Here is a 50,225-nt window from a genome sequence, read left to right on the forward strand (position 1 = left end):
GCGTAAAAGACTTCCAATTGTCTTAAGTTCACTGCGATTTCCCTCTGCTCATGTTGGTCACCTCAGAATACCCAACCTTGCTGATGAGCGATAGAGGCAAAAGTGCTGGCGTAAAAAATAGGAAGACGATGTTGGTTGCCTTCTTATCTCGCTTTCTCAATTTCTCAACTTCTCAATTTCTATGCTTCACTTTGCTGCTGCATGAAGGGGCAGGTCGTTAAACGGCTCGACGTCTCGGCTGAGTAATCCCATCAAAACCACTGCTAACACCATGACAACAGCTGCTATTGCAAAACCGTATTGTGTTAGCTCGTAATGACTCAACATCGCGATTAACACGTAACTGAGAGATTGAATGGTGGTGGCAAACATGCTGATGCCGCCATCGACGCGACCTCGTTGATGAACCGCTACGGTGTGATGCATCCAGTTGACTCTCGTAATGCGATTTAGCGCGTTAAACACACCAAACAGCGCCGTAAACAACAAGACGGTCAGCGGGCTTATCGCAAAACTCATTCCGATAAACGCTAGAGATACCATGACCATCGAAGCAAACATAATGTGGCTATGGGAGGCGCGACTCAGCACTTTGGTGACAATGAAACCTGTTAGTAACGAGCCGAGACCAAAACTGATGTTGAACCCCGCAAACCAATCGCCAGAGATGCTTTGTTCAGAAAACCAAATCGGCACCAATTTGCTCAAATACGTCAATGCAGGATAAGAGAGGCAAGAGAGCAGAATAAAGCCATAAAAGCGGGGTTCGAGACGGAATATTTGTTTGCTCTCTTTGAGTTGTGCGATGAAAGCTACGGATTTTGATGCCCTTAATTGTTGGGTATAAGGCGTCAGAATATAGAACATCGCCGCTAAAGCGGAAGCGCTGGCCGCAAACAAAGCAAACTCTTTCATGCCCCACATTTCAAGCAAAACAATACCCAACGCGCCAGCTCCGAGGGTTGTGGATTGCATTACAATTTCTTGCTGACCCGAAATTTTCGCATACTCATGGTGCTGATAATTTTCTTGGGTGAACGCGTTGTTGGTTGTCCATGCAAAGTTACTCGAAACCCAATACACCAATTGCGCAAAAGCCAGCAGCCAGTGGGACTCAAACCCTAACCAATAAGCAATGAACACCACCAAAGCCATACCCGATTGAATCCATTGATTGAGCACGAGGAGTGCTTTTCGTGAATGTCGGTCCACTAAAGTGGAAAAGAAAGGCGTTGCCAGAAAAGAAATCGCGGTGCAGCTCAGTGAAACTAAAGCGACGAATGTGCCCATTTTTGGCTCGGAAAGCATGACCCATGGCAGTGCCATCATGAACAAGCCAGAGGAAATGCTGTCGAAGAAGCGGCCAGCTAAGTACGGCTGAGTTTTATTTTTCATTATGTTTGCCTCAAATTCCCAATGGATTTCAAAACGTTGGCTTCTAGCGGTGCTGTGTTTGTCAACCAAGTTATGCGTCCTGAACGCAATATTTCGAGACCGTCTGGGTTTAGCGTTATTTAAGATGGTGTAACTTTAGAACCTCAAGTAAACTTGAGGTAAAGCTTTTTTTAACAAAATAGAAACACGGGAAGTCAAGGATGGAAATCAGCGTAGGAGAAGTGGCAAAACGTTCTGGAGTGAAAGTCTCTGCCCTGCATTTTTATGAACAAAAAGGACTGATTTCGAGTTGGAGAAATCAAGGCAATCAGCGCCGCTACCACCGCAGCGTTTTGCGCCGTGTCGCGGTGATTAAAGCGGCTCAGCAAGTTGGGTTATCGTTAGAAGAAATCAAACATGCGCTAGATGAGCTGCCGAAACATCAAGCTCCGAACAAAGAGCAATGGGAAGTCATGGCAAGCCATTGGCATGAACAGTTAGAACAAAAGATTCAAAAGCTCAAAGCCTTGCAAAACGATTTGGGTGGATGCATTGGCTGCGGATGTTTGTCGTTAGAAACTTGCGCACTGCGAAACCCAGAAGATGTGTTAGGCAAAGATCACTCAGGTTCTAATTTGACCTTAGAAGAAGAGGCGTAAGCGTTATTCTTTGTCGAAACTGTCCACCACAATCGCGCCCATCGACGCTGGCATTGTGATGACGATAACGCGTTTTATCGCAACGATCGGGTCAGTAAAGAGTGGCAACTTGTCGAGACAAAATAGCACCAAAGCCACCACGATAGCGGCGATGGAATAGGCGATCACAACGCGAAATACAAAGATGGGAATGCGTTTTCTAATGTGGCTTTGAAATACGCTTTGATAAGCGAAAAAGCTGAGAAAAATCACAGAAAGGCTTAACAACATGAGCAGGTTTATCATGGGTAAGCTTTCACCCAATCGCCATGCTTCTTCCGAAAAAGAGATAGGCACAGCAAGGGCAAAAGCGCCCACTAATACTTGGCTGGCATCTTCAAGATTAAAGTGGCTGCTCATGTTGTAGGTTCCGTTATTCGTTGTTATTGCTCAGCTGCAACAGCTTCTCGAATCGCTCGTTACCGTGCAGCAATTCAAGATCGCGTTCTTCTGCCAACAAATCGCGAATTGAAGGGCTGTAGTCAATGGCGCGTTCCAGATCTTCAATCGCTTGTTCCTCAATCCCTAATCGAGAGTACGCACAAGCGCGTTGGTAAAGCGCAGGGCCATTGGTGTAATCTACCTCGAGCACTCGGTTACATATGCTTAGCGCCCAATGGTATTCGTTGATTTCCATGGCCGCATCGGCTTTGTAAGTCAATGCTTCAAGGTCACCAGGTCGAATTACCAAGATTTCGTCATAAATCTCAATACGTTGTTCCGGCGTTTGCGAACTTTGAGCACGTAACCACAAGTTGTGGATTTCGTTGATCTTTTCAATCTCTTTGTTGTTTTCACTGATGATGCGAGTTTTGCGTTTTAAATCTCGTTCCAGCGCAACAAATTTCTTTTCATATTCTTGAGCGATTTTTTCCAATCGCTTGTCCGCCATTTCTTTTGTGTTGTGCTTAAACTCGCGCAGCGACTGCCAACCTACAAAGGCGATCAATGATGCCACGCCCGCGATGATGTAGAAGAAGTACGTTACCGTCACATTTGCGTAGTTCAGCGATTTATCCGCCACCGTTAATTCACGATCGGTGATCTCGGTGATCATTCGCTTTTCAAGGCTTTGGTAATCCTGACGCAAGGATTTAAGTTCATCTAAAATATAGCGTTCCATTAACGGTCTATCTAATAGATCTGATTCAGAATATTTTTCTTCGGATGCCAGAGTCGGGAGAGAAAGAATCAGGGAGAAGAAGAGGGCAATAAATAAGCGCATAAAACGTCCTTTTGCGTGAAGAGTACAGATAGACCCTGCAACCATAGCAAATCGAACAAACGTTTAGCAAAGTTATTACAAAAGAAATGCTTGTCACGCTTTTGCGCAACTTTTATGGCTCAAGACAAAAGTGGAAGCAGAAAGACGGGTTTGTGAACGGTAAACTCTTTGGTCAGTTGTTCTTTGTTTTACAACTGGTTATGCTCGTCCTTAATTCTTTCTCAAGTGTGATAAGTGCATGGACGCAAAAGCAAAAAACTACTTAAATCGGTATCTTGATTCGCTCTCCCCAGAGCAGAAAAGTGCTATTCCATCAGTCAGTGCTGACTACTATTGTGCCGATGAATACAACGCGAATGTGTGCGCCGAACTCGTACGTATTGGGCAGAAAACGGCATCGTGCAGTATGGAGCTGTGGTACAGCGAACACGGGGAGCCGATGCCAGAGGTCGGGCATTTGCAAGTCGTCACCAATTGGGACGGTGAGCCTGTTTGTGTGATTCAAATGACGGACGTGAGCACTTGTCGATATGATGAAGTCACCGCAGAGTTTGCCTACGCAGAAGGCGAAGGTGATAGAACCTTAAACTGGTGGCGTGACGCACATGCTGCATTTTTTAAAGCCGAGTGCGATGAGTTGAACATCGATTGGCATGAGCAACGTTTGCTGGTTCTAGAACGCTTTAAAGTTGTGTATCCATTTGAATAATCAGCGTTGAGTGACTAAAAAACAGCACCGAGTTTGGTGCTGTTTTCGTTTTTATTCCTGCGTTCAGATTAACGTTTCACTGCCGTGACGCTGAATACATGCCAATGTTTAGGCGTCCCGACTATGGTGGTGCCATCTTCATCTCTTTCATGCATGGAGACGATGTCATAGCCCTCAAAACATTGCTCGACTTGCTGGCGAGTGAGTGAGGTTAGATGAGCATGCGAGTTTGAATCAACCCAAGAATCGTTCACGCCTAAAAAGTCTCCGCAGAAAACACCACCTGATGGCAAAGAAGAATCGATTTGATTCCACACGTTTTCAAAGTGCGCTTTTGGGCAAAAGAACAGGCTGGCGCTAGCAATAAATAGGGTGCACTTAGGGTAATCAAAATCGCTGAAACACGCTTGCGAGATGGAGAAGTTCGACTGTTCAGAAAAACGCGTCTCACAGGTTTTTATTGCATCTGAGTTGTTGTCGAATGCGTGAACACGAAAGCCTTGTGCGAGAAGAAAATTGGAGTCTCTCCCTGTACCGCAGCCAGCGTCAACGGCAATTTTCTTTGCTAATGTGTGAAATTGTAGGGCTTTCTCTACATTGACCCTGTGTGGTTGTTGAGCGACTTTTTGATAGTACGGATCCCATGAAACTGACATTGAATTTCCTTTTCGTTATAAAAAACGCCATTCAAATTTGAATAGCGTTTTTGCTGTCTTTGAAGCTAGCCTACACAACTCTATTTTTTGCGGCGCTAACGAAATGCAGAGAATGTGACCAAGTTAAAGTTGATCTTCTATTGGTAAAATGCCGGAGAACCAAGCGCCTAATCGGCGAAAAACGCCTGCTTCGGGTTCCGAATCATATTCCTCACCAGTTTTGGTGTTTGTCCAAACAATGTCTCCGTCACGTAGAGTGAGTCGATAAGCGTTGTCTTTCAGTTGGCTGGGTAATTTTGCCAAAAATGCTTGCACGTATTCCGGTTGTTCAATCACAACGGCCATTTCGGTATTCAAAGCCGCAGATCGAGGGTCCCAGTTCATGGAGCCGACGAACAATGTTTTGTCATCAATCGTCATTGCCTTGGCGTGCAAGCTCGCACGGCTACTGCCCGTTAAGCTCCATTTACTCTTGAGCTTCGCGCTGGATTTCATTTCCCAAAGTTTGATGCCGGATTCGAGCAAATCTTCACGATATTTGGCGTACCAGCCATGAACGGCAAAGACGTCATTCGACGCAAGGCTGTTGGTGACGATGGTGATGTCGACACCTCGCTTAGCTGCATTCGTCAGAGCTTTTGTGCCAGCTTCTGTTGGGATGAAATAAGGCGAGATGAGCACGAAAGAGTGCTCAACACTTTTTAATAGCTCGGTTAAGTTTCCGACTAACTGACTATCGTGTGTCGTGACTTTATCTGGCAAATCGAACCAAACTTGTCCATCACCCCAGTACAAATTCAGTTTGCCTTGTTTGAGGTCTTGATACATATCCAAGGCGGTAAAATCGTATCGGCCAGAAGAGAATTTTTCTTGCAAGTTCAGTTTGGTGACTTGTTTTTGAATCGCGGCATCGGAGACGCTTTGAGATTCTGGCGATATCCACTCCATCGGCACGGCGTGTACGCTGTTCCAATAAAGATCAAACTGATCCGCCGTTTGCTGCACGGCTTCCCCGTAGAGCAGTAAATCGAAGTCGCCGAACTCTACTTCTGATTCAAAAGAGAAATACTCGTTACCAATATTTCGTCCACCGACAATCGCAGAGACACTGTCAGCAATCAGCGATTTATTGTGCATTCGGCGGTTCAGTCGTTCGAAGTCACTGGTTAACGCAAAGATTCGTGCAGAGCGGTATTGATGAGGATTGAACAGGCGTATTTCAATATTGGGGTGCGCATTTAGAGCCGCCATGACGTTGTCGTTGCGTTTTTGCATGTCATCAAGCAGCAGTCGGATTCTGACGCCTCGTTTGGCTGCTTCGTACAAACGCCAAGTGATCAGCTGGCTGGTTTCGTCACCGCGATAAATATAGTACTGAAGATCCAAGCTTTTTTGTGCGGACTCGATGAGAGAAGTACGAGCAAGAAGGGCATCGTGTCCTTGGTTGAGCGGGTAAAAGCCAGTGATGGTTTTAGGATCTTCGCCATAAGCTTCAAAGTAATGAGCCAGAACCGAATCTTGTTGATAGCCGAAATGGAAAGTTGTGGATTTCTCACTTGGCTGATTTGATTCGATTGATGAGCATGCTGAAAGCACTGAGAACATGGATGCGAAAATGAATTTGGAGAGCGTATGTAACAATGCACATTTCCTTGTCTTACAAAACCTTACTGTATTGAAGTATAGACATAAGTGCTTTCAACGTGCAGTTATCGCGGCTAAAGAACGAGTGTTTAGTCAAGTAAATCCATGAAGTGAGATCATACTGCGGGAAGAAAGCGGTATTGGGCGCGTTTTTCTCCTAATTTCAGTTTATTTTTATGGCGCATAAAATCATTTATTTTACTTATGTTTCTTGTTGTATTGGTCATTATGACTAATATCTGGCGATAATAACCAATAGCGCTCTGTAATAAATCAATTGAAATATATAACCATATGAATTTATTGAGGTAAATGTTTGGCACAGCGTTTGCCTAGAGACAAAAGAAGTAAGTCAGCACAACTTGCGGAACTGGTTAATTTTTTGTTAATTTTATTAACTTTGAATAGACGGTTATTTGTGGCTAGTCACCACAGAAAAACGCAGCTCTCTTACTTTACTTGAAATTGGCCTCAGCAAGCAGGCAACGAACACGGGTTCCTTGCCTTGAACTGCATGATTTCGTTTCAAGTTAGTTGAATGATGTAACGGCCACACACCATGTTGTTAGTCGCTACAGAAGTACAAATATCTTCGTCTATTTCAGATGCAATGAACTCACCGATTGCTCACAGGGAGTACTTGCTAACTCATTGAGCATTATGCTTTTTGATGTCGCATTTAGGTTGAAAAACCAACACGAGCATTCGGCTGAATACAACAATAAAAAAGGATTTTTGATGTTAGCAAAACCCATAGTACGTTGGCTTTTACCCTTCGTTGTCGTCGGCGGATCTTACGCTGGATATGCTGCGATTGCAGCGACAGCACCAGAGAAAGAGTCAACAAAAGAAACCATAACCGAACCCACAGTTCGAGCCTCTTCTCTTTTTCCTACTGACCATAAAGTCGTGATTACCAGCCATGGCGAATTGGTTCCATTCGAAAAAACACACCTTTCTGCTCAAGTCAGCGGTGAAGTGATCAGTTGGCACCCTAATTTTGTAACCGGTGGCATCGTGAAGCGTGGGGAAGTGCTATTCACGATAGAAAGCGATAATTATGAAGCGGCCGTACTTCAAGCTGAAGCGGGTCTGGCTAGCGCTCGTGCATCGTTAATTGAAGAACAAGCAAAAGCGGAAGTGGCGAAACGCCAAGCGAAGAAACTTAGCGACAAGCAAGTTACCGATCTGTACTTGCGTAAACCTCAGGTGCTTAGCGCGCAAGCGCAAGTGAAGTCTGCTCAAGCCGCTCTCAAACGTGCAAATCGCGACTTGGAAAACTGCCGAGTGGTTGCGCCATACGATGCTTTAGTGGTCGAGCGTGATGTCGGTGTGGGTCAGTTTGTGACGTCGGGATCTCGTGTCGCAACTTTGAATAACATCGAAGTGGCGGAAGTGCATGTTCCAATTGCTGGTTTTGATAGTGCGTTTTTGCCGGAGTCAATCAAAGAGCTGACAGCAACCGTAACTCAGCAAGGCATTCTCTCGACCACACGTGAAGGTAAAGTCGTTCGCGATTTAGGAATGATTGATAGCGCCACGCGCATGATCAATATGGTGATTCAGGTTGAAGATCCTTATGGCATCGATAACCAGCAACCGCCAATCAAATTTGGTTCTTACGTAGAAGTCAGCTTTACGGGCAAAGAGCTCAAGCACATCTATCGTCTTCCACAAGAATTAGTGAAAAACCGCACGGTTTGGGTCGTCAACGATGAAAATCAACTTCAGCCTCGCACTGTCACAGTGTTAAGAGCGGAGGGAGAATTCATGTTGGTAGGTGAAGGTTTGGAACAAAGTGACCAATTGGTCCTGACTCTTCCTGAATACCCTCAAAAAGGCATGGCGGTTCAAATTGCAAAAAAGAATGACGACTCCGAAACCGTCGTACAGTAAGTAGGAGTTTGTCATGGAAGATACGAATCAAAAGGGCATCATTGCCTATTTTGCCAATAACCCTGTGGCTGCCAACCTGTTGATGGTGTTTATTATCATCATGGGTATCGTGAGTTACATGTTTATCCAGCGTCAGATGTTCCCGAATATCGAAGTGAACTACATCGACGTTCGCGCGACTTATCCAGGTGCGTCTCCTCAAGAAATTGAAGAGAGTATTTTGGTCAAAGTGGAAGAGTCGATCAAAGACGTTACTGGCATTAAAAAAGTGGTGTCACGAGCTTCTCGTGGCAGTGCATATATTTCTATCGAAGTTGATGTCAACGCGGATATCAAGCGAGTGCTTGATGATGTGAATCAGCGCATCGATACTATTTCTAACCTGCCTCTTGGCATGGAGCCCATCAATGTCTATCAGGTTGAATGGCGACAAGACGTGATAGAAATGGGGCTGGTGGGGGACAGGCCTCTTGAAGAGCTTAAGCCGATTGCGAAGCAGATTGAAGATGAGCTTCTGCAGCTTAATAACGTCATGTTGGTGTATTTAAGTGCGCCAGAGGAAGAGATTGCGATTGAAGTCGATCCCCTCGTGCTGCGTAAGTATGACCTAACGTTGAATGACGTAAGCAATGCCATTCGTCGTTACTCGGCAAACTTCTCGGCGGGCGAAGTCAAAACAAACTCCGGGATGATTGCGGTTCGAATCGAGAACCAATATTACCGTGGAGATGAGTTTAGAAATATTCCCGTTAAGCTAGGTGCCAATGGTGCCAAGGTATTGTTGCAAGACATTGCTACCATCAAAGATGGCTTTACCGAAGAAGAGCGCTACTTCGAGTATTCAGGTCAAAATGCTATCTACATGTCAGTCGAAGCGACGCGCGATCAAAACATCATTCCGGTTGCTCAGTCAGTTCGTAACTACATCGAAGCCAAAAACAAAACCTTGCCGAGTGATGTTCAGCTAAAAATTCTGGTCGACATGACGTACTACCTAAATGGTCGTCTCGACATGATGCTGAAAAACTTGCTGCAAGGCGCGGTACTTGTCGCGATCATGTTGACGATTTTCCTACGTTTCCGTTTGGCGATGTGGGTAATGATCGGCTTACCTGTATGTTTCCTTGGTGCGGTGATGATGATGCCAGCTTTGGGTATTACAGTGAACATCGTCTCGCTGTTCGCTTTCATCATGGTGCTCGGAATTGTGGTGGATGACGCCATCGTCATGGGAGAAAGTGCGTACAGTGAAATCGAAGAAAAGGGTGGCGGTGTCGAGAACGTGGTACGCGGTGTCAAACGCGTTGCTACGCCTGCGACATTTGGTGTTCTGACAACGATTGCTGTATTCGCACCATTCTTGCTTTCGAGTGGTATTGATAGTGCTTTCTTTTACGGCATTGCTGGTGTCGTGATTCTGTGTTTGATCTTCAGTTTGATTGAATCAAAGTTGATCCTACCAGCGCACTTGGCGCATACCCATTTTAAACCAGTCAAACCTGGTGGATGGCGAGATCGTTTCAACCAACGTTTCTTCGGCTTTGTAAACGGAACTTATCGTAACTTCGTGAAAGCCTGTACGCATTGGCGTTGGACTGTATTTGCTGTGTTCTGTGGTTTGTTGCTGATCAGTGCTGCATTGGTTAAATCCAACTATGTGCGTGTTATCCCTAACCCGAAAGTACCGACGGATTACCCTGCGATTACTATCGAAATGAATGACACGGTTTCCAGTGAGCAAACCATTGAAGCGTTGAAAACCATCGAGCGTGTCATGCAAGAGGTCGAGTCTCAAACTATTGCTGATCATGGGCAAGGTATGATTCGCGATGTGCTTTCTTACAATCGAAGCCGCACCGAAGGACGAGTGTTAGTGCCGCTTGTCGATGAGGAAATTCGTCCGTTCAATACCTTTGAACTTGCTCGACGCTGGCGTGAGGCGATGCCTGTTATTCCGGGGATGAAGAGTATCAAGATCCGCGAACAAAGTGCCGGTGGTGGCGATCGTGATGAGTTTGGTTACTTACTGTTTGGCTCCAACATCAATGAACTTAATCAAGCAGGACGTTACTTGATTGAACGTTTGCAGCAAGAAGAAGGGTTGTACGATATCTCGTCATCCATTGATTCAGGCAGCAAAGAAGTACTTCTTTCTCTTGCGCCTGTTGCGTACGATCTTGGTCTTGACTTGACCATGATTGCGCAACAAGTCGGCGGCAGTTTTTACGGCGGAGAAGCACAGCGTTTGATTCGCGACGGTGAAGAGATCAAAGTCATGGTTCGCTATCCTCAACTGACTCGTGAAGCGTTTTCTTCATTACGTTACGCTGTCATTACTACGCCAGCAGGCAAGAAAGTGATGTTGGGCGATGTCGTGAATATCAGTGAGCAGCCTGGGGTTAGCACAATTCGTCGCGAAGGTGGTTATCAAACCGTTTATGTGTACGGCTCTATTGATGAAGAACTCGTTGAGCCACAAGAAATTGTGAAAATCATCGACGATAGTATTTTGCCTGATATGAAGAAGCAGCACCCAAGTGTCAAAACAGAGCTGGGTGGTGACATCGAAGAGCAAGCCGCGCAACGTAACGAACAAATCATGTTCTTTGTGGCAGGGATGATCATTGTTTATATCTTGCTTGCCGTACCATTGAAGAGCTATACCCAGCCTCTTATCGTGATGTCTGTTATCCCGTTTAGTTTAACAGGGGCGATTTGGGGACATTTCTGGTTGGGGCTAGACATTAGCATGATGTCGACATTCGGTTTGATCGCAGCCGCAGGTGTGGTGATCAACGACTCGTTGGTGATGACAGATTATGTGAACCAAGTCCGAGAGAAAGGAATGAGCATCAAGCAGGCGGTGGTTGAGGCTGGTTGTGCACGTTTCCGAGCGATTACGTTGACATCCATCACGACCTTTGCGGGTGTATTGCCTATTATGTTCGAAACCAGTCTACAAGCACGTTTCGTAATACCAATGGCCGTCGCTTTGGGCTTTGCTGTGCTGTATGCCACAGTCCTGACGTTGGTGTTAGTGCCTTGTCTGTATCTAATGCTTGAAGATATTAAAAACATCTTTCGAGCGATTAAGCGCTTCTTCCAGCGTGTCATTGGTCGTTTTAGAAAAGCGTCAGTATCTTCAGATATTTCTGCGAATACATCGAACTAGCATCTCTTGTCTTAATAAAAAAGCAGCCTTCGGGCTGCTTTTTTTATGCCGAGGATTTAGGCCTGAATGACTTTAGATGAATGTTTGAGGCGCACGTTTTGAGCCGATAAGTGTGAGGAGAAATGGCGCTCTATACTATAGATTAACTGAATGAAATTGGCTGTTAGATTTGCTTGGTTAATTTAACACTTGGGGTGCGAAATTTACCATGCTGATATAAATATAAAAACGAACGTTTAATTAAGTTGTTGAATTTAAAGGATTAAAAAGTTGGCATCGTATGTGCAATATATAAATTGTAACCAAAATGAACTGCTAATCCTCAAGGAGCTTATTATGAAAAGCGTAATTCTATCTACTCTAGGTCTTATTGTTGTAACTTCATCGCCAATCGCTGCTGCTAACACTTTAGACAGAGAAGAGTGGATCTCAGATTTACGTCAGGACTTTTCTGAAATGAAGCATGAAGCTGTAGCAGATATTCAGCAAATGAACATAGACGCAATTGATGCGCGTGATGCTCGAATCGTGAAAAACATCAAAGATGAGCAGGCTCAGCTGGTAAAGGTGAAGTGCCGCAAAGACGAAGCGAGCAAGTCATAACCTCCGATTGTGAACAATCAATAAAATTAAAATGATGTATCCAATACGAGTTCGACGCTAGTTAGCAGTAGGCGTTGACCTTGTTGCTCTACTTGCCAGCCTTTCAGGCTGGCCTTTTTGTTACAGGTGTACTGTATAATTAGTATCTATGGATAAGTATCTCAATAATTTCTAGTTCAATGGTTAAGTGTCTCTTGTTTCAAACGAGATTTAAGGCACTTAACCTTTATATCAATAGATGTATATATCTAGTGAATTATCATCAAGTATAGGGATGAGTGTAATTTTTAAAATTGTTGTTTTCATTAAATTGGAGGCGATGCTATATATTTGAAATTTCGAAAAGATCTAGTCTCCTTTTTATCCTTCATCATACCTTAGTATATGTCCCACTTTTATTTGAATAGGGATTCGTAATGACTTGGGAGTTTATTGAAAGGAAAGAGGCTTTTGATTACATTGGGCTAAATAATAAATCGGTTAATGAAATTGAACAATTCTTACATGGGCGAGTGAGAATTTCGGCTGCACTCTTTAGCAATAAAAAGCTGTATCTATCAAGACAATCTCTCATCATGCTTGCGTCTCTAAATGAGTATGATCAGAAACAAGTTATCAAAGAAATGTATTTTCTTTCATCGAATCCAAGCGCACCGTCGGTAGTTAGACATAAACGTAATCCGTTGCTTCGAATATTTCGCACCAGATATCCCTTCAAAAATTATCATTATTTATTAACTTGTACCCTTAAAGATGGGAAAGTGGTAATCCATGATATAGCTTTTGACCGACAATTACATGGTAAGTCTGTTTTTAAGCATTCACATCAAAGAACCCAAATGTATCATGTGAAAAAAGAAACAGGTAAAAATGGTGAATACAATGGGGTGCAAAACAATGAAGAAGCAAAGTTATTGTTGGCTGAGTGGGATCACACTAAAGCTCAAGTAACTCATCAAGTCAATACACTTCATGCTACGGTAAATGGAATGCTGAATGATTATGAGAAAGCAGCGACACTGATGGGAGTGCATACGCAGGTGGCATATTCAGAAGATAAGCCAACAGAGTATACGTTGTTTCACAACCCTTCTGATAATGCGAAGCTAGATCTAATTGAATGTGTTTATGACAAAACTCGATTTACTTCGCACAATGCTCAACACCTAGCGGCGGTAATGAAACAATGTGCGGAGCAGGGTAAAAAAGTTAAATGGACAGTACATAGTCAAGGTGCCATTATTTTTAACTCTGCACTTGAATATGTGAGAAAAAAGAATCCGAGCTTAAAATTATTGAATCAACAAGTCGTGGTGCACGCAGGAGGAGAAAACACAACGAAGATAGGAAAAAACGCACAGCATGTTGGTTTGAAGATAAACTACAATAAAACTCGGACTAATCCTTTTGATATTGTCCCCAACATTGCTGCGAGGCAAGCCCCATTATCGACAAGTAGTCTCGTCCGTTGCTGTAAGTTTTTGGGATTGGTGATGAATGGAGAGGTCACAGAGAGCCCACATACATTACCCTATTTTGGCGTTGAATCCTATCGACGACAACTGATGATGTCTGGTACTAATATGGCTAGTAAACGTTTAAAAGATATTGATGCATATTTAAAGAACAAGAGTTAGAAATATGGGCCTTATTAAAATTTGTAAAGATGGCTTTCGAGGAAAACCAGATTTTTCAAACTTGCTACATAATGTATTCCAGATAGATGACTTAGTATTGTCATTTGAGTGTCCGAATAATATATATGAAGGGCATGTATACCAAGATCTTGTGGAGTTAAAAAAATTCGATATTGACTCAAAAGTAGAACGGCATGAAAAGTTAATAAAATTAGCTTCTATTTATTTCTCATTTCAAAAAAAAATATTAAACCCTCTATTACCTATAAATAAACAAGGTGGTTTATATATTAGGCTAAGGATCAAGTCTGCCAATGAGAGTATTCGCTCTGTCAATCAGTTGTCTTCATTAATAGAAAAAGAGTATGTGGAGTTTTATCATGCTCTAGAGTCTCCTGAAGGATCTAAGAAAGGAGATCATACAGAGATGATGAATGATGCTATCGATTACGCAAATCATCGCTGGGGATTAGAGCCGATAAACGAAGAAAAAAAGAGAGCGAAAGAAGAGTTTCTCGTAGGGGAGTTTCTTCGCGGCTACCCCCCAATTAAATGCCAAGCTATTGATGTTGGAGGGAAAACTTACTCAAAATACGTAGAAGGTAACTTGGAGTATAAGAAGGACTATCGAAGAGTTTACAATTTGCATATCAAAAACGAGTTTTACTTTAGTATCGAGTTTTTATACGAAATCGAGCCTATGTTTGCTCAAAAGAAGTTTTTAGATTGGGTGAGAAGTGCTGATGAAACCTTTGAGAAAAAGGTGTTAGAGTTACTAGAATTGTCTCCGCTTGTTGATTCGTATACTACCTCCAAGGTAGAGAGATTGACGAAACAAAACTGATCCTGTGCGCTCTGACTTTAACTTAAAGAAAAAAGCCCGCAAAGAATTTCCTCTGCGGGCGTAAAAAGGGCACCAAATTGGGTGTCTATTCATTTTGGAGGTGGTCGAACGTCCATATAAAACTGACAATAGGCTTGGTGAAAGGCTTACCACCAGCGCGACCAACGGAGCTAAAGTTAACATTGTTGTAATCATTGTTAAAATGTTAATTCTTCAATCAATGATTTCATTATCGTTAGTCTGGATTGTGAATATGTTGTTCGACTGTACGCGCAATGTGCATAAACTCAGTTTTTGATAACCAATTGACTCATAAATTAAGTTTTGCTTATTTGTTTTTGTTATATAAATTCGCTCTCAGTATGTTCTCAATCTTTCATATCTCAGATTAAGGTGACATAAAGCCCTTGCGTTTGTTAATGATGTGTTTTGTTTTTGCGCGAGAGCAGCAGCGTGTGTGAGTGGTAGGTTATGCTCTTAGGTGCGATGGAAATTAAAGCCAAGAAAGTAAAAGAGCAGCCTATTTCGCTCTTTTACTTTGTAAAGGTTAGCTTAAGATGTTGGCGACTAACCCCAAGACAAAACTGTCCAATTGGCTTTATCTGCGCGTGCTTTTAATTGAGGGCATGGATTCACCAAATATGCGTAATCTGCATATTCACATAAAGACAAATCATTGATGGAGTCGGTGTAAAAATGGACTTCAGAATAAGATTCTGGCTGAGCATCTAACCATGCTTTCAAGCGTATAACTTTGCCTTCTCGATAACTCGGAACGCCTGCAATTTCAGCGCTGTAGCTGCCGTGCTTCTCAACCAAATCAATTCCTAATGCGACGGGAATTCCTAATCGACGGCCGACCGCTTCGACTAAGAATGTCACGCTCGCAGAGATGATAACCATATCGATGTTATCGCGATCCAACTGTGCTATCAACGTTTTGGATTGCTCAAACTGCTTAGGCAGGATGTGGTGCTCTACACACTCTTCTACCAACGTATGGACGTGTGCAACGGGCATGTCAGCCAATGGTGCCATACAGAATTCTAAGTAGTCCTCCATGTCCATTTTACCTTCTGCGTACAAGGCCATTAAACGCTGATCTTCCTCTATGAAGTTTGATTGCGTTGCTATGCCTTTTTCAACCAAAAACGCATTCCAAATCATCGCACAGTCGGCGTTGATTAGCGTTTCGTCCATATCAAAGACGTACAAAGGTTTGGACATGTTAGGCTCTCACTGGTTGAATTTCATTAAGGTTAAACAGCAGCTCTAGTTGACTGCCGTTAGCTAGCAAGCGTTCGGATGAACGGTTGAGCAAATCGACCGTAAGATCGCACTCTTCGACGCACACTTGGTAGCGAATTACATTGCCAAGCAGTTGGTGATTTTTGATGGTTCCCATCTGCGGTGCAGAAATATGGTTTCCGTATTGGCGACCATGCTCTTTCACGTAGATGGACTCTGGACGAATTGCCACCTTCCATTCGGTATCGATACTAAAGAGTTGTTTGGCTTTGTTGGCATCGACCAAGTTGTAATGCCCCATAAACCCAGCCACAAATTCATTGGCAGGGTGAGTGTAGATCGCTTCTGGTGTGCCGGCTTGAACAATTTCCCCTTTGTTCATCAAAAAGATTCGATCAGACATGATCATCGCTTCTTCTTGGTCATGAGTCACAAAGATGGTAGTTAGGTTCATCTCTTTTTGTATGTCTCGGATCTGTTGGCGAAGATGCTTACGGATCTTTGCATCCAGTGCCGAAAGCGGCTCATCAAGTAAAAGAATACGAGGTTTAACCACGAGCGCTCGGGCTAACGCCACACGTTGACGTTGGCCTCCTGAAAGTTGGTGGGGGTAGTGTTTTTCTTTGCCTTTTAAGTCAACTAACGCTATGACTTTTGTCACTTCGCGTTGAATTTCATCAGAGGCGAGTTTCTTCATTTTCAAGCCAAAGGCGATGTTGCCCTCAACCGTCATGTTTGGAAAGAGCGCGTAAGACTGAAAAACCATACCGATGCCTCTTTCTTGTGGCACTTGGTGGGTGATCTCTTCGCCATTTACCCAAATTTCACCACCATCAACCGGATTTAAACCCGCAAGACTGCGAAGTAGGGTGGATTTACCACAGCCGCTAGGCCCTAAAAGCGTGATGAACTCGCCTTGTTCGATAGCGAATTGAATGTCTTCAAATACCGTATTGTCACCAAAACGTTTGGTAAGGTTTTTTGCGGTTACGTAACTCATTATTTGACTCCTCGGCTGAAACGACTTGCCAACCAAGTCAGTAAGAAAATAAACAGGAAATAGGTCATTACGAGTGCAGATGTGAAGTGGCCGCTGGTTTGACGCATGTTGTACAAGTAGATTTGTAGGGTTTCGTAGCGAGTGCCGACCAAAATATTGGCGAACACGAACTCTCCTAGTAAGAATGAGAAGGAGAGGAACAACGATGCCATTAACCCTTTCTTTAAATTGGGCAAAATGATCAACAAAAAAGCTTTGGTCGTACTTGCGCCAAGCAAGTGCGCTGCGTCCATCAAATCATGTAAATTGATGGCTTCAAAGCTGTTGGAAATGGCGCGATACATAAATGGCAATGCGATGGTGAAGTAAGTGCCCACTAAAATCCAGGGTGTGCCTATGAGGGAAATTTCACTGTCGGCATAGAGTTGAAGAAGGCCCACAGACGAAACCACGGGTGGTACTGCAAATGGCAGCAAAATCAGGATATTCATCAGCTTGTCGAGTTTCGGAAAGTAGTAAAACACCACGAAAATCGCAGGCAGTACGAGAACAACACTCAGCGCTAGTGCTGAAAGGCCAATAAAGAGCGAGCGACCAAATGCCTGTAAGAAGCGAGGATCTGTTAGCAGTTTAATGTACCAGTCAAAAGTGAAACCATCAGGCAGAATCGTTGCGCCCCAGCGAGAAGAAATCGAGTAAATGAACGTCGCTAGAATCGGGATCAGCATGATTCCGACGATGGTGTAAACGACGCTTTTATGGAATCGAGAATTTACGTCTTGCATGGTTTACTTCCTGCTTTTCTTAGCTGCGTAACTTTTGGCAATCAGCCACTGGTTAATCACCGTAATAAACGCCAACAGCGCCATTAAGATGACCGAGATGGCGGCTGCTAAATTTGGCTCTAGGAACAAATCACCAGACACCAAACTAGCTATACGAATGGTAATGACGTTGTAGTTACCAGAAGTGAGCGCATAAACGCTGGCATACGCACCGATCGCATTGGCGATCAAAATAATGAAAGTGCCAAACAGGGCAGGAGAAAGCACAGGCAAAGCCACTTTCGCCCAATATTGCGCAGTTCTTGCCCCCAACAGTGCAGCCGCGGCTTGCCAATCATCGCTCAGCGCATCAAAAGCGGGATAAAGCAGTAAAACCGCCAGTGGGATTTGGAAGTAGATGTAAATCGCCAGCAAGCCCCATTTGCCGTACAAGTCAAAATCACCGAGCAAACCATATTGCTTGAGCAACAACGTAATTGCCCCGTTTGTGCCTAAGATGATGATGAAGGCGAACGACAGAGGTACGCCTGCAAAGTTGCTGCTCATGTTGGTGAAGGCAATCACGGCGTCTCTTAGCTTACTGTCTACTCGGCGTAAGGAAGAAACCAACAGCGTCGCGATGGCGAGTCCGAAAATACTCGACCAAACGGACAACCATAAACTGTTTCCGAATGCTTGCAGCATGAACGCAGAATCGAGTACTTCGATGTAGTTATCGAAAGCGAACTCTCCATCGTAGATAAAGCTGTTAAACAGCACCCAAATCATGGGCGCGAGTTGAAATAGGTAGAAAAAAAGTGCAAAGGGAACCAGCCAGAATGCGGGTTTGATGCGCTTAAGCCAAACACTTGTCGTTGGTTTCGCCGCGCGGCTCGCGCTTGGTGATAAAACAGAACTGCTCATAGTGCTAACAACGCTTGCGTGTAAGGTTTATTGTGGTCAAGGTTTAACAACTGACAAACCGTGCCACAAATCTCGGTTTGTTTAACGTGACACTCTTGATGTGTGAACTTGTCGCCAATCACAAACATCGGAACTTCACGCTCTTCAGGGAGAATACCGCCGTGAGAAAGATCGTTGTTCATGCCATGGTCACTGGTGACGATGATCTGATAGCCATCGGCCAACCATTGCACGATGTAATTGGAGAGAATGATGTCTGCACCACGTGCTGAGTTGCGGTATTGGCGAGAATCCAATCCGTGCTTGTGACCCATGTCATCAATGTTCATTGGGTGGATTAGCAAAAAATCAGGCTGGTGAGTGCGACGCAAATGTTCCGCGTCTATGAAAAGCGCTTCATCAGGATAATGATCCCAATGATAGAAACAGCCGTGCTGAATATTCATTGTTTCATCGTTCGTAAAACGATCGCGAATCGGCTCAAATGGGGCGCGGTTATAGAGTTCACTCACCCAGTGGTAAGCCGCCGCCGCCGTCACTTTGCCTTGCGATTTTGCCAAACTAAAGATGGAATCATGATTCGACAGACGAACGATATTGTTGTTCACAATGCCGCTTTCTACGGGGCGAACCCCAGTTAAAATGCACTCATACAGTGGACGCGACATTGAAGGGAGTTCACATTGCACGGGGTAAAGCGTGGCGCGCATTTCTGGTCGTGAATGACCATGTTCTAGTAGACCGTTTAGGTAGCCCATGCAATTGCGGGCTACCTGATAGTTCAGTCCATCTAGAACAACAAGGATAACCTTATTGCTCATGATAAATTCTCAATACTTCTTGGAGGGAGGTTACTGCTGGTGAATCAATACACTTTCTTGCCATTGACGTGGCAGCTTACGTGCTGATTTTTCCCATGCAGAGAAGTCGGTCACTGGGTGAACGTTGCTGTACTGGTCATTTGCAATCAGCTTGTCTTGCACAGATTTTGGCAGAGTAATACTGGTGCGAATTGGACGTGCGTAACCTTCTGCTAGGTTGATTTGGCCTTGGTCACTAAAGATGTACTCACGAGCCAATTTGGCTGCGTTTGGATTTTTCGCGTATTTGTTGATGATGGTTGTGTAACCAGAAATCACGGAACCATCTTGTGGAATCGTGACAGTAAAGCGCTCGCGGTCAATCTTGTCGCGGTAGTTCAGCGCGTTGAAGTCCCACATGATCGCCACTTCAACTTCGCCTTTTTCTAGGTTGGCGATGTTCGGATCGGTAAATGACAAGCGACCTTGTTTCGCCAGTTCAGCAAAGAACTTGATTGCTGGTTTAAGGTTCGATTCGTCACCACCGTTGGCAAAAGCGGCTGCCAAAACCGCGTTGTTCGCTTGCGCCGCAACGCCTACGTCTCCAACCGTCACTTTGTAGTCACCTTTGAGTAAGTCACCCCAAGTTTTTGGTGCGTCTTTGACTAGGTTGTTGTTTGAGATAAAAGAGATAGTGCCAGTGTATGCCAGCGCCCAGTGGCCATCTTTATCTTTCGCCCAATCGGGAATGTCATTCCAAGTGGTCGGTTTATACGGTTGAGTTACGCCTTTTTTCACGGCAACTCGCGCAAATGCAAAACCGACGTCACCGATATCTGCGGTCGCATTTTTCTTCTCTGCTTCGAATTTCGCGATTTCTTGTGCAGAGCTCATGTCAGTGTCTTGATGTTTCAAACCGTAGTTTGATTGCAAATCAGCCCACGTGTCTTTCCAGTTTGCCCAACTGTCTGGCATGCCCACACTGTAAACCAAGCCTTCTTTTTGAGCGGCTTTTACTAGGGATTCTACATTGGCATCCGCTGAAAAAGCAGGCGCCGATAATGTTGCTGTAATTGCGGTGGCTGCAAGCAGTTTGGCAGGCACGACAGTGGAACGGCTAAGCAAAGTTTTCATTGTCTCTATCCTTCTGGACTAGGTCAGTAAGTTCGCTTTTTATCCTATGGGTGGAATGTGACGGTTTGGTGCAGATAATTTGACAGTTATGATTCACTTCTGTGGCGTTTGTATTTCATTTGATGAAGAAGTGAGCAGTTTGACTTGTCATATTTCTGTTACTTAAGCCTCTTATCTTGTTGAGAAAATATCTATTGGACTAGGTCAGAATGAAAACAACAGGTGCGGGCCAGTTAGGGACGCAGTTAGGAAAAATTAAAACCAGCTTGAGACAGCAAATTCACTCTGGCGTGGTTTCTCAAGGGCAAAAACTGCCTTCAGAAAGAGAGTTAAGTGAGCTGTTTTCTACCACCCGAATCACGATTAAAGATGCGTTAGTCTCGTTGGAAACTGAAGGGCTGATTTATCGAGAAGAGCGCCGTGGTTGGTACGTGTCTCCTGAGCGAATCTGCTACAACCCGTTGTCGCGTTCTCACTTTCATCAAATGATTCGTGAGCAGCATCGGATTGCAGCCACCCAACTGATCAGCGTGCGCAGTGAAATGGCGGCAGGGGATTACGCAAAAGCGCTCGATATCGAGCAGATGACGCCAATCCACATCATTGAGCGTTTGCGTTGTATTGATGGGCGAGCCGTGCTGTTTGTTGAAAACGTTCTAAAAGCGAGTTTGTTTGATGGTATTTTGGCAGAGAATCTGACTATGTCGCTGACGGGCATTTACCGTGAGAAATATGGCTACGAAACAATGCGTTCTCGATTCGATGTCATTCCAACGTCAGCACCAGCACATGTGGCGAAAGCATTGAATCTGGCTGAAGGACAACCTGTACTGAAAATTTGTCGCGTGAACTACAAGCAAGATGGAGAGCTAATGGATTGCGAGTTGGAATACTGGCGACCTGACGCGGTGATGATTCGCATAGACAGCGTGGGATAAACAGCAGAATTAAAAAGAGCCCAATTAAGGGCTCTTTGCATTTTATGGGGTTGGGTATCTAAACCAGACTTAAACCAAACCTTGATCCTTCGCCATTTGATTGGCAATGCCCGGCGCTTTCAAAATGCTAGGTAGCAAAATGAAAGATACGGGAACCGCGGTGATCACAATGAAGGATTGCAGCGCAGTGATACCGCCTGAACCCATAGAAATCAGCGCGATAGCCACAACGCCCATCATCAATCCCCAAAACGAGCGAATCACTGCGTTTGGCTCGGCAGAACCCGTCATTACCACACTGATGGTGTAGGTCATCGAGTCTCCAGTCGTAACGATGAAGGTGGTGGTCAAAATCAAGAACAGCACCGAAATGATCATTGGAAATGGCAGTTCACCAGTGATTGCAAGCAATACGGCTGGAAGGTTGAAGCCTTCAAAAGCCGAAGAGATCAATCCCGGATTCGCGAGCTCGAATGCTAAACCGCTACCGCCCACGATGCTGAACCAAAAACAGGTGATCAGCGGTGCAGCAATACTGATGGACAAAATCAATTGGCGAATTGTACGGCCACGCGAAATACGCGCGATGAAGATTGCCATCATTGGCCCGTAACCAATAAACCAACCCCAGAAGAACACCGTCCACCAGCTTAACCAGCCAGTGTCACCGCGATAAAGCGCCATCGGGAAAAAGTTATCCACCATGCGGCCTACGCCTTGCACATAGCCATCAATAATAAAGCTCGTTGGGCCAAAGAACAGGATGTAACCGATCAGCAGTACCGACAGGATGATGTTGTAACGGCTCACAAGTTGGATGCCTTTGCTTACGCCACTTAGCGCCGAAAGCGTGTACATCACGATGGCAGCGACAATCACCATGCTTTGGGTAATGAAGTTATCTGGGAAACCAAATAATGAGTTCAGCGCGAAGCTGATTTGCAAACCAAGAAAGCCAATAGGGCCGATAGTGCCAGCGGCAACGGCGATGATGCTGCACGCATCCGCCAGGTTACCAATCCAGCCATGAATCGCTTTGTCGCCAAAGATTGGGTAAAGCAATGTGCGCGGTTTAAGTGGCAAGCCTTTGTCGTAGTGCAGATGCATCAATACGATGGAAGAAAGGCAACCGAGAATCGCCCAAGCCAAAAATCCCCAGTGCATAAACGACTGAGATAATGCATTGATTGCAGAAGTTTTTGGTGAAGCTTCACCATACAAAGGTGGCGCTGTAACAAAGTGAGCAATTGGCTCGGCAGCAGCCCAAAAAACACCACCACCAGCGAGTAGGGTGCACAGTACAATCGACAGCCATTTAAATGTGTCGATGTCTGGTTTCGCTAAGCCGCCCAAACGTACATACCCTGCACGACCAAACGCGAGAGCCAAACCGATAAGGAAATTGAGAAGAAGCAATACTTGCCAGTAAGCTCCGAAATATTTTGTCGCAAACCCAAAGCCTGCGTTAACCATTGCGGTTAGAGATTCGGTGTTCGTCAATGCAAGCAGAACGAACAAACTGAGGAAGCTACCACTCAACCAGAATACTGGATTGGTGAGTTCGAGGCGTTTCAGTAGGGAAGGGGGATGAATGGCAGAATAGTCTGCTTCCTGAATAGGAGTATGGGGGGCGGCATTCGTCATATTTGACATAATTACTTCGCTTTTTAGGGCTCGGAAGCCGTGCATTTCCCCTCACATCAAGTCGATGAAAAGTGTGAGGATGTTCAAAAAGCCGCTGATGGTAACATGTCGAGATAGCGAATATAACCGTAGATTTAGATTAATTTTTAACACTTTAGCCAAGCCTCTGATTTTTTTGCAGAGATTTTGATTGAAATTTTAGCGTGAAGTGCGCCGCATTTCGTTTGTAAATGACATTCCCCTTATTCTTGTAGGGACTCATCAGAATTACATTGAGCCAACTTGTTCTAATAAAAATTAAAGGTCTTACCCTATGGCTCAAATTGAACTCAACGGGACGTGGCAACTTACCTCACCACAGCGTCCAGATATCGATATTCCTATGAATTTGCCCGGCGATAATGTCTCGGCATTATTGCAAGCAGAGCTCATCCCCAACCCTTATTTTGCTGATAACGAAGCCAAAGTCCGCTGGATCGAAGCGTGTGATTGGCATATTGAACGACAGTTTGAAGTGGGCGACTCCACGCTGTGCGCTTCTCATATTTGGATGACGCTGACTCGCGTTGACACTTTGGCTCAGTTCTTTATCAATGGTGAGCGAGTACTAACTAGCAGCAATATGTTTGCCCAGCAACGTGTGGATGTTAAACCGTATTTAAAACAAGGTACTAACACAATTCGGGTTGAGTTTGCTCGGGTGGATTTAGAAGGTATCGCAAGAGCAAAAAAACTGCCATTTCCTATTCCATCGGCAATGGGCAACAACCAAATTCCACACATGAATTTGATCCGCAAAACACAATGCCATTCTGGATGGGATTGGGGCATTTGTTTGATGGTATCGGGAATTTACGACCCCATCCAAATCGATGTAGTGACCGACATTTGGTTAAAAAATGTCTCAACCGAGCAGCAATGGCAAGCCGATGGCAGTGTGATTTTAGACGCGCTGGTGGAAGTGCAAACCAACAACCAAAGCCATCATGTTACCGTGGAATTTGATTGCGAAGTTCAATTCATTCAAATCGAAGGAAGTGGTCACTATCACTGTCAGTTCCATGTTCAAAAGCCGCAACTCTGGTGGCCAGCAGGTTACGGCGATGCGCATCTGTACACCATTTCTGTTGGTTGTGGTGAGCAAACGCTGTCGTGCAAGATTGGACTTCGTCAGTTGAGCTTAAATAGTCAGGCAGATGAACATGGATCTGCGATGGAATTTATCGTCAATGGCACGCCTATTAATGCCAAAGGTGCGAACTGGATTCCCGTCGATGCGATGCCGGGGCGAGAATGTGAACGCCGCTATCGAGACCTATTGCAAAGTGCGGTTGATGCCAACATGAACATGATTCGCGTGTGGGGCGGCGGTCAGTACGAGAGTGAAACCTTTTATAATCTTTGTGATGAACTCGGTGTGCTGGTGTGGCAAGACATGATGTTCGCCTGCTCGTTGTACCCATCAAACGACGAGTTTTTAAAAGACGTAGAAGAAGAACTTCGATTCCAAATTCCTCGCCTTAAAGCGCATCCTTCCATTGCGCTTTGGTGTGGCGACAACGAAGTGATTGGTGCCATTGGTTGGTATGACGAATCTAAGCACAACAAAGTAAAATACACCGTCAATTATGACCGCCTCAATCGCATGATTGAACAAGTGATTACTCAGCAAGATGATTCGCGCCGCTTTTGGCCGAGCTCTCCCTGCAATGGCGAGTTGGATTTTGGTGACGCATGGCACGATGATAGCAAAGGCGACATGCACTTTTGGGATGTATGGCATTCGGGTAAATCATTTAGCGCGTATCTAAACATCAATCCTCGTTTTTGCTCTGAATTTGGCTTCCAATCTTGGCCGTCTTTTGCGGAGGTGAAGCAGTTTGTACCCGAGCGAGACTGGAACATCACTTCACCAACGTTCGAGCAACACCAAAAGAATCCACGTGGTAACAGCATCATCACTGAGATGTTTACTCGTTACTTCCGTTTTCCATCAGGCTTTGAGCAGATGTTGTATTTGAGCCAAGTGCAACAAGCGATGGCCATCAAAACCGCGTGTGATCACTGGCGCGCGATTTCTCCAATTTGTCGAGGCATGCTGTATTGGCAGCTCAATGACAACTGGCCCGTCAGTTCTTGGTCAAGCTTGGAGTACAGTGGCCGTTGGAAGCAGTTGCACTACCATGCGAAGCGATTTTTTGCGCCGCAGTATTTGGCATTTTCCGAGCATACAGGCAAGTTGAGCCTGCATTTGCTCAATGATGCCAAAGAGCCAGCAAGCGTCAATGCTCAGCTCAAGTGGGTAGATTGGCAAGGGGAAGAAAAGCAATGTTGGAGCTTAGAACAGACGGTCATAGCAGACAGTAATACGATTTTGTGGCAATTGGATGAATCGTTTGAGAAGGATGAACTTACGTCAGGCTTCTTCTATGTTGAAGCGCAAATCGGTGAAGACAGAATAAGCAACACATGGTTTTGCACTCATGAGCTGAAAACGTTGCCGATGGCGAAAGCCAATATTGATGTCTCGATTGAGGGGCGCCAAATTACATTGGTTGCGGATAAGCCTGCTTTCTTTGTACATGTGGAGTGTGATACCCAAGGTCGTTTCAGTGATTCCAGCCTCACTCTTCTGGCGAACCAGCCTGTAATGATTGAGTTTTTGGGAGACGATCTGGACGCGATGTCGACATCATTACGGGTTTACCATTTGATGCAGTAAACACAAACTCAACGTTGAAAGGGGGCTTCCATGCTCCCTTTGTTGTTTCACACTAGAGCAAATTACGTTTTGCCCACGTAATGGCCTGCATGCGGTTTTTGACTTCGAGCTTACGGAAAATACTATAGAGGTGCGATTTCACCGTGTGCTCACTGACAAAGAGCGAATCGGCAATATCAAGGTTTGAGCCACCCTGACACAGTGCGGAGAGCACTTGCTGCTCACGACGGGTCAGTTCCATTTCGAGTTTCGTTTCTAGCTCACCGACGGTATTGTTTAGGCTCAATAGGTGGCCAATCAGTTGATTGAGAATATCGCGAGAGAGCCAATTCTCTCCGTTCAAAATGCCTTTTAGCCCCATCATTACCTTGTCGAAATCATCCTCAAAATAGAACAAACCTTTCAAGTTTGACCAAGTGAGTAAGCTCTCGATCCTCAGATTCGGTTCTGCGTTGACCAATACAGTCGCATCTACGTGCTCTAACTCACTGAGAGTTTGTTTGACCTCTGGCAATTCAGGGAGAGAACTATCGACTATCGCTATATAGTGTTCATCGCGGGTGCTAGGGAAATTGACGTCAGCGCCTTGGGTTAAAAGTACGGGTTTTTCTAGGTTCTGTTCAATAGCGGTTTGCAAGCCGCGACCTTGAATGTTGTTGAAGGTGAACAATAAGACGGTGTTGTTGGTTGTGTTGGTATTCATCATCAATGAACCTCCTGTCGAGACTGCATAAACTCATTTCCTACTTGATGAAAGCGATAGAGCACCAGGTCTAACAGCCCATCAAAGCAATATTTCACCATGGGGTTTCCGAAGATTTGTGTGGCGGGGGCTCTAAAGAACGTAACTCGCCGATGTTGATAGAAGTCCCGAATAAAAATGTCGAAGAGAAGTTGTTTAATCACGGGCTCATGAACCGGGAAATGGATGATCGTATTTCCCATGACTTGGAGAATGTCGGTGACTAAGTACTTCAGTATCGAGCGCCCTAAATGCCAAAAGCTGAGAATCCTAAATTCAGACCTCAGCTCTTGATAAATCAAATGGCCAACCAACATGCCTTCACAGTAGTAGAGGCGGGCCTTGCTGGGGGATTCATTGAATTGATTGAGCGTGTCTTCTATTCCGCCGGGCGTGATCAGTTGTTTGTGTACGGCGTTAATTTGCTCATATTCCGTCAAACTGATTTGGCTAAGGGCGCAATTTTTCACATCGGTTACACGGTATTCGTAAACAATGTCTTTAAAGCTCAAATAGATGCTTTTGCTTTGTGAAGCTTTGACCCGTTTGTATTCGCTGGAGGTGTATTGATACTGCTTGCCGATGTAGTGAGCGAAAGCAAGCCGCTTGAGCAAACTGGGCGTTACTTTACCGCTTTCCCACTGGCTTAGTGTGGGTTGATTTAAGCTTTCAAAAGCGCTGTAACTTCGGGCTAGCTCATCCGCTAATTGGCCTTGAGTTAACCCCCTTTCCTTTCGAATAGCAGCCACTGCATGCGAAAATTCTAACTTACTAACCATATATCTACGTCCTGAAATTATTATATTTTTGAGTGCTTCTCAGCGGCTCGGACCGAGCCAAAACTTTATGTTCTTGATCTTTTAGTGAGGTACATCATTTGGTCAGCATGTTGAATTAAGGAATCGCTACAGCTTCCTTCATGAGGAAAGCGAGCCATACCAACACTTAAACCGATGTGAACGTTTTGAAAATGGATAAAAATGGGTGCACTGCATGCGTGATGCAGCAAAGACTGAAACTGTTCTAACTCCTTGGTGTCTTCGATGTTTGGCAGGCACAGAATAAACTCATCGCCTCCGATGCGTGTCGCGAACTGGCCGTCGTCTAACAGATGCAAAATACGTTGGGCGGTGATCTGCAACACCTTATCTCCGGCGTCGTGACCAAATTCATCATTCACGGCTTTAAAGCCATCAAGATCGATGTACAACAGAGTAAACGGTTGGGCACGTTGAATCTGTTGTTCGATCAGTTGATTGCCTTTAAAGCGGGAATAGCACCCAGTGAGCTCGTCGATTTCGAGCAATCGTTCAAGCTTTTCCACCTGTTCATATTGTGTTTGCCAAATGCCATGCCAATAACACTCGATAGAGCGTAGCCCTTTGTAAATAAACAGGTTGAACAAAAATAAAAACGTACTTTGAATGAAAAATTCTTTTAAAGCGTGGAGTTTAAAAGGGTCATTCCCTGCCGTTATCAAATCAATGTAAAAGCAAAAAGTCATTGATAAGGCGTAGGTAAAGAACGACCAAAAAACACCGAACTCAACCATGGTCAAAAGTAGGTTGATCGTCACCAACGACGAAAAAAGAAAATGTCCGCCTAAGAAAAAGTACAGGTAAAAAGTGAGGGTGTAACCGAGGATTAGGGCAATGACGACAGATTGATGTTTTTGCTCGAGCGTGAAAGTTCGACTTGCCCAAAGGTAAGTAAAACAAGTGCTCGCGGATAACACGTAAGGAAGGTATACAACAAGATTAACCCCTCTGATTGCACAAGCGAATAGGGTAAAAATAATCCCCAAACTTGTAGAGCGCATGTAGTAGCGCGTAAAAATTTTGGTGAACTGCGTTCTGTCCATCGTTATGTCTCTTAGGAACAGCAAATAATGGGCAGTCAGGGAGAGAAGTCTGTATGGACTGAGTGTGAATGGAGGACGGGAGAAACACAGAAAGTGCGCCGTTTAGGTTGGGAAATGCTGGGCGCATATGCTTTCTCGGGCGTTGTTCTCGTCTGCATGCGACACTGCATTTCATAAAGTTGCTCGATACCTACTGCCGTTTTTATAAACTATTCTATGAGGCAGCATGGCATAAAACTATACGGTTTTCGGGAAAATGCTCCGATCTCAATATGTCCGCATAAAAAGTAGGTCAAAAGCCAATTTATTGAATAAAAGCTAAAACTTAAGTGTTAGGCGGGTTGAGATAAATGGTCTTAAAGTTAAGGTTTCTACCTAAGCTTTTGATGAACGCGGTAGCCAACAACGTAGCCAATGTAGAATAACGCAGCGAGCGTAATGAATGCTGTGACGTAGGCAAAAATGCTATTCAGCCCTAGCCCGAAAGCCAGTGTAAATGCGATGCCGTTCACTGCTTCTGCAGGCATCATGTACCAATCAGCATGAACGGAAGATCCGAAGAGGAGAAATGTGCAAAGTAAAACGATCGTGCCGCCGAGCAAGCCGACCCATCTGCTGTTGTTCATGTTGTAATCTCAGGGGTTACCGAAGTAACGTAACAAAATATTTCAGAGCCGGCATTATACAACCGAGAGAGGGTATAGGTGGTAGAAATATTTGCCTCACAAACTAAGAGGCCATCTAAGTGGCCTCTTTTTAACCGATTTAACGGCATCCGTTATGATGCAAAGGTGTGAGGTTTGTAAGAAACCTAACCTTTGGCATTCGTTTCGGGTTGTGCTTCTGGTTGTAGCGTCCAATCACCACCAAGTGATTTGTAGAGCGCAATCGTAGCTTGTGCGGTTTGTAACTTTGCCGCGACTTGCTGATCTTGCATCATGCGTTGCTGACGTTGCGCATCTAAAACTGATAAGTGATCAATCAAGCCTGCTCGGTACAGTGACTTGGCTTTGTTGACGGCGTTATTGGTGGCTTTCAATGCGTCATCGATTCGGCGCTGATTTTCTTGGCTGCGACCATAAGTAAACAGCGTGGATTCGGTTTCTGCCAAAGCCGCCTCTACCGTATGTTGATAAGACAATGTCGCCGAATCAAAACGCGCTTGGTTGATGGCTTCAATTGCCTCGCCACGCCCCCCATCGAACAAGTTCCAGCTTACGCCTGCCGCGCCCATCCAACCGAAAGAATCGCTACTGAAAAGATCGTCAAAGCTTGACGCCGACAACCCCGGAGCGCCCGTCAAAAAGAACTTCGGATATTGATCAGCAACGCTTGCTGCTAACTCTTCATTGAGCGCGGCCATTTCGCGCTCGGCTAAGCGAATATCGGTACGACGTTTCAACAGATCGGAAGGTAAACCGACCGGCACCATGTCCTGCATGACAGGTACACTATGTTGCTTAGACAGACGGATTTCGACTTGCGTTAGCGGCTCACCAAGCAATACTGCTAAACGATGTTTGTGCGCTTGTTGTGCAATCTCTAACTGCGGAACGAGCGATTCCATCGCCGCAAGCGTGGCCTTTGCTTGGGCTAAATCGAGATCAGAACCGTAGCCGCTGCGCACGACTTTTCCGACGAGGTCGAGTGTGCGTCGTTGATCTTCTAAGTTCGACTTTGCCAATTCAAGGCGCTCACTCGCGCCTTGGTATTGCAAGTAGTTGTGAATCAAATCCGCTGTGATCACCGTGTTCAAGCCGCTTTGATAGATCTGAGCTTGTTCGAGACGAATTTGCGCCGCGTTCGCTTGGCGGTCGATGCGCCCAAACAGATCAGCCTCCCAAGCGATACTCGCGCCTGCAAATACGCCATCGTGCTGATTATCCATTAGGGTGACGTTACCAATTTGAGGTGGCAGACCCGACACGGAATCACTGAGTGGATTCAATATCGGACCGAGTGAAGAGTCATTTTTACTGAACTGATAGTTCATGTAACCCGCACCGAGATTAATTGTCGGTACCTTGAATGACTCCACCATGGTTTTATAGTTGTTGGCCATTTTCACCCGCTCGGCCGCCACTTTCAGCGGAATGTTTTGGCTCTGCATGTCTTGAACCATTTGATTCAACACCGGATCGTGAAACTTAGTCCACCAAAACTCAACGTGTTGTGAATCGGTACTCAACCCTGCATTTTCGGCGTTCAAGTAGGTTTCTGCCATGCTGGTGGTCGATGCTTGGTAGTCTGGCCCCACTGCACAGCCCGCTAAACTTAGGGCTAGAACGACAGGCGTTAGAATGAATTTTTTCACGATGACGCCTCCTCTAGCTCAGCGTTGGTTTGTGTGGACGGTGCTTTTTCTTTGTAAGCAAGGCGATACAGCGCAGGCATGACAAACAGTGACAATATGGTTGCGGCCGCCAAGCCTCCGATGATGGTTGCCGCCATTTGGTCAAACAGCAGATCTGACAGCAGCGGGATCATGCCGAGCGCAGTCGTTAACGCACCCATAGAAATGGCCATAGTACGGTTGACCGTGGCTTCTTTGATCGCGTCAGACAAGCTCTTGCCATTTGCGCGTTCGAGCTCAATTTGATCCATTAGTACGATGCCATTTTTGATGATCATCCCGGTCAGCGTGATGGCTCCGATCAGCGCCATAAAGCCAAATGGTTTATCGAATCCAAGCAGAGCAAACACAGCCCCTGATGCTGCCAGTGGTAGCGTTGCGAGGATGATGATTGGCTGCTTAAAGCCGTTGAACATCGCGACTAAAATGATCACCATGATCAGCATTGCTTTTGGTTGCTGCTTCATGATGTCGGTGACCGCTTTGTCTTCATCGTAATATTCGCCGCCCCATTCCATGCTGTAACCCGCCGGAAGTTGGATAGCTTCAACCTGATCTTTAATGGCATTTCTTACGTTCGCTGGTGTGGAGTCTCGGCTCACACCCGCTTGAACCGTGATGGTTTTCACGCGGTCGCGTCGCCAAATCATGCTCTCTTCGGTGACCAGTTCGAATCCATCCACCACTTGACCAAGCGGAACGCTGTTAAAGCCAAGTAGAGAGCGCACAGGTAGCGTTTCTAGTGACGCCATGTTTTGCGATGTGCCACGTAACTGAATTGGAATCAGCTCATCATTCAGGTTCATTTGTCCGAGCGGCATGCCGTCTGATGCGCGTTTTAGCGCGAAAGCGACATCGGCGCGGTTAATTCCTGCTTGACGCATTTTGTCTTGGTTTAGAATCGGCTTGAGCACTTTGCTTTCTTGGCGCCAATCATCGCGAATGTATTTTGCATCAGGGTTTGAAGCAAAAATCGTTTTCGCTTCCGCCGCTAGTTGATGTAATACGGTTTCATCCGGACCAGAAAAACGCACCTCAACCGCGAACTTATCTTTGGTTGCCAGCTTCAGCGCTCGGAAGCGAGGTTCGGCATCTGGAAACGCCTCTTTCAGCCAATCATCGCCACGCGTTACCAAGTGACTGATGCTCTCGTAGTCTTTGGTGTTGATCAGAATCTGCCCGTAGGCAGGGTCGAGCGGCTCAGGCTCTACCGTTACCGAGAAGCGAGGTGCACTGGTGCCGACATAGCTAGAGATACTTTCCACTTCTGGTTGTGCGACCAACCATTCTTCAACTTTGCGCATGTCTGCCGAGGTTTGTTCAATCTTGGCACCATTGGGTAGCCAGTAATCGAGAAACACAATTGAGCGATCCGACTGAGGAATAAAGTTCACGGCCACATACGGGATTGCCACGGCGGTGACTAAAATCAACGGAACCAAAGCGGCTAATGCTTTACGCGGGTTGTCCACCGTCCAGAATACCAACTGTTTATAACGGCTCGGTTTAGTCTCTTCGTTGTTAGCTTTTGGCTTGATGAACATCCACGCCATTAATACCGTAAACGTCATCGCGACGATCCATGAAAGCAACAGTGACGATGCCACAATGTAGAACACAGAGCTCGCAAACTCGGCGGAGTCGGTTTTGGAGAACAACACTGGGCTTGCGCCCATAATCGCGATGACAGTTGCGCCTAAAAGTGGCACGGAGGTTTCTTTGACGGAATCAATCGCGGCGCGAGTTCGCTCGATACCTTTGTTGAGCTTAGCGATCATCATATCGGTGATCACAATGGCGTTATCCACCAACATGCCCAGTGCGAGAATAAACGTACCTAGCGAGACACGGTGCAAATCGATGCTGGCGATGTTCATGTATACAAGCGTGAGCAAAATCGTCAGGAGCAAGCTTGCGCCAACGATGGTCGCACTCTTAAAACCCATGAAGACCAACAACACCACAAAAACAATCGCGACACTTTCAAGCAGGTTGCCAACAAAGTCGTCGATAGACTTTTGTACTTCTTCAGGTTGATAAGCAACGGTCGAGATGTCGACACCCAGCGGCAGCGTTGCCTGGTAGTTAGCGATGATGTCTTGAATCGTATCGCCAAGTGACACCACGTTAATGCCTTGAACTGGACTCACCGCCAAGGTGACAGCGGGCTCTCCGTTGTAGCGGTTTTCTGCCAATGCTGGTGTTTGATAACCCATGGTGATGTCGGCGATGTCACCAAGACGAATCAACCCCGAGCCAAACTCGCCGGTGCCACCATTGATGATTAAATTGCGAATGTCTTCTAGAGACTGAAACTCACTGGTTTGCGCAATACGAATACGTTCTGTACCTGCATCGAATTTTCCCGCTTCGAACGTGCTGTTTTGTGTGCTCAGTTGGTTCCAAACTTGTGCGATCGACAAACCATATTGAGCCAAGCGCTCGTCTGGCATATCGATGTGCACAACGCGAGGTTGAACGCCGTGTAGCTCGATCTTTTTGATGCCGTCGACGGCTTTGATTTGGCGTTGTAGCTCTTCGGCGTAGCGACGCAACTCTTCTGGCGCAGCATCTGTGCTGTGGATAGAGAAAAGCATACCGTAGACTTCAGAGAACTCGTCTTGCACTACGCTGATCTGCGCGCTGGAAGGCAGCTGCAGTTTTACATCGTCCACTTTGCGTCTCAATAAGTCCCATTCCTGCGGAAGTGCTTTGGAATTAAGGCTCTCTTTGAGGTCAACAAAGACCATAGACAAACCTGGGCGAGACAATGAGCGCAAGCGATCCAACTCTGCCATTTCCTGCAACTTGGTTTCCACGGTATCGGTGACTTGGTGCTCGACTTCTTCGGCAGATGCACCCGGATAAAGGGTCACGACTACCGCAGTTTTTACCGTAAAGCTCGGGTCTTCCAACTTGCCTAAGTCGAAGTAAGAATAGATGCCAGCGATCACGCTCAATACGATAAAGAACAGAACGAACTTACGTTGGCGAATCGCGAATTCAGCTAAATTGATCATGGATTCGCACCTACAACGTCTTGATGGTCAGGTTTGGGGCGGCATCGCCCTCGCTCAGATAATGGCTACCGCTGATCACCACATAATCGCCTTGCTCAAAACTTCCGGTCACACACGCTTGGTATGCGTCGATAGAGTCAAGGTTGACCGGCTCTGAATGAATAACCGCATCACGAACCACATTCACGTGTAGAGTTTGTTTCTCACCCAAAATTGCAGAGTAAGGAAAGCAATGGCTTGAGTGACTGGTGTTGAGCGCGGTATTAACCGTGACTGCTTTACCGTTGAATAGCGCACTGGAAATCGAATCGATGTCTAGCGTGACGGTATAGGTTTGTTTGAGCAAGTGTTTCTTCGGCGCGATTTCTGCCACGGTTGCTTGGTAGGATTGCTCCGAATCATACCAAGTCAACGATGCTGGCTGACCTAGTGCGAATTGCGCAATCATATTTTCCGGCACGTCGATGTCCACTTCCCAGCTGTCTTCTTGCTGAATTGACACAACACTGCCGCCCGGCAAGGTTTGCTCATGTGGATCAACAGAAACGTCGGCAACAATGCCAGTGAATGGTGCACGTAGAGTGGTGTAACGTAGGGCATCTTTTGCACGTTGGATGTTTTTCTCAACCACTTTGACGGCAGAGAGGCTACGTTCGTAGCTGCTGATGGCTCGGTCTAAGTTTACGCTGGCAATGGCATCATCAGAAGTTGCTTGTTTTACGCGCTTTAACTCGGCTTTCGCGAGTTTGTGTGCTGATTGCGCTTCTAACATGCGCGCTTGTAATTCTTCTAGTGAAACTTGGTAGTCGTGCTTGTCCAGCGTGGCAATGACTTGGCCTTTTTCTACCACGCTGCCTTTATTTACGAACACGCTTTCCACGGTGCCGGGTACACGAAAAGAGAGTGAGGCGGTTTCTTTTGCTTTTACGATCCCGCTGAATGATTTATTGAGTTCTTCATTCCTTTCGTTGACTTCAATCACTTGAACGGGTCTGGATGCGCTTGGCTCCTCAACCTGAGGTTGAGCTTGATTACAGCCGAGTAGAGAGAGCGCGATAGTGCTCAGCGCAGCGGTTTTGATTTGATGATTCATAAGATGGCTCCATAATTTCGGCGCCATCTTATAATTCACAGATGTTCAGATAATCATGCGTGCGCATGATTCAATGTCACAAATTTTATGACAATAAATGCAAACTACAAAAGTTTTGGGATTTTATTGCACAAATGTTCAATAAGTAACCGGCTGGCTTGGTTTAGCGTTTTCGGTTGAGGATAGAGCAACCACCCCGTTTCTTCTGTGACAGCATATTGAGACAATACTTGCACCAATGCACCGGATTCGAGCTCATTTTTTACCAACAGTTTTGGGATATAACTGATGCCGCGGTCAAGCACTGTGGAGCTTTTAATAAAGCCGATGTTGTTGGAAATGAGTTTCGGTTTGAGCGCTACGTTTTGTTCCTGAAAATGCCAAAGGTTGTCGACATTGCCATTTGGCCAACGAAAACAAATGCACTGATGATCGCTCAACTCTTCTAATGTGGCGGGCGTGCCGTGAGTTTGAAGATAGTTCGGTGAGGCAACGACACATCGGTCTAGCGTTAAGATCTTTCTCGCGACAATGTCTGAATCAAACAGCATGCCGCCGTGCAGCGCGATGTCCAACCCCTGCTGAAACATATCAATAAAGCCATTGTTGATATTGCGAATGTCGAGTTCGACCTGCGGGTATTGATCCTGAAATTCAAACAAAATGGGTTGAAGATGTTCATAGGTTTCTGGCAGAAGGCCAAGTTTGATTTTGCCTCTGACCTCGATGCTTTCGTTACTGGCTTGCTGGTTTGCCGAATCAAGCAAGGTGAGTACTTTTTGTAGATCTTGGTAGTAGGCATCGCCTTTGTTTGTCAACGAAAGGCTGCGAGTGGTGCGGTGAAAAAGTTGCGTTCCGAGGTAACGTTCTAGTTCTCCAATGCGTCGACTTACATTTGCTCGTGGCAAGTCCAAAGCATTGGCTGCCGCTGTAAAGCTGCCAAGTTGGACGACTTTGGTGAACAGTTTTAGATCGTCAATTTTCACTCTTGAACTCCATACTCTTTGAGTGCCGTGCTAAACCCTGACACTCTAGAGTATTGATGTGTGGTATACAAAACTTATTATTAATTATCGAAATATAAATAAGGACTTCAACATGTTGAGATTTATACAACGTCGCCGCATTAAGAAAGTGATTAAGCTTATGAGTACCAGATTGATGGTGGGATACGGCAGTCGTGAGTACTTTTCCGTCGGTCAGGTAAAGACGAGCACCAGCGAGTTAAGCGCGTGCCAACAAAAAATTGCGTTGGCGTTGTATGCGAATCCGCAAGATCTTGATTTGGAAAACCAACCGGAGTTGCAAGCCATCCGCTCTGATGTGGCGCATGACTTCTTCGCTGGTGTCGACTATACCGCTCAAGATGTGCTTCATTTATTCGGTGCTGGTGGCTGGAAAGGTGGTCGAATGGAAGATGGAATGTCTCATCATTTTGGTATGCACAGTCGCTATTAAAAATGCGCATTAATTTTATAAATTCGATAAATATTTTTGCTGTTAAAGATTAATTAAATTTTCTTTCAATTGGGTAACAATTACCTAATTATGCACCCGAATCCCAGCGCGTCGCTGGACTGGTTGGATCGCATACCATGAAATTAATCATCAAAGGATTGGGGCTGAGTGCTCTTGTGCTCAGCATGTTTGCTCATGCAGATAGCAAAACGTTGAACGTTTATGCATGGGGTGGCTATTTGCCGGAAGCATCGTTAAAAGCGTTCGAAAAACAAGAAGGCGTTACGATTAATTATTCGACCTTTGAGAATAATGAATCAATGTACACCAAGCTAAAATTGCTAAAAGGCTCTGGTTACGATGTGGTTTTTGCTTCTGCGTACTTCATTGAAAAAATGGGTCGAGAAGGGCTGCTTTCGAAAATAGATCACGCTCAAGTGCCAAACATGCAAGACACAATGGACGGCTTACTTGGCCAAGCGCACGATCCGAAAAATGATTACTCTCTGCCTTATATTTGGGGCATTACCGGGATCAGCTACAACGAATCCATGGTTGAGCAACCAGTGACAAAATGGGCTGACTTATGGGAGTCACAATACGAACAACAAGTCATGCTGATTGATGACGTTCGCGATGTGTTCGGTATGGCGCTGAAGAAAAATGGCCATAGCGTGAACACCAAAGATGAAGCAGAAATCAAACAGGCTTTCGATTCTTTAGTGGCACTGAAAAATAACGTATTGCTGTACAACTCAGATGCACCTCAAGTCCCTTACGTGTCCGGTGAAACATCGGTCGGCATGCAATGGAACGGCAACGCATTCCAAGGGCAGGTTGAAATGCCTGAGCTGAGGTTCGTGATGCCGGAAGAGGGGGCGGTATTGTGGATGGACAACTTCACTATTCCGTCTGGAAGTAAAAACAAAGCATTGGCGCATAAATTTATTAACTTTATGTACCAATCAGAGAACCAAGCGGAAATCGTGACCAGTTTGGGTTATGCTTCGGCAACGAACGCTGGGCGTGACAAATTGCCAGAAGAGTTGAAAAACAACCGTACGATTTTCCCTTCATCAGAAGACATGAAAAAAGGCGAGTTTATTAATGATGTTGGCGCAGAAACGTTAGCGATTTACGAAAAGTACTGGCAACGTTTAAGAACGCAATAAGCGACGTCTTTGCCTATTGTTAGGCTTAAAATCGTTCAAGTTTGGATTCCCCTCATCACGAAAGTGGTGAGGGGAATTTTTATAGGTTTTGTACTGCGAGTGTTGCTACGCGGCCCGCTTTACGAGGCAAAAGTGCTTTTTACCGCGTTGCAATAACCAGTATTGATCGAACAGTGGGAAGCTCAAACTCGGGTTATCAGCCGACACTTTTTCTCCGTTTACACTGATGGCGTTGTTGCTGATGTGTTCGCGTGCAACACGCTTTGAGCTTGCTAAGCCCGACTCAATCAACAGCTCAACCAAATCTTGTTGTGCGCTCTCAATGCTTGGTAAACCATCCAACTCCAATTGTTTTAATTCACCCAAACTCAGTTGTTGCACATTACCGCTGAATAAAGCTTGAGTGATGCGCTCGGCACTAGCTAGTCCTTCTTCGCCATGAACAAATCGCGTCATTTCCTCAGCGAGAATACGTTGTGCTTGCGGTTTACCTTGGCTTGCTTGGTCTTGCGCTTCAATGCTGGCAATTTCTTCGCAGCTCAAGAATGTGTAGTAACGCAAGAAGTGGTAAACGTCGGCGTCTTCTGCGCCAAGCCAGAACTGGTAGAACGCGTAAGGAGAGGTCTTACTAGGATCTAGCCATACTGCACCACCTTCAGTTTTGCCAAATTTGGTGCCATCGGATTTGGTGATCAGCGGCAGAGTTAAGCCAAATACTTGCTCACCATTTTGACGACGAGTTAAATCGATCCCACTAACGATGTTCCCCCATTGGTCATTGCCACCGATTTGCAAACGGCAACCGTATTGACGGTTTAGCTCGGAAAAATCGTACGATTGCAGCAGAGCGTAGCTAAATTCGGTGAAGGAGATACCTTGGTCAGGGCGTTGCAGGCGTTGTTTTACCGATTCTCGGTTGATCATAGTATTGATCGAGAAGTGCTTACCCACATCGCGGAAGAAGTCGATCACATTGATTGCTTTCATCCAGTCAGCGTTGTTCACCATGATCATTGGCTTGCTCAATTGGTGATTCATCAACTGTTGAATTTGGTTTGAGAGATCGTTAACCCAGCCTGAGACGATTTCCGCTGAGTTCAGACTGCGCTCAGTCGCTTTAAAGCTTGGGTCGCCAATCATGCCCGTTGCACCACCGATCAGAGCAACGGCTTGGTGTCCGGCATCTTGAAAGCGCTTAAGCATAATCAAAGGCACGAGGTGGCCGATGTGCAAGCTGCCTGCAGTAGGATCGAAGCCGCAGTAAACGGTTTGAGGCTGTGAGAGAAGTGTCTGAATTTCTTCCAAATCGCTGGCTTGTGCAATCAAACCACGATCTTGTAAATCTTGCAGTAATGGTGTCGTCATTCTTTTTGTCTGTTTTAGTGATTGTTGTATTCAGACTAAAACGCGACACCTTTTGCCGATATATCCCTAAAGGGATGGTTTTCTATTTTGAGTGCATGATCAGGTGGTTGAGGAACAATTGAAACAGCTCACTCAACGATGAAACATTAAGCTGAGAATAGATGCGCTTTCGATGGTTTTTTACTGTGCCTTGAACAAGATGAAGATGCGCAGAAATTTCTTTAGTATCAAATCCTTGAGCAAGGAGAGAAGCGACTTCCTGCTCCCGTCGAGTCAGTGACTCTATGCCAAATGAGCTTAACGCCTGCTCAATGGCAACCTTCATATTGCCTGTGTAGGCGTCTGGGCGAACTACGGGCTCTGATAAGTTAAACTCGGCTTGTTTCCAATGCTGTTGGCACAGCGATTGAAGAACAGAAAAATGCGAGCGCAAGCTGTTGATTTGCGCGGCAGAGAAGCGTTTACCTTCACGCAAACAGCCAAAATAGAGAATTACCCAACGACCGGATTCGATTTCTACCAGCATGCTGAGTTCATCTTTCCAACCTGTTTGATCGTAAAACTGCTTTCGATACGTTTGATACTCGATGCCTTTTTTCGCCACATCTTTTAGGGTGAAGATGCCTTGTTGCTTGTTCTGGTTGAGGTTTTGGAAAAACGGATCGTTTTGAAATGAGTTGGTCAGGTAACGTTGAAATAGCAACTCACGTTCATTTTCAATCGAGTCATAAAGATAGATCGGATGTTTGCCTTCTCGGTAACCAAGAATGATCGCGCAATCAAAATCGAAAATTGAGTGAATCACGCTCATCAATTTTGGGGTGAAGTTAGGCGTGTTTAAAGCAGAAATTGCTTCTGCGAGTTGCGCGTTAAAGTTTTGGTTAGGCATGCGATCATCGAGTTGACATGATTTAATTTTGCGCAAGCATAACCAAAAGCAATCCAACGAGAAAGGGAAGTCACCATCTTCTCGTGACTTCCCCCTAAAAAGTTGCTCAGGTACTCAGTTTTGCGTTCTCGATTGTTAATTCTATGATTTTTAATGATCAGATTTTTATCAATTCCTGTGAAACCATTCGTTGTTGTGAAGTGTTTTCAACCAGAGCAGGTAAATTACTGGGCGTTGGTGAGCTCTTCATTTACCCAGTATTTTGAACCAGATACATTCGCATCGATAAGTAAGCCTTTTGAGTTGAGCTGATAAACGGCAACGCCGCTGTTGAACTGTGCAGAGAACTCTTCGGTATCTTCGCCTGCAACTGCTGAAGCTTCGCTGGTCGCTTCCCAGCCTTCGTTGACGAACGTATCGAAGTCTTGTTTGCTTTCAAACAAAACCACTTGCTGATAAAACTTGCCGCCGAGCCCTAGCGCAACCCCCATACCAAACATGTTCATGTAGGTGCGTTTTTCGGTGGTCTTATCTACCGCCACACCAGAGCCTGAATTAGTGTGGAAAAGCAAAGAGAGTTTGCGAGAGTCAAAAACGGCGTAGCCGTAAGCTTTATCGTAAATCGCTTTCGCTTCTGGTTTTTCATTAAAGAGTTTGAGTAAGGTGCTATCGGCCATCAAATCAATCGCTTGACGCGCTTCTTCTGGCGTGTCGCCTTCCATCAACTCATCAATTTTTTTGTCTGCGGAATCTATCCATTCTTTGCTTTTTTCGATACTGGCATCTGTCCACTCGCCAGCCGTATTGATTGCTTCTTCGGACCAATTCGTGAAATCTTGCCACGCTTGTTTTGAAAAGGCTTTAGTGTCGTCCCAAACATCTTGCGCAGTATCCGAAACCGCTTCGCCTAGCTCAGACATTTTGTTGGATATCTCGTCCCAATCTGCATGAGCAGGAGAGGTGAGTAACATAAGTGTGGTTAAGATAACGATCGGCTTTTTCATCAGAGCTCGTCCTAAACGTGGTCGGTTTTATTTCATTTTAGGTGAAATTTTGGATAGGGAAAATTGACGATGATTCTAGGTTGGGATTGACGTCACGAACTCACGTACCCTTGACAAGAGCGTGATAGAAGCCCAACAAAAAAGCCCTCAAACCGCAGCTTGAGGGCTTTGTCTCATTGGTTTAGGAGCCCTTGTGTTAAGTGGCTTCCTTTCGGCAAATTACTTGCTAACTTTACCTAGCTGTAACCAAGTGTCGATAACGGTGTCTGGGTTGAGTGAAACAGAGCTAATGCCTTGCTCCATCAACCATTCTGCCAAATCTTCATGATCTGATGGGCCTTGACCACAAATACCTACGTACTTGCCAGCTTTGGTTGCAGCATCAATCGCCATTTTCAGCATGATTTTCACCGCTGCGTTACGCTCATCAAATAGGTGAGCTACATCGCCAGAGTCACGGTCTAGACCAAGCGTCAGCTGAGTCATGTCGTTTGAACCGATAGAGAAGCCGTCAAAGTACTTCAAGAACTCATCGGCAAGCACTGCGTTTGATGGCAGTTCGCACATCATGATGACTTTCAGACCTTGGTCACCACGGCGCAGATCAAACTTCGCTAGCAAATCGATAACCGATGCGGCTTCGCTTGGCGTACGCACAAATGGGATCATGATTTCAACGTTCTTCAGGCCCATTTCGTTACGAACGCGTTTGATGGCTTGCGTTTCTAGCTCGAAACAGTCTTCAAACACTGGGGAAATGTAACGAGACGCGCCACGGAAGCCTAGCATTGGGTTTTCTTCGTGCGGTTCGTACGCTTTACCACCAACCAAGTTGCTGTATTCGTTCGACTTAAAGTCAGACATACGAACAATGACGCGTTTTGGCCAGAAAGCAGAAGCGATGGTCGCAATGCCTTCCGTCAGTTTACTTACGTAGAAATCGATAGGATCTTTGTAACCACGAATGCGCTGTTTGATTTCCGCTTTCAGCTCATCGCTTTGAGCGTCAAAGTTCAACAGTGCTTTCGGGTGAATGCCGATCATCTTGTTGATGATGAATTCAAGACGAGCAAGACCAACACCTTCGTTTGGAATTTGTGCGAAGTCGAACGCGCGATCAGGGTTACCCACGTTCATCATCACTTTTGTTGGCAACAATGGCAGTTCATCAACAGAAGAGCGTTTTACTTCAAAATCCAAGTCGCCTTGGTAAACGTAACCTGTTTCACCTTCTGAACAAGAGACGGTTACGGTTGCACCATCGGTCAGTTTGCTTGTCGCGTCGCCACAACCAACGATAGCAGGAATACCTAATTCACGAGCGATGATTGCTGCGTGACACGTACGTCCACCACGGTTAGTGACGATTGCCGATGCTTTCTTCATCACTGGTTCCCAGTCTGGGTCAGTCATGTCTGTGACAAGCACATCGCCTTCTTGAACCAGTGACATTTGGTCTAGAGAATCAACCAAACGTACTGGGCCTTTACCGATGCGTTGACCGATAGCACGGCCTTCGACAAGCACATCGGCTTTGTTGTTCAGTTCGTAACGTTCAATCACGTTTTGTTCTGTTTGAGAACATACGGTTTCTGGACGTGCTTGAACGATGTACAACTTGCCGTCGATACCATCTTTTGCCCACTCAATGTCCATTGGACGTTGGTAGTGCTTCTCGATGATCATCGCTTGTTTAGCCAGCTCTTTGATCTCTTCTTCGTTTAGAGAGAAGGTGTTGCGCTCTTCTTCTGACGTATCGATGATATCAACTTGCTTGCCGATCTCTTGGTTGTTTGAGTAGATCATTTTGATCAACTTTGAACCAAAGGTTTTCTTAACGATCGGGTGCTCACCCGCTTCAAGCATTGGCTTGTGAACGTAGAACTCGTCTGGGTTTACCGCGCCTTGAACAACCATTTCACCTAGGCCCCAAGACGATGTAATGAACACGACTTGGTCAAAGCCAGATTCAGTGTCTAGCGTAAACATAACCCCAGAAGAGGCTTTGTCTGAACGAACCATGCGTTGGATACCCGCAGATAGCGAGATGCCACGGTGGTCGAAACCTTGGTGAACACGGTAAGAGATCGCACGGTCGTTAAATAGAGAAGCGTAAACGTGCTTTGTGGCTTCTAGTACTGCGTCGATGCCTTTCACGTTCAAGAACGTTTCTTGCTGACCAGCAAAAGAGGCATCTGGTAGGTCTTCCGCTGTTGCAGAAGAGCGAACCGCTACCGAAAGCTCAGTGTTGCCTTCGATAAGTTCTTCATAATTATTGCGAATTTCTTGTTCAAGATCCGCAGGGAAAGGGGCTTGTAATACCCATTGACGGATGGTAGCGCCTGTCTTACGCAGAGCTTCAACATCGTCAACGTCCAGTTCATCAAGTAATTGGTGAATACGCTCATCCAAACCTTCGTGGTCAAGGAATTGGTTAAACGCGTATGAGGTTGTCGCAAAGCCATTTGGTACTGATACGCCAACATTAGCAAGGTTAGAAACCATTTCGCCAAGTGAAGCATTTTTACCGCCGACTTTGTCGACATCATCCATGGATAGGCCATTGAACCAGAGGGTGTTCTTTTGCATGTCTTTCTCCAGAAACATTGCAGCTTAGTAGGGGGACTTAAATCAATCCAAACAAAGTATTTGTCTCAATTGATGTCAAAGGCAAACGATTACGTTCTGGCTCAAAAAAATTCTGACGAATTTTAAAAGCTGTGGGGAACCTAACTGAAAGCCAAACTGGTTTATTAATATTATGTTTACCATCCTACTCAAAAGATTTTGAAAAATTAAACAGAAATGCAAATAAATAACCAAAGTCGTGATGTGTTCTATGTTTCTGACGGTACGGCGATAACATGTGAGACATTGGGCCATGTTGTTCTTGGTCAATTTCCTTTCATTCCTAATGAAAAAACCTTTCCTTTTGTAGAAAGCCAAGACAAAGTTGCGGATGTTGTTAAAGAAATTGAAACATCCTACCAACGCAACGGCGTTAAACCGTTGGTGTTTTTCTCGATTGTGGTGCCTGGTGTACGCGAAATGCTGCTAGAAGCTCCGGCATACAGCTACGATGTGCTTGAAAGCATTGTACAAAAGGTGCAAGACGACATTCAGATGGCACCCGCCCCGAAGTTGCAGCGCTCTCGCAGTGTAGGGAAAGATTCCGATACCTATTTTGACCGTATTGCGGCGATCGAATACACCTTGGCTCACGACGATGGCATTACACTGAAAGGCTTGGAACAGGCTGATATCATTCTGCTTGGTGTATCGCGCAGCGGCAAAACACCAACCAGTTTGTACATGGCGATGCAGTTTGGCTTGCGCGTGGTGAACTACCCGTTTATTGCCGAAGACGTCAAGATGATGCGTTTGTTGCCAGAGTTCGAGGTGCATCGCCACAAACTGTTTGGCTTAACCATTACGCCTGAACGTTTGAATGAGATTCGTGAGAATCGTCTGTCGGGCAGCGACTATGCCAGTGAAGAGCAATGCAAGTTGGAGTTGGACACGGTTGAAGCTTTATTCAGAAGAGAAGCGATTCCTTACATCAACACGTCGTCATTGTCGGTAGAAGAAATTTCAACGCGCATTCTTGAGAGAGCCGGAATGAAACGCCGTTTGTTCGGCTAGTCACTTGGATGAGAGGAGGTTGCTATCAACCTCCTCTTTACGTATTACTGGTTATCAATTATCAGCTTATATAATTGTTCCTTAGTAGTACTGGAACATCTTCTGAACGTCTTGATAGCTCTTCGTTTGCGTGAGTGACAACATCAGCAAAATACGTGCTTTTTGTGGGTTTAGCGTGCCTGATGCAACAAAGCCGTATTTATCATCATCAATTTCTGCGTCCAAAGTCGTTGAGCCAGTTGGCGTGCGAGAGCTTCTGACGACAACAATGCCATCTTTGCTCGCTTTTTCTAGCTCATCAAAGACCGTGTGGTACAAGTTACCATTACCCACACCAGCACTCACAATACCGTCAAACTTGGCATCAACCAAGGCTTTGACTGGCAAGCTCGACGCATTCGCATAGTTATAAACAATGCCTACTTTAGGTAGTGTGTTGAGTTTTGATACATCGAATGGGGTTTCTGTGGTGTGTTTACGTTCAGGGCTTCTTTGGTACTTTGCATCGCTGTTGTGAATGTAGCCAAGAGGGCCAAAATTTGGAGATTGGAACGTACTTACTGAGGTGGTGTTGGTCTTCGTTACATCTCGCGCATCGAAAATAGTGTCATTCATTGCCACTAGCACGCCGCGGCCTTTTGAGTCCTCATCGGTTGCAGTAACAACAGCATTGTATAAATTGACCGGGCCATCGGCACTCATGGCGGTGGATGGTCGCATCGCGCCCACGATCACAACGGGCTTGTCGCTCTTCACCGTTAAATCAAGGAAGTATGCGGTTTCTTCCAATGTATCCGTACCGTGGGTGATGACGATACCGTCAACATCATCTTGAGCGAGCAGCTCGTTAACCCTTTTCGCTAACTTCAGCCATACCTCATCGTTCATGTCTTGAGAGCCGATGCTGACGACTTGCTCACCAGAAATATCCGCAATGTTGGTCATGCTCGGCACAGCAGAAATTAATGATTCGACGCCAACTTTACCTGCGGTGTAGTTCGACTCAGTGGCAGATTGACCTGCGCCAGCGATGGTGCCGCCAGTCGCGAGGATTTTGATATTAGGAAGATCGGATTGGGCGAACGACAAAGAACTGAGGCACAAACCAAGGGTAATCGTACTGAGGCGGAAAAGATTTTTTGTCATGGGAATCACCTGCTTTTAGGTTAGATGTTGGTTGGGGAACAACCTCTATCCTAAAAACAGAACGGGAGAATTTTTGAGCACAAGCTCAACAAATTGCAGATGAAAATCGTGATCAACTAATCACTTAAAGAATATCAAATCAACCAGTTAACCTAATTAACGTGCTTCTTTAACAAGTGAGATGTACCAGCAACCTGTTCAACATTGAACGAAATACCAGTGATGGATCTGTAAGTAAGAAGTGAGGGCGTGTTTTGCTAAGAGATGTAAAGGGAAGGAGGATAGGAGTTAAGCTTTTAGAAGATTAAATGGTCTGCAAACATAGCGCAAAAAAAAGCGGCTTTACCCCGGAACAGATAAGCCGCTTGCCAATGATGTGCGATACCAGTCAGAGTTGGTATCGTTTCACATCTTATCGCATAATCATTTGTTCACGACCTGGACCAACAGAGACCATTTTTACTGGTACGCCCATCAGTTCTTCAATGCGTAGAACGTATTTCTGTGCTGCTACTGGTAGCTCTTCAAACTTACGACAACCTGTGATGTCTTCGCTCCAGCTTTCCATTTTCTCGTAGATTGGTGCTAGTGCTGCAGTTTGAGGCCAGATTGGGTTTTCGCTGTGGTCGCCTTCGTAGCCAACACAGATTTTTAGATCGTTAAGGCCTGTCAAACAGTCTACTTTCGTTAGCGCAATTTCAGTTGCTGCTTGCAGTTCAACGCCGTTCTTCGTAGCGACTGCATCGAAGTAGCCCATGTCGCGTGGACGGCCCGTAGTTGCACCGAACTCGCCAGCAAGTTCGCGGAAAGCATCTTGCTCTTCCATTGCAGTGATCAACGTACCAGTACCTACTGATGAGCTGAATGCTTTTGCAACCGCAATCACGCGTTCAGGACGAAGTGCCGGAAGGCCACTACCGATACCCGCGTACATTGATACAACGTTAGAAGATGTTGTCCAAGGGTACTCACCGTAAACAAGGTCACGACCCGCGCCAAGCTGTGCTTCGAACAATAGTGTTTTGTCTTTTGCTTGTAGCTCTTTTAGAGGAAGCGTTACGTTGCAAATTGAATCGCGCCAAGGTGCAGACACTTCTAGCAACCAGTTCGCCATTTCTTCAGCGGTTTGTTCAAACTCGAACGTCGGGTAAAGTGCACGCAGTTGTGGCAGTTTCCAATCCATCATGAATTGAAGGCGTTCAACCAATACTTCTGGTTGCTTCAACCAACCAACAAGAATGCCTTTCTTCATCACGCGGTCACCGTACGCAGGTGCAATACCTTGGCGAGTTGAACCGTATGCTTTGTCGCCTAAACGCTGTTCTTCTAGCGTATCTTCTAGTGCGTGTAGAGGTAGACACAGTGTCGCGCGATCAGAGATGCACATATTCACTTTTACGCCCGCTTCTTCAACTTCCGCAATTTCCTGAGACAGCAACGCAGGGCTGATAACCATACCCGGACCTAACACTGCCAAACAGTCAGGGTTGAATACGCCACTTGGAAGCTGGTGCAGCTTGAACGTACCTAGGCCGTTAACCACGGTGTGACCCGCGTTGTTACCACCTTGGAAACGAATGCTCGCAGAAGCTTGCTCTGCCAAAAAGTCAACGATGCGGCCTTTGCCTTCATCACCCCAGTTTGCACCCACAACAACGATAGACGACATAATTTAATCTCCAAAAACAGATGCAAAAATCTTAAGGTGTTCGCCATAATAAGAGAAATTAATTATACTCATTAACTTGATAAGAATCTCATATCGGAATTGGCAATGTTAGATTTGAACTGGCTGCGAACCTTCGTAACTCTTGCAGAGGTAAAACATTTCGGCAAAACAGCGACGGAACTGCACATGACGCAACCGAACGTAAGTTTGCATATCAAGCAGTTGGAGCAGGCTACGCGCACGAAACTGATTGAGCGAAATCCTGTGCAGTTGACGCAAGCGGGGAAGCGTTTGTTAGCTACGGCGCAGCGGATGCTTAATGAGCTGCAAATTTGTCAGTCGGATCTCAATGCCATCAACGATCTTACGCAGGGGACGCTTTCTATTGCGGCGAGCGATATTGTTTCACGTTTACTGCTTATCAAACCATTTCAGCAATTCAAAAGTGAATACCCGGGTATCGATTTGGCATTGTTCAATACCACGTCTTCTCAAGCGGTGGATTTGGTGAAAAGTGCGCGTGCCGATATCGGCTTTGTTATCGCACAAAAAGAGAGTCAACCGCTGCATTTTACGCCTCTCACGCAGATTCACTGGTGTGCGTTTGGCGATAACATTTTTGAGTGGCAGGACAATCGAAAAGAGAGCCAGACGCTGATTCTGCTAGGGCACGATACTCGAACCCGAGAGCTGATTGATGCGTCTTTGCCTGAGTTAAATCTGCCTAAGCATCGCGTGATGGAAGTGGGTAGTGTGGAAGCTCAAATTGACTGGGCGGAAGCGGGGTTTGGGACTGCTATTGTGCCGGATTTCTCGCTCGATCCGAGATTAAAGCTTTCCCGAGAAGTTACGCCTTTGCCAAGTTTTCCAAACACTGATTTCGGCTACATCGTACGTCAAAATCAAGTGTTATCCAAAGCGGCAAAACAATTGTTAGCTTGGGTTGGCGAGAATGTGTCGGTGGTTGAGGGCTAAGACGATGAAAGAAAAGGCGGTGAAAGAGACGAAGATTACGATTTCGCTCCCATCCTTGATTCACCGTATTGGGGGCGACCATGCCAAGCGAGCGAAAACACTAGCAGCAGAAAAAAAGTGCGATCTTAAGCGAATTAGGCGATCTCGTAACTGGCAGATCTCAGGCGAGGCTTTGGATGTAAAAGCGTTTTTAGATCATCTTAAAAGCGAAGAGGCAGAGGTGATGCGCTTTGCGATCAACAAGATCGAGCAAGCTCTACTCGCTCACCAAGACAAGTTGGAACCTTTGGACGTGAAGTTGATACGTTTGGTGAGACAAAACCCAAACATCACCTTAGCGGAGTTGATGGCAGAAACGAACTGCACGTTAGTTCAAGCTCGCACGGCACGATTTGACGCCGAGTTGCTTTAAGATTGGTTTGTGGTTTACTCACTTTAATGGCAGATGTTAGGGTACTAACCAAAATAACTCACTAAGACCATTTTATTATGGATATTTGGAAGCTTCTCCTTTTTATTCCTGCTTGCTTCGCTCTCAATATGGCTCCAGGCCCAAACAATTTATTGGCAATGAACAACGCCCGCTGCTACGGATTTAGGGCCGCATTTGTAGCCAGTTTAGGCAGAATTGCCGCTTTTTCAGCAATGATTGCGTTGTCTGCATCTGGCTTGGCCGTGATTTTGTATACGTCAGAAATGCTATTTTTAGCAATAAAGCTGGTAGGGGCGCTGTATCTACTTTGGATTGCATTTAACCTTTGGCGTTCAGAGTCCAGCCCGATCTCTGATTTGGACAACTCGCGCAACTACGCAGGGCTTGCGAAGCAAGAATTTACGCTTGCCGCTGGCAACCCGAAAGCGATTCTTATCTTTACTGCTTTCTTACCGCAATTTGTTGATGCTAATGCCAACGTTCAAGAGCAGTTCTTTGCACTTGGCTCAACGTTTTTGATTTTAGAAATGGTCGCCATTTCAATCTACGCCATCTTTGGTTTGTACTTAAGACACTGGTTTTCAAACCCGAAAATGGCGAAACGTTTCAATCGCGGGTGTTCGTTATTTCTTGCTATATCGGGAGTGAACCTACTCTTAAGTAATCGATAGGTAGCTTGTCATTTTTGATGATTGCCAAGGACTTTTTGGCGTGATTTTATTAGGTTAAGCTCTTAATAAATCTGGTTGTTTTATCGCCATGTATGGGAATCTCAATAAAAAATCAGAAATATATCAACGACACAATATTGGCCCCCGAGATATTAAATATCGGGGGGCTAATGACTCGATTTAAATACTATTTAGAAAAGGGAGATATTAAAGAGTTCCCCACTGTATGAGTGAATTAATAGTTTTCTTGATTGATGAGAAGGGGTAGTCAGCAAGTTTTTACTAGAAATATCAATAAATACGTCGCACTCAGCATAATCGCTCTTAAGTTCATCAATGGTTCTTGAAAACTGCTCTTGTAATGAAAAACTGAATGGTGAAGTATGATTCTCATATCGATATTCGATAGGGTCTATGTTAACAACCTCTCCGTTGTTTTGTGTACAAGTTAAGAACCGCAACTCGACGTCATATTGATGGTTATTTTCTTCTATCCACTCGACCGACACTATATCTGTTCCATTCTTCTCATTTTTAGAAACGATATTAATAGGGCTAGCAATCTGATCAATGGATGTAGAAGTAACTAAGTCACCATTTCGATACCAATAGAATTCATATGCGGGAGCACCGACTGGTATTATCGGAAAACTGACATTTGGATTATATTTATTGCCAGGTTTATAAACTTTTCCATCTGCATGGATTTCTATGGTATCGATTTGAGATGGAAAAATACCTTGAGAATACCCTGAAGCATAAAACGACGCTCCAGGTCGTATCATGTAATCTGATGTGGTCCGAAGAGAAAAGTTTAAAGTTAACTTATTGATATCATAGCTGCAGGACATCTCGGGCATATTACCACACTGAGACTCGTTGTTGCTGGGCGCAATAGTATTACTGTCTTTCTCGCCACCTTCTCCACCACCGCACGCTGATAAAGCCAAAGACGCGCACGCAACAAAAAATACCTTTCTTTTCATATATTCCTTAATACAACTATAGAAAAACTTATATTAACTTATACACTAAAAACATTATGATTTATTTTGTGATGTAGCTCTCAGTTGGTGAATTTATATAAGTTAGAAATAGAG

43 protein-coding genes (1 of these 43 only partly in view) are annotated in these 50,225 nt (G+C 45.4%); 15 read left to right on the top strand and 28 right to left on the bottom strand.

The features are described from left to right. Both BIW15_RS17845 and BIW15_RS17855 read right to left on the bottom strand, forming a co-directional pair. A protein-coding gene (locus tag BIW15_RS17845; RefSeq protein ID WP_025605693.1) for a LysR family transcriptional regulator crosses the window boundary here: on the bottom strand, window positions 1-32 show its start. The gene continues 850 nt to the left of window position 1, outside the view; only the first 32 of its 882 coding nucleotides appear in the window; its start codon is at window positions 30-32; the stop codon falls past the left edge of the window. Window positions 33-186: 154 nt separating this feature from the next. After that, a complete protein-coding gene (locus BIW15_RS17855; protein ID WP_077281378.1) occupies window positions 187-1,395 on the bottom strand; it encodes an MFS transporter in 1,209 nt (402 codons plus the stop codon). A 200-nt stretch (window positions 1,396-1,595) separates the two neighbouring features. Here BIW15_RS17855 and soxR point away from each other — a divergent pair, with 200 nt between their 5' ends. Then, window positions 1,596-2,033: a redox-sensitive transcriptional activator SoxR gene (soxR, locus tag BIW15_RS17860; RefSeq protein ID WP_005498064.1), complete on the top strand. Its 438-nt coding sequence runs from the start codon at window positions 1,596-1,598 to the stop codon at window positions 2,031-2,033. A gap of 3 nt (window positions 2,034-2,036) precedes the next feature. Here soxR and BIW15_RS17865 read toward each other — a convergent pair whose 3' ends face one another. Together BIW15_RS17865 and BIW15_RS17870 are read right to left on the bottom strand one after the other, a co-directional pair. Then, entirely contained in the window at window positions 2,037-2,432 is a 396-nt protein-coding gene (locus tag BIW15_RS17865) for a DUF2391 family protein (protein WP_005464146.1), read from the bottom strand. Between the two features lie 13 nt (window positions 2,433-2,445). Then, window positions 2,446-3,297, bottom strand: coding sequence for a tetratricopeptide repeat protein (locus BIW15_RS17870; protein ID WP_005464201.1), 852 nt, complete (start codon window positions 3,295-3,297; stop codon window positions 2,446-2,448). Window positions 3,298-3,535: 238 nt separating this feature from the next. Here BIW15_RS17870 and BIW15_RS17880 point away from each other — a divergent pair, with 238 nt between their 5' ends. Beyond that, a complete protein-coding gene (locus tag BIW15_RS17880; protein ID WP_023624778.1) occupies window positions 3,536-4,006 on the top strand; it encodes an ASCH domain-containing protein in 471 nt (156 codons plus the stop codon). A gap of 68 nt (window positions 4,007-4,074) precedes the next feature. Here the strand turns inward: BIW15_RS17880 and BIW15_RS17885 are convergent, their stop codons facing one another. Next, on the bottom strand, window positions 4,075-4,662 hold the full coding sequence (locus BIW15_RS17885; RefSeq protein WP_021449357.1) for a trans-aconitate 2-methyltransferase: 588 nt from the start codon (window positions 4,660-4,662) through the stop codon (window positions 4,075-4,077). Between the two features lie 123 nt (window positions 4,663-4,785). After that, window positions 4,786-6,303, bottom strand: a complete 1,518-nt coding sequence (locus BIW15_RS17890; RefSeq protein WP_077281379.1) for a phospholipase D family protein — start codon at window positions 6,301-6,303, stop codon at window positions 4,786-4,788. A gap of 741 nt (window positions 6,304-7,044) precedes the next feature. Here BIW15_RS17890 and BIW15_RS17900 point away from each other — a divergent pair. The 5 genes from BIW15_RS17900 (at window position 7,045) to BIW15_RS17920 (ending at window position 14,458) form a co-directional block, all read left to right on the top strand. After that, window positions 7,045-8,202: an efflux RND transporter periplasmic adaptor subunit gene (locus BIW15_RS17900; RefSeq protein ID WP_011106254.1), complete on the top strand. Its 1,158-nt coding sequence runs from the start codon at window positions 7,045-7,047 to the stop codon at window positions 8,200-8,202. Between the two features lie 13 nt (window positions 8,203-8,215). Further along, window positions 8,216-11,374 carry an efflux RND transporter permease subunit gene (locus tag BIW15_RS17905; RefSeq protein ID WP_025605700.1) on the top strand — a complete coding sequence of 1,053 codons (3,159 nt, stop codon included), beginning with the start codon at window positions 8,216-8,218 and terminating at the stop codon, window positions 11,372-11,374. A gap of 336 nt (window positions 11,375-11,710) precedes the next feature. After that, a complete protein-coding gene (locus BIW15_RS17910) occupies window positions 11,711-11,977 on the top strand; it encodes a hypothetical protein (RefSeq protein WP_077281381.1) in 267 nt (88 codons plus the stop codon). 416 nt (window positions 11,978-12,393) lie between these two features. Beyond that, entirely contained in the window at window positions 12,394-13,614 is a 1,221-nt protein-coding gene (locus tag BIW15_RS17915) for an alpha/beta hydrolase (protein ID WP_077281382.1), read from the top strand. A gap of 4 nt (window positions 13,615-13,618) precedes the next feature. Then, the gene (locus tag BIW15_RS17920) at window positions 13,619-14,458 is read left to right on the top strand and encodes a DNAase (RefSeq protein ID WP_077281383.1); all 840 of its coding nucleotides are present in this window, start codon (window positions 13,619-13,621) and stop codon (window positions 14,456-14,458) included. A gap of 567 nt (window positions 14,459-15,025) precedes the next feature. Here the strand turns inward: BIW15_RS17920 and BIW15_RS17930 are convergent. From BIW15_RS17930 to BIW15_RS17955, 6 genes are read right to left on the bottom strand one after another with little or no spacing between them, the layout of a single operon-like run. Continuing rightward, entirely contained in the window at window positions 15,026-15,685 is a 660-nt protein-coding gene (locus BIW15_RS17930) for an HAD family phosphatase (protein WP_077281385.1), read from the bottom strand. 1 nt (window position 15,686) lies between these two features. Beyond that, entirely contained in the window at window positions 15,687-16,706 is a 1,020-nt protein-coding gene (locus tag BIW15_RS17935; protein WP_045586757.1) for an ABC transporter ATP-binding protein, read from the bottom strand. Next, on the bottom strand, window positions 16,706-17,491 hold the full coding sequence (locus tag BIW15_RS17940; RefSeq protein WP_021484318.1) for an ABC transporter permease: 786 nt from the start codon (window positions 17,489-17,491) through the stop codon (window positions 16,706-16,708). Before BIW15_RS17940 ends, BIW15_RS17935 begins: the two co-directional genes overlap by 1 nt. 3 nt (window positions 17,492-17,494) lie before the next feature. Beyond that, complete coding sequence (locus BIW15_RS17945) at window positions 17,495-18,394, bottom strand: ABC transporter permease subunit (protein WP_029844184.1); 900 nt, start codon at window positions 18,392-18,394, stop codon at window positions 17,495-17,497. After that, window positions 18,391-19,215, bottom strand: a complete 825-nt coding sequence (locus BIW15_RS17950) for an alkaline phosphatase family protein (RefSeq protein ID WP_024701495.1) — start codon at window positions 19,213-19,215, stop codon at window positions 18,391-18,393. Before BIW15_RS17950 ends, BIW15_RS17945 begins: the two co-directional genes overlap by 4 nt. Window positions 19,216-19,245: 30 nt before the next feature. Further along, window positions 19,246-20,328: an ABC transporter substrate-binding protein gene (locus BIW15_RS17955; RefSeq protein ID WP_077281386.1), complete on the bottom strand. Its 1,083-nt coding sequence runs from the start codon at window positions 20,326-20,328 to the stop codon at window positions 19,246-19,248. 209 nt (window positions 20,329-20,537) lie between these two features. Between BIW15_RS17955 and BIW15_RS17960 the strand changes: the two genes are divergently transcribed. Next, window positions 20,538-21,266, top strand: a complete 729-nt coding sequence (locus BIW15_RS17960) for a UTRA domain-containing protein (RefSeq protein WP_005483913.1) — start codon at window positions 20,538-20,540, stop codon at window positions 21,264-21,266. 69 nt (window positions 21,267-21,335) lie between these two features. Here the strand turns inward: BIW15_RS17960 and BIW15_RS17965 are convergent, their stop codons facing one another. Next, the gene (locus tag BIW15_RS17965) at window positions 21,336-22,919 is read right to left on the bottom strand and encodes a BCCT family transporter (RefSeq protein ID WP_179115300.1); all 1,584 of its coding nucleotides are present in this window, start codon (window positions 22,917-22,919) and stop codon (window positions 21,336-21,338) included. Between the two features lie 304 nt (window positions 22,920-23,223). On the opposite strand from BIW15_RS17965, the gene BIW15_RS17970 reads away from it, so the two are divergent. Continuing rightward, entirely contained in the window at window positions 23,224-25,632 is a 2,409-nt protein-coding gene (locus tag BIW15_RS17970) for a glycoside hydrolase family 2 protein (RefSeq protein WP_077281388.1), read from the top strand. A gap of 52 nt (window positions 25,633-25,684) precedes the next feature. Here BIW15_RS17970 and BIW15_RS17975 read toward each other — a convergent pair whose 3' ends face one another. The 8 genes from BIW15_RS17975 to BIW15_RS18010 all read right to left on the bottom strand — a co-directional run bounded on the left by BIW15_RS17975 (window position 25,685) and on the right by BIW15_RS18010 (window position 35,687). After that, entirely contained in the window at window positions 25,685-26,338 is a 654-nt protein-coding gene (locus BIW15_RS17975) for a LuxR C-terminal-related transcriptional regulator (protein ID WP_077281389.1), read from the bottom strand. Next, window positions 26,338-27,153, bottom strand: coding sequence for a helix-turn-helix domain-containing protein (locus BIW15_RS17980; RefSeq protein WP_005479824.1), 816 nt, complete (start codon window positions 27,151-27,153; stop codon window positions 26,338-26,340). Before BIW15_RS17980 ends, BIW15_RS17975 begins: the two co-directional genes overlap by 1 nt. 65 nt (window positions 27,154-27,218) lie before the next feature. Continuing rightward, the gene (locus BIW15_RS17985; protein WP_017447948.1) at window positions 27,219-28,235 is read right to left on the bottom strand and encodes a GGDEF domain-containing protein; all 1,017 of its coding nucleotides are present in this window, start codon (window positions 28,233-28,235) and stop codon (window positions 27,219-27,221) included. A 371-nt stretch (window positions 28,236-28,606) separates the two neighbouring features. Next, window positions 28,607-28,861 (bottom strand): hypothetical protein, encoded by a 255-nt coding sequence (locus BIW15_RS17990; protein WP_011106259.1) that lies wholly within the window; start codon window positions 28,859-28,861, stop codon window positions 28,607-28,609. Between the two features lie 185 nt (window positions 28,862-29,046). Continuing rightward, window positions 29,047-30,549, bottom strand: coding sequence for an efflux transporter outer membrane subunit (locus BIW15_RS17995; protein ID WP_077281390.1), 1,503 nt, complete (start codon window positions 30,547-30,549; stop codon window positions 29,047-29,049). Next, the gene (locus BIW15_RS18000) at window positions 30,546-33,608 is read right to left on the bottom strand and encodes an efflux RND transporter permease subunit (RefSeq protein ID WP_025503892.1); all 3,063 of its coding nucleotides are present in this window, start codon (window positions 33,606-33,608) and stop codon (window positions 30,546-30,548) included. The genes BIW15_RS17995 and BIW15_RS18000 overlap by 4 nt, the downstream gene beginning before the upstream one ends. Window positions 33,609-33,618: 10 nt before the next feature. Further along, window positions 33,619-34,701: an efflux RND transporter periplasmic adaptor subunit gene (locus BIW15_RS18005; protein WP_023583966.1), complete on the bottom strand. Its 1,083-nt coding sequence runs from the start codon at window positions 34,699-34,701 to the stop codon at window positions 33,619-33,621. Window positions 34,702-34,805: 104 nt separating this feature from the next. Then, window positions 34,806-35,687, bottom strand: coding sequence for a LysR family transcriptional regulator (locus tag BIW15_RS18010; RefSeq protein WP_005479816.1), 882 nt, complete (start codon window positions 35,685-35,687; stop codon window positions 34,806-34,808). A 112-nt stretch (window positions 35,688-35,799) separates the two neighbouring features. Here BIW15_RS18010 and BIW15_RS18015 point away from each other — a divergent pair, with 112 nt between their 5' ends. Continuing rightward, entirely contained in the window at window positions 35,800-36,159 is a 360-nt protein-coding gene (locus BIW15_RS18015; RefSeq protein WP_025442546.1) for a DUF6559 family protein, read from the top strand. 137 nt (window positions 36,160-36,296) lie between these two features. Beyond that, entirely contained in the window at window positions 36,297-37,331 is a 1,035-nt protein-coding gene (locus tag BIW15_RS18020; RefSeq protein ID WP_025503891.1) for a PotD/PotF family extracellular solute-binding protein, read from the top strand. Window positions 37,332-37,436: 105 nt separating this feature from the next. On the opposite strand, the gene tyrS is transcribed toward BIW15_RS18020, so the two are convergent. From tyrS to ppsA, 4 genes are all read right to left on the bottom strand, one after another. Continuing rightward, a complete protein-coding gene (tyrS, locus tag BIW15_RS18025; RefSeq protein WP_077281392.1) occupies window positions 37,437-38,696 on the bottom strand; it encodes a tyrosine--tRNA ligase in 1,260 nt (419 codons plus the stop codon). Window positions 38,697-38,778: 82 nt separating this feature from the next. Further along, window positions 38,779-39,585, bottom strand: coding sequence for a helix-turn-helix transcriptional regulator (locus BIW15_RS18030; protein WP_015312930.1), 807 nt, complete (start codon window positions 39,583-39,585; stop codon window positions 38,779-38,781). Between the two features lie 224 nt (window positions 39,586-39,809). Next, window positions 39,810-40,589, bottom strand: coding sequence for a hypothetical protein (locus tag BIW15_RS18035; RefSeq protein WP_077281393.1), 780 nt, complete (start codon window positions 40,587-40,589; stop codon window positions 39,810-39,812). 219 nt (window positions 40,590-40,808) lie between these two features. Continuing rightward, window positions 40,809-43,178: a phosphoenolpyruvate synthase gene (gene ppsA / locus BIW15_RS18040; protein WP_005479906.1), complete on the bottom strand. Its 2,370-nt coding sequence runs from the start codon at window positions 43,176-43,178 to the stop codon at window positions 40,809-40,811. A gap of 216 nt (window positions 43,179-43,394) precedes the next feature. Here ppsA and BIW15_RS18045 point away from each other — a divergent pair, with 216 nt between their 5' ends. Next, window positions 43,395-44,231: a pyruvate, water dikinase regulatory protein gene (locus BIW15_RS18045; protein WP_005464081.1), complete on the top strand. Its 837-nt coding sequence runs from the start codon at window positions 43,395-43,397 to the stop codon at window positions 44,229-44,231. An 81-nt stretch (window positions 44,232-44,312) separates the two neighbouring features. Here the strand turns inward: BIW15_RS18045 and ansB are convergent, their stop codons facing one another. After that, complete coding sequence (gene ansB / locus BIW15_RS18050) at window positions 44,313-45,377, bottom strand: L-asparaginase 2 (RefSeq protein ID WP_077281394.1); 1,065 nt, start codon at window positions 45,375-45,377, stop codon at window positions 44,313-44,315. 412 nt (window positions 45,378-45,789) lie between these two features. Next, window positions 45,790-47,046, bottom strand: coding sequence for an adenylosuccinate synthase (locus tag BIW15_RS18055; RefSeq protein ID WP_077281395.1), 1,257 nt, complete (start codon window positions 47,044-47,046; stop codon window positions 45,790-45,792). 105 nt (window positions 47,047-47,151) lie between these two features. Here BIW15_RS18055 and BIW15_RS18060 point away from each other — a divergent pair, with 105 nt between their 5' ends. The 3 genes from BIW15_RS18060 (at window position 47,152) to BIW15_RS18070 (ending at window position 49,125) form a co-directional block, all read left to right on the top strand. Further along, window positions 47,152-48,021 (top strand): LysR family transcriptional regulator, encoded by an 870-nt coding sequence (locus BIW15_RS18060; RefSeq protein ID WP_005373812.1) that lies wholly within the window; start codon window positions 47,152-47,154, stop codon window positions 48,019-48,021. A 4-nt stretch (window positions 48,022-48,025) separates the two neighbouring features. Continuing rightward, window positions 48,026-48,433, top strand: a complete 408-nt coding sequence (locus BIW15_RS18065) for a ribosome recycling factor family protein (protein WP_202633859.1) — start codon at window positions 48,026-48,028, stop codon at window positions 48,431-48,433. Window positions 48,434-48,510: 77 nt separating this feature from the next. Beyond that, window positions 48,511-49,125: a LysE family translocator gene (locus BIW15_RS18070; protein WP_023583973.1), complete on the top strand. Its 615-nt coding sequence runs from the start codon at window positions 48,511-48,513 to the stop codon at window positions 49,123-49,125. Window positions 49,126-49,316: 191 nt separating this feature from the next. On the opposite strand, the gene BIW15_RS18075 is transcribed toward BIW15_RS18070, so the two are convergent. Then, window positions 49,317-50,111 carry a hypothetical protein gene (locus BIW15_RS18075; protein WP_077281396.1) on the bottom strand — a complete coding sequence of 265 codons (795 nt, stop codon included), beginning with the start codon at window positions 50,109-50,111 and terminating at the stop codon, window positions 49,317-49,319. Between the last annotated feature and the right edge of the window lie 114 nt (window positions 50,112-50,225).

The organism is Vibrio sp. SALL6 (genome assembly GCF_002002385.1).
Lineage (GTDB): Bacteria > Pseudomonadota > Gammaproteobacteria > Enterobacterales > Vibrionaceae > Vibrio > Vibrio parahaemolyticus.

Coding starts and splice junctions, on each gene's coding strand:
- BIW15_RS17950 (WP_024701495.1), bottom strand. CDS start 19,215: ATGAGCAATAAGGTTATCCTTGTTGTTCTAGATGGACTGAACTATCAG.
- BIW15_RS17910 (WP_077281381.1), top strand. CDS start 11,711: ATGAAAAGCGTAATTCTATCTACTCTAGGTCTTATTGTTGTAACTTCA.
- BIW15_RS17880 (WP_023624778.1), top strand. CDS start 3,536: ATGGACGCAAAAGCAAAAAACTACTTAAATCGGTATCTTGATTCGCTC.
- BIW15_RS17930 (WP_077281385.1), bottom strand. CDS start 15,685: ATGTCCAAACCTTTGTACGTCTTTGATATGGACGAAACGCTAATCAAC.
- BIW15_RS18035 (WP_077281393.1), bottom strand. CDS start 40,589: ATGAAAAAGCCGATCGTTATCTTAACCACACTTATGTTACTCACCTCT.
- BIW15_RS17955 (WP_077281386.1), bottom strand. CDS start 20,328: ATGAAAACTTTGCTTAGCCGTTCCACTGTCGTGCCTGCCAAACTGCTT.
- BIW15_RS17980 (WP_005479824.1), bottom strand. CDS start 27,153: ATGGTTAGTAAGTTAGAATTTTCGCATGCAGTGGCTGCTATTCGAAAG.
- BIW15_RS18005 (WP_023583966.1), bottom strand. CDS start 34,701: ATGAATCATCAAATCAAAACCGCTGCGCTGAGCACTATCGCGCTCTCT.
- tyrS (WP_077281392.1), bottom strand. CDS start 38,696: ATGACGACACCATTACTGCAAGATTTACAAGATCGTGGTTTGATTGCA.
- BIW15_RS17960 (WP_005483913.1), top strand. CDS start 20,538: ATGAAAACAACAGGTGCGGGCCAGTTAGGGACGCAGTTAGGAAAAATT.
- soxR (WP_005498064.1), top strand. CDS start 1,596: ATGGAAATCAGCGTAGGAGAAGTGGCAAAACGTTCTGGAGTGAAAGTC.
- BIW15_RS18045 (WP_005464081.1), top strand. CDS start 43,395: ATGCAAATAAATAACCAAAGTCGTGATGTGTTCTATGTTTCTGACGGT.
- BIW15_RS17855 (WP_077281378.1), bottom strand. CDS start 1,395: ATGAAAAATAAAACTCAGCCGTACTTAGCTGGCCGCTTCTTCGACAGC.
- BIW15_RS17865 (WP_005464146.1), bottom strand. CDS start 2,432: ATGAGCAGCCACTTTAATCTTGAAGATGCCAGCCAAGTATTAGTGGGC.
- BIW15_RS17900 (WP_011106254.1), top strand. CDS start 7,045: ATGTTAGCAAAACCCATAGTACGTTGGCTTTTACCCTTCGTTGTCGTC.
- BIW15_RS17975 (WP_077281389.1), bottom strand. CDS start 26,338: ATGATGAATACCAACACAACCAACAACACCGTCTTATTGTTCACCTTC.
- BIW15_RS17935 (WP_045586757.1), bottom strand. CDS start 16,706: ATGAGTTACGTAACCGCAAAAAACCTTACCAAACGTTTTGGTGACAAT.
- BIW15_RS18065 (WP_202633859.1), top strand. CDS start 48,026: ATGAAAGAAAAGGCGGTGAAAGAGACGAAGATTACGATTTCGCTCCCA.
- BIW15_RS18020 (WP_025503891.1), top strand. CDS start 36,297: ATGAAATTAATCATCAAAGGATTGGGGCTGAGTGCTCTTGTGCTCAGC.
- BIW15_RS17945 (WP_029844184.1), bottom strand. CDS start 18,394: ATGAGCAGTTCTGTTTTATCACCAAGCGCGAGCCGCGCGGCGAAACCA.
- BIW15_RS17970 (WP_077281388.1), top strand. CDS start 23,224: ATGGCTCAAATTGAACTCAACGGGACGTGGCAACTTACCTCACCACAG.
- ansB (WP_077281394.1), bottom strand. CDS start 45,377: ATGACAAAAAATCTTTTCCGCCTCAGTACGATTACCCTTGGTTTGTGC.
- BIW15_RS18015 (WP_025442546.1), top strand. CDS start 35,800: ATGTTGAGATTTATACAACGTCGCCGCATTAAGAAAGTGATTAAGCTT.
- BIW15_RS17915 (WP_077281382.1), top strand. CDS start 12,394: ATGACTTGGGAGTTTATTGAAAGGAAAGAGGCTTTTGATTACATTGGG.
- BIW15_RS18055 (WP_077281395.1), bottom strand. CDS start 47,046: ATGTCGTCTATCGTTGTTGTGGGTGCAAACTGGGGTGATGAAGGCAAA.
- BIW15_RS17965 (WP_179115300.1), bottom strand. CDS start 22,919: ATGTCAAATATGACGAATGCCGCCCCCCATACTCCTATTCAGGAAGCA.
- BIW15_RS18060 (WP_005373812.1), top strand. CDS start 47,152: ATGTTAGATTTGAACTGGCTGCGAACCTTCGTAACTCTTGCAGAGGTA.
- BIW15_RS17870 (WP_005464201.1), bottom strand. CDS start 3,297: ATGCGCTTATTTATTGCCCTCTTCTTCTCCCTGATTCTTTCTCTCCCG.
- BIW15_RS18030 (WP_015312930.1), bottom strand. CDS start 39,585: ATGCCTAACCAAAACTTTAACGCGCAACTCGCAGAAGCAATTTCTGCT.
- ppsA (WP_005479906.1), bottom strand. CDS start 43,178: ATGCAAAAGAACACCCTCTGGTTCAATGGCCTATCCATGGATGATGTC.
- BIW15_RS17985 (WP_017447948.1), bottom strand. CDS start 28,235: ATGGACAGAACGCAGTTCACCAAAATTTTTACGCGCTACTACATGCGC.
- BIW15_RS18070 (WP_023583973.1), top strand. CDS start 48,511: ATGGATATTTGGAAGCTTCTCCTTTTTATTCCTGCTTGCTTCGCTCTC.
- BIW15_RS18000 (WP_025503892.1), bottom strand. CDS start 33,608: ATGATCAATTTAGCTGAATTCGCGATTCGCCAACGTAAGTTCGTTCTG.
- BIW15_RS17940 (WP_021484318.1), bottom strand. CDS start 17,491: ATGCAAGACGTAAATTCTCGATTCCATAAAAGCGTCGTTTACACCATC.
- BIW15_RS17885 (WP_021449357.1), bottom strand. CDS start 4,662: ATGTCAGTTTCATGGGATCCGTACTATCAAAAAGTCGCTCAACAACCA.
- BIW15_RS17905 (WP_025605700.1), top strand. CDS start 8,216: ATGGAAGATACGAATCAAAAGGGCATCATTGCCTATTTTGCCAATAAC.
- BIW15_RS18075 (WP_077281396.1), bottom strand. CDS start 50,111: ATGAAAAGAAAGGTATTTTTTGTTGCGTGCGCGTCTTTGGCTTTATCA.
- BIW15_RS17920 (WP_077281383.1), top strand. CDS start 13,619: ATGGGCCTTATTAAAATTTGTAAAGATGGCTTTCGAGGAAAACCAGAT.
- BIW15_RS17990 (WP_011106259.1), bottom strand. CDS start 28,861: ATGAACAACAGCAGATGGGTCGGCTTGCTCGGCGGCACGATCGTTTTA.